The 57,671-nt window shown below is 62.9% G+C and carries 48 protein-coding genes and 1 tRNA gene (1 of these 49 cut by a window edge); 25 read left to right on the top strand and 24 right to left on the bottom strand.

What is annotated here, in order from left to right:
• Positions 1-137: the 5' portion of a type II toxin-antitoxin system Phd/YefM family antitoxin gene (locus AC0L30_RS05945; RefSeq protein ID WP_007602915.1), read on the bottom strand. The gene continues 121 nt to the left of window position 1, outside the view; the window shows 137 of its 258 coding nt (coding positions 1-137); the start codon lies at positions 135-137; the stop codon falls past the left edge of the window.
• Positions 138-505: 368 nt separating this feature from the next.
• Between AC0L30_RS05945 and AC0L30_RS05940 the strand changes: the two genes are divergently transcribed.
• From AC0L30_RS05940 to AC0L30_RS05915, 6 genes are all read left to right on the top strand, one after another.
• The gene (locus tag AC0L30_RS05940; protein ID WP_219683769.1) at positions 506-1,897 is read left to right on the top strand and encodes an MFS transporter; all 1,392 of its coding nucleotides are present in this window, start codon (positions 506-508) and stop codon (positions 1,895-1,897) included.
• Between the two features lie 105 nt (positions 1,898-2,002).
• Complete coding sequence (locus tag AC0L30_RS05935) at positions 2,003-2,851, top strand: 3-oxoadipate:acetyl-CoA acetyltransferase (protein ID WP_007602922.1); 849 nt, start codon at positions 2,003-2,005, stop codon at positions 2,849-2,851.
• Positions 2,852-2,964: 113 nt separating this feature from the next.
• Entirely contained in the window at positions 2,965-4,170 is a 1,206-nt protein-coding gene (locus tag AC0L30_RS05930; RefSeq protein ID WP_473403977.1) for an MFS transporter, read from the top strand.
• 170 nt (positions 4,171-4,340) lie between these two features.
• A complete protein-coding gene (locus AC0L30_RS05925; protein WP_007602924.1) occupies positions 4,341-5,570 on the top strand; it encodes a CaiB/BaiF CoA transferase family protein in 1,230 nt (409 codons plus the stop codon).
• Between the two features lie 191 nt (positions 5,571-5,761).
• A complete protein-coding gene (locus AC0L30_RS05920; protein ID WP_007602925.1) occupies positions 5,762-5,977 on the top strand; it encodes a hypothetical protein in 216 nt (71 codons plus the stop codon).
• 96 nt (positions 5,978-6,073) lie between these two features.
• The gene (locus tag AC0L30_RS05915) at positions 6,074-6,478 is read left to right on the top strand and encodes a RidA family protein (protein ID WP_007602926.1); all 405 of its coding nucleotides are present in this window, start codon (positions 6,074-6,076) and stop codon (positions 6,476-6,478) included.
• Positions 6,479-6,653: 175 nt separating this feature from the next.
• On the opposite strand, the gene AC0L30_RS05910 is transcribed toward AC0L30_RS05915, so the two are convergent.
• Positions 6,654-7,316, bottom strand: coding sequence for a TetR/AcrR family transcriptional regulator (locus tag AC0L30_RS05910; protein WP_007602929.1), 663 nt, complete (start codon positions 7,314-7,316; stop codon positions 6,654-6,656).
• 223 nt (positions 7,317-7,539) lie between these two features.
• Here AC0L30_RS05910 and AC0L30_RS05905 point away from each other — a divergent pair, with 223 nt between their 5' ends.
• The 3 genes from AC0L30_RS05905 (at position 7,540) to AC0L30_RS05895 (ending at position 10,685) form a co-directional block, all read left to right on the top strand.
• Positions 7,540-8,775 (top strand): acyl-CoA dehydrogenase family protein, encoded by a 1,236-nt coding sequence (locus tag AC0L30_RS05905; RefSeq protein ID WP_473403976.1) that lies wholly within the window; start codon positions 7,540-7,542, stop codon positions 8,773-8,775.
• A 132-nt stretch (positions 8,776-8,907) separates the two neighbouring features.
• Positions 8,908-9,966, top strand: coding sequence for a phosphotransferase family protein (locus AC0L30_RS05900; protein WP_007602931.1), 1,059 nt, complete (start codon positions 8,908-8,910; stop codon positions 9,964-9,966).
• Between the two features lie 92 nt (positions 9,967-10,058).
• Positions 10,059-10,685, top strand: a complete 627-nt coding sequence (locus AC0L30_RS05895) for a LysE family translocator (RefSeq protein ID WP_007602932.1) — start codon at positions 10,059-10,061, stop codon at positions 10,683-10,685.
• Between the two features lie 140 nt (positions 10,686-10,825).
• Here AC0L30_RS05895 and argE read toward each other — a convergent pair whose 3' ends face one another.
• Together argE and AC0L30_RS05885 are read right to left on the bottom strand one after the other, a co-directional pair.
• A complete protein-coding gene (argE, locus tag AC0L30_RS05890; RefSeq protein WP_473403975.1) occupies positions 10,826-11,998 on the bottom strand; it encodes an acetylornithine deacetylase in 1,173 nt (390 codons plus the stop codon).
• Between the two features lie 377 nt (positions 11,999-12,375).
• A complete protein-coding gene (locus tag AC0L30_RS05885) occupies positions 12,376-13,161 on the bottom strand; it encodes an SDR family NAD(P)-dependent oxidoreductase (protein ID WP_007602934.1) in 786 nt (261 codons plus the stop codon).
• Between the two features lie 134 nt (positions 13,162-13,295).
• On the opposite strand from AC0L30_RS05885, the gene AC0L30_RS05880 reads away from it, so the two are divergent.
• Positions 13,296-13,994: a histidine phosphatase family protein gene (locus AC0L30_RS05880; protein ID WP_007602935.1), complete on the top strand. Its 699-nt coding sequence runs from the start codon at positions 13,296-13,298 to the stop codon at positions 13,992-13,994.
• 75 nt (positions 13,995-14,069) lie between these two features.
• On the top strand, positions 14,070-14,837 hold the full coding sequence (locus AC0L30_RS05875; RefSeq protein ID WP_007602936.1) for an SDR family NAD(P)-dependent oxidoreductase: 768 nt from the start codon (positions 14,070-14,072) through the stop codon (positions 14,835-14,837).
• A gap of 164 nt (positions 14,838-15,001) precedes the next feature.
• Here AC0L30_RS05875 and AC0L30_RS05870 read toward each other — a convergent pair whose 3' ends face one another.
• Positions 15,002-16,255 carry a serine hydrolase domain-containing protein gene (locus AC0L30_RS05870; protein WP_473403974.1) on the bottom strand — a complete coding sequence of 418 codons (1,254 nt, stop codon included), beginning with the start codon at positions 16,253-16,255 and terminating at the stop codon, positions 15,002-15,004.
• 150 nt (positions 16,256-16,405) lie between these two features.
• Here AC0L30_RS05870 and AC0L30_RS05865 point away from each other — a divergent pair.
• Positions 16,406-16,481, top strand: a tRNA-Trp gene (locus AC0L30_RS05865).
• Positions 16,482-16,554: 73 nt separating this feature from the next.
• On the opposite strand, the gene AC0L30_RS05860 is transcribed toward AC0L30_RS05865, so the two are convergent.
• The 18 genes from AC0L30_RS05860 to AC0L30_RS05775 form a co-directional block, all read right to left on the bottom strand.
• A complete protein-coding gene (locus AC0L30_RS05860) occupies positions 16,555-17,283 on the bottom strand; it encodes a site-specific integrase (protein ID WP_473403973.1) in 729 nt (242 codons plus the stop codon).
• A gap of 1,918 nt (positions 17,284-19,201) precedes the next feature.
• Positions 19,202-20,257, bottom strand: a complete 1,056-nt coding sequence (locus tag AC0L30_RS05855) for an acyltransferase family protein (protein WP_354212979.1) — start codon at positions 20,255-20,257, stop codon at positions 19,202-19,204.
• A 550-nt stretch (positions 20,258-20,807) separates the two neighbouring features.
• The gene (locus tag AC0L30_RS05850; RefSeq protein ID WP_219684105.1) at positions 20,808-21,842 is read right to left on the bottom strand and encodes a Gfo/Idh/MocA family protein; all 1,035 of its coding nucleotides are present in this window, start codon (positions 21,840-21,842) and stop codon (positions 20,808-20,810) included.
• Positions 21,839-23,047, bottom strand: a complete 1,209-nt coding sequence (locus AC0L30_RS05845) for a class I SAM-dependent methyltransferase (RefSeq protein WP_473403972.1) — start codon at positions 23,045-23,047, stop codon at positions 21,839-21,841. The genes AC0L30_RS05850 and AC0L30_RS05845 overlap by 4 nt, the downstream gene beginning before the upstream one ends.
• Positions 23,040-24,257, bottom strand: a complete 1,218-nt coding sequence (locus AC0L30_RS05840) for a class I SAM-dependent methyltransferase (protein WP_473403971.1) — start codon at positions 24,255-24,257, stop codon at positions 23,040-23,042. The genes AC0L30_RS05845 and AC0L30_RS05840 overlap by 8 nt, the downstream gene beginning before the upstream one ends.
• Positions 24,250-24,870 carry a WbuC family cupin fold metalloprotein gene (locus AC0L30_RS05835; protein WP_007602946.1) on the bottom strand — a complete coding sequence of 207 codons (621 nt, stop codon included), beginning with the start codon at positions 24,868-24,870 and terminating at the stop codon, positions 24,250-24,252. Before AC0L30_RS05835 ends, AC0L30_RS05840 begins: the two co-directional genes overlap by 8 nt.
• On the bottom strand, positions 24,848-25,513 hold the full coding sequence (locus tag AC0L30_RS05830; RefSeq protein ID WP_007602947.1) for a class I SAM-dependent methyltransferase: 666 nt from the start codon (positions 25,511-25,513) through the stop codon (positions 24,848-24,850). Before AC0L30_RS05830 ends, AC0L30_RS05835 begins: the two co-directional genes overlap by 23 nt.
• Positions 25,514-25,538: 25 nt before the next feature.
• A complete protein-coding gene (locus tag AC0L30_RS05825; RefSeq protein ID WP_473403970.1) occupies positions 25,539-25,931 on the bottom strand; it encodes an LIC12192 family sporadic carbohydrate cluster protein in 393 nt (130 codons plus the stop codon).
• A complete protein-coding gene (locus AC0L30_RS05820; RefSeq protein ID WP_007602949.1) occupies positions 25,924-26,730 on the bottom strand; it encodes a sporadic carbohydrate cluster 2OG-Fe(II) oxygenase in 807 nt (268 codons plus the stop codon). The genes AC0L30_RS05825 and AC0L30_RS05820 overlap by 8 nt, the downstream gene beginning before the upstream one ends.
• Complete coding sequence (locus tag AC0L30_RS05815) at positions 26,727-27,845, bottom strand: DegT/DnrJ/EryC1/StrS family aminotransferase (RefSeq protein ID WP_473403969.1); 1,119 nt, start codon at positions 27,843-27,845, stop codon at positions 26,727-26,729. The genes AC0L30_RS05820 and AC0L30_RS05815 overlap by 4 nt, the downstream gene beginning before the upstream one ends.
• A complete protein-coding gene (locus AC0L30_RS05810; protein ID WP_473403968.1) occupies positions 27,835-28,941 on the bottom strand; it encodes a DegT/DnrJ/EryC1/StrS family aminotransferase in 1,107 nt (368 codons plus the stop codon). Before AC0L30_RS05810 ends, AC0L30_RS05815 begins: the two co-directional genes overlap by 11 nt.
• An 8-nt stretch (positions 28,942-28,949) precedes the next feature.
• Positions 28,950-29,909, bottom strand: a complete 960-nt coding sequence (locus tag AC0L30_RS05805) for a transketolase family protein (protein ID WP_473403967.1) — start codon at positions 29,907-29,909, stop codon at positions 28,950-28,952.
• Positions 29,910-29,919: 10 nt separating this feature from the next.
• Positions 29,920-30,768 carry a transketolase gene (locus AC0L30_RS05800; protein ID WP_473403966.1) on the bottom strand — a complete coding sequence of 283 codons (849 nt, stop codon included), beginning with the start codon at positions 30,766-30,768 and terminating at the stop codon, positions 29,920-29,922.
• Positions 30,765-31,793, bottom strand: coding sequence for a phosphotransferase (locus tag AC0L30_RS05795; RefSeq protein WP_473403965.1), 1,029 nt, complete (start codon positions 31,791-31,793; stop codon positions 30,765-30,767). The genes AC0L30_RS05800 and AC0L30_RS05795 overlap by 4 nt, the downstream gene beginning before the upstream one ends.
• The gene (locus tag AC0L30_RS05790; RefSeq protein WP_473403964.1) at positions 31,790-32,401 is read right to left on the bottom strand and encodes an HAD family hydrolase; all 612 of its coding nucleotides are present in this window, start codon (positions 32,399-32,401) and stop codon (positions 31,790-31,792) included. Before AC0L30_RS05790 ends, AC0L30_RS05795 begins: the two co-directional genes overlap by 4 nt.
• A 5-nt stretch (positions 32,402-32,406) precedes the next feature.
• Positions 32,407-33,408: an NAD-dependent epimerase/dehydratase family protein gene (locus AC0L30_RS05785; protein ID WP_473403963.1), complete on the bottom strand. Its 1,002-nt coding sequence runs from the start codon at positions 33,406-33,408 to the stop codon at positions 32,407-32,409.
• Positions 33,409-33,435: 27 nt separating this feature from the next.
• Complete coding sequence (locus tag AC0L30_RS05780) at positions 33,436-35,007, bottom strand: PfkB family carbohydrate kinase (protein WP_473403962.1); 1,572 nt, start codon at positions 35,005-35,007, stop codon at positions 33,436-33,438.
• An 83-nt stretch (positions 35,008-35,090) separates the two neighbouring features.
• The gene (locus tag AC0L30_RS05775; RefSeq protein ID WP_473403961.1) at positions 35,091-36,119 is read right to left on the bottom strand and encodes an SDR family oxidoreductase; all 1,029 of its coding nucleotides are present in this window, start codon (positions 36,117-36,119) and stop codon (positions 35,091-35,093) included.
• A 162-nt stretch (positions 36,120-36,281) separates the two neighbouring features.
• Between AC0L30_RS05775 and AC0L30_RS05770 the strand changes: the two genes are divergently transcribed.
• The 13 genes from AC0L30_RS05770 (at position 36,282) to AC0L30_RS05710 (ending at position 56,478) form a co-directional block, all read left to right on the top strand.
• Positions 36,282-36,869 (top strand): SIS domain-containing protein, encoded by a 588-nt coding sequence (locus tag AC0L30_RS05770; RefSeq protein WP_354158606.1) that lies wholly within the window; start codon positions 36,282-36,284, stop codon positions 36,867-36,869.
• Between the two features lie 52 nt (positions 36,870-36,921).
• Entirely contained in the window at positions 36,922-38,214 is a 1,293-nt protein-coding gene (locus AC0L30_RS05765) for a methyltransferase domain-containing protein (protein WP_473403960.1), read from the top strand.
• 377 nt (positions 38,215-38,591) lie between these two features.
• Entirely contained in the window at positions 38,592-38,783 is a 192-nt protein-coding gene (gene secE, locus AC0L30_RS05760) for a preprotein translocase subunit SecE (RefSeq protein ID WP_007602984.1), read from the top strand.
• The gene (gene nusG / locus AC0L30_RS05755) at positions 38,783-39,337 is read left to right on the top strand and encodes a transcription termination/antitermination protein NusG (protein ID WP_007602985.1); all 555 of its coding nucleotides are present in this window, start codon (positions 38,783-38,785) and stop codon (positions 39,335-39,337) included. Before secE ends, nusG begins: the two co-directional genes overlap by 1 nt.
• A 130-nt stretch (positions 39,338-39,467) precedes the next feature.
• A complete protein-coding gene (rplK, locus tag AC0L30_RS05750) occupies positions 39,468-39,896 on the top strand; it encodes a 50S ribosomal protein L11 (protein WP_007602986.1) in 429 nt (142 codons plus the stop codon).
• A 6-nt stretch (positions 39,897-39,902) separates the two neighbouring features.
• Positions 39,903-40,595, top strand: a complete 693-nt coding sequence (gene rplA / locus AC0L30_RS05745) for a 50S ribosomal protein L1 (protein ID WP_007602988.1) — start codon at positions 39,903-39,905, stop codon at positions 40,593-40,595.
• Positions 40,596-40,685: 90 nt separating this feature from the next.
• The gene (locus tag AC0L30_RS05740; RefSeq protein WP_473403959.1) at positions 40,686-41,633 is read left to right on the top strand and encodes a 2-hydroxyacid dehydrogenase; all 948 of its coding nucleotides are present in this window, start codon (positions 40,686-40,688) and stop codon (positions 41,631-41,633) included.
• A gap of 577 nt (positions 41,634-42,210) precedes the next feature.
• Entirely contained in the window at positions 42,211-42,729 is a 519-nt protein-coding gene (gene rplJ / locus AC0L30_RS05735; protein ID WP_027567495.1) for a 50S ribosomal protein L10, read from the top strand.
• A 54-nt stretch (positions 42,730-42,783) separates the two neighbouring features.
• Positions 42,784-43,161, top strand: coding sequence for a 50S ribosomal protein L7/L12 (gene rplL, locus AC0L30_RS05730; protein WP_007602994.1), 378 nt, complete (start codon positions 42,784-42,786; stop codon positions 43,159-43,161).
• 482 nt (positions 43,162-43,643) lie between these two features.
• Positions 43,644-47,759 carry a DNA-directed RNA polymerase subunit beta gene (gene rpoB, locus AC0L30_RS05725; RefSeq protein ID WP_007602996.1) on the top strand — a complete coding sequence of 1,372 codons (4,116 nt, stop codon included), beginning with the start codon at positions 43,644-43,646 and terminating at the stop codon, positions 47,757-47,759.
• Between the two features lie 128 nt (positions 47,760-47,887).
• Positions 47,888-52,084: a DNA-directed RNA polymerase subunit beta' gene (rpoC, locus tag AC0L30_RS05720; protein WP_007602997.1), complete on the top strand. Its 4,197-nt coding sequence runs from the start codon at positions 47,888-47,890 to the stop codon at positions 52,082-52,084.
• Positions 52,085-52,275: 191 nt separating this feature from the next.
• Positions 52,276-54,336, top strand: coding sequence for an FAD-dependent oxidoreductase (locus AC0L30_RS05715; protein ID WP_473403958.1), 2,061 nt, complete (start codon positions 52,276-52,278; stop codon positions 54,334-54,336).
• 132 nt (positions 54,337-54,468) lie between these two features.
• Entirely contained in the window at positions 54,469-56,478 is a 2,010-nt protein-coding gene (locus AC0L30_RS05710) for an ABC transporter ATP-binding protein (protein WP_473403957.1), read from the top strand.
• On the opposite strand, the gene AC0L30_RS05705 is transcribed toward AC0L30_RS05710, so the two are convergent.
• On the bottom strand, positions 56,418-57,644 hold the full coding sequence (locus AC0L30_RS05705) for an FAD-dependent oxidoreductase (RefSeq protein WP_473403956.1): 1,227 nt from the start codon (positions 57,642-57,644) through the stop codon (positions 56,418-56,420). The two genes, AC0L30_RS05710 and AC0L30_RS05705, sit on opposite strands and share 61 nt — an antisense overlap.
• Positions 57,645-57,671: the final 27 nt, after the last annotated feature.

The raw sequence follows: 57,671 nt of genomic DNA, 5'->3' as shown, positions 1-57,671 counted from the left end.
CGGTCCGGCGGAAGCCTGACCGGGACGAGCCGCACCGCGGGATGTCCATGCCGCGTCAGGATCACCTCGTCGCCGGCCTCTGCGCGGCGGACAAGATCGGTCAATTGTCCTTTTGCGTCGGTGACGGAGACCCGCATCTCATTGTCCTTCCTCAAGTTTCATAAAATGGACCATGCAATGGTCCAATGTCAACCGCCTCACCCCGCTGTTCTGCGAAGGGCGCTCCACACCATTCGGAACCGACATTCCTCTATTCTGCGATTTGCAGCTAAGAGGACCTTAGAGGCGTGATCTGCGCCTGGCGCGCAAATAACATCATGTTAGGTTTGTCGCATAACTGGGTAATTGTGTTAGCCCGGCGAAAGCCTATCGTCGCCACCAAGCAGACACCCATCGGCCATGACAAGCGCTCGCGAAACTCCGCAGAGCGGCCGGAGAGTGCTGCCCAATTTTGAGCGAAGCCCGTCAACGGGACGTCAGCAAAACCCAAGGGAGGAATCTTGAGATGACCGCGATCCATCAGATGAGTCAGTCCAGGAAAGCCGCTGCCAGCGGCTGGATCGGGTCGGCTCTCGAATATTATGACTTCTTCATCTACGCGACCGCCGCGTCGCTGATCTTCCCGCAAATCTTCTTCCCGTCGGAGAATCCCACCGTCGCGATCGTTGCGTCGCTGGCGACCTATGGCGTCGGGTACGTGGCTCGGCCGATTGGCGCCTTCGTGCTCGGACATTGGGGCGACACCCATGGCCGCAAGACGGTTCTCATCATCTGCATGTTCCTGATGGGCATCTCGACGATGGCCGTGGGTATCTTGCCGACCTACCAGCAGGTTGGCATCCTGGCGCCAATTCTGCTCGTCATTCTGCGCCTCGTGCAGGGATTTGCCGTTGCCGGCGAAATCTCAGGCGCAAGCTCGATGATCTTGGAGCACGCGCCGTTCGGTCGGCGGGGCTTCTATGCCAGCTTCGCCCTCCAGGGGGTGCAGGCTGGACAGATCCTCGCCGCAGCAATCTTCCTGCCGTTGGCGGCCTATATGCCGACCGAGGCCTTCAACAGCTGGGGCTGGCGGATTCCCTTTCTGCTCAGCTTCTTCGTCATCGTCGCGGGCTACATCATTCGTCGTGAAGTCGACGAGACCCCTGCTTTTGCCCGCGAGGGCGAGCGGGGAGAAGCTCCGCGCGCGCCCATCGTTCAGGCCATCAAGCTGAGCTGGCGCGACATGCTCAGGGTCATCTGCATGGCGCTGATGAACGTCATTCCAGTGGTCGCGACCATCTTCGGTGCGGCCTATGCGGTCCAACCCGCCTACGGCATCGGTTTTGCCAAGGACGTCTATCTGTGGATCCCGGTCCTCGGAAACATGCTGGCCGTGTTCGTCATTCCCTTCGTCGGCAATCTCTCCGACAAGGTCGGCCGCAAGCCTCCGATCATCGTAGGCGCGCTTCTCTCCGGCTTGCTCGCCTTTTGTTATCTCTATGCCATCAGCATCAGGAATGTGCCGCTCGCAATATTGGTGTCGCTGCTGATGTGGGGCGTCGTCTATCAGGGCTACAACGCGATTTTCCCGAGCTTCTACCCGGAGCTGTTTCCGACCCGCACCCGCGTGTCGGCCATGGCGATCTCGCAGAACATCGGCACGACCATCACCGCATTGCTTCCGGCCCTGTTTGCGACCGTCGCGCCTCCCGGCTCGACCAACATTCCGTTGACGGTGGGGGCGATTGCCTTCGCTATCACGATCATCGCCGCGCTGGCGGCCCTGACCGCGCGGGAAACCTATCGGATCAGGATCGACGATCTCGGCAATCCCAATGCGGTTCCGATGCCGCGGGCAGATTATGACCGTCAGCGCGCCGGCGATGCGGTGAGCGGGGCTGCCACGGTTCGGACCTGACGCGTATGATAGAGGCAACTGCCGCCGCGATCGATGATGTTCGCGGCGGCAGGGCCTGCCGATCCGAATTTGTGCGCGTGAGCGCAATCAATATGAGGTTGCAAGATGAACCCTGCTGTCATTGCCGTCGCAATCACCGGCTCCGTTCCGCGCAAGAAGGACAATCCCGCCGTCCCGATCCTGCCGTCCGAGCAGATCGAGTCGACGCACCAGGCGTTCGAAGCCGGTGCCACGCTCGCCCATATCCATGTGCGCAACGATGACGAGACGCCGTCCTCCGATCCCGAGCGTTTCGCCCTGGTGCAGGCGGGGATCAAAAAGCACTGTCCTGGGATGATCGTTCAGTTCTCGACCGGCGGGCGGGGCCGCGATCCCTCGGCGCGCGGATCGTCGCTCTATCTGAAGCCGGACATGGCCTCGCTGTCCACGGGATCGGTGAACTTTCCGACCATCGTCTACGAGAACAGTGCCGCGCTGGTCGAGACTCTCGCCACCGGGATGAAGGCGAATGGCATCCGGCCGGAAATCGAGATCTTCGATTTGTCGCATCTGCATGGCGCCCGCCGCCTGATCGAGGCGGGGTTGATCGATTCCAGTCCGCACGTGCAGTTCGTCATGGGCGTCAAGAACGCCATGCCCGCGGACGAGCATGTGCTCGACATCCTGCTGGGAGAGCTCAGGCGGCTGATCCCGAAGGCGACGTGGACGGCAGCCGGGATCGGACGCCACCAGGCCGAGGTCATGGGCTGGGCGCTCGCGCGGGGCGCCGATGCGGTTCGCACCGGACTCGAGGACAATATCAGGATCGACAAGGCACGCCTTGCGGCCAGCAACGCGGAGCTCGTGGCCATCGCCGGTGAGGCTGTCGCGCGCCACGGCAGGCGCGTGGCGACTGCGGCCGAGGCGCGATCCCTGCTCGGGCTCGCGGGGCAGGGAGCTCCTGCCGCCTCCTGACATGCTCCCGGCCGCCTGCTGCCATTCGTCGGCCGGCGTTTCCGTGCGCTGAGTCTCCGGGTAAGACTGCCGTCACAGGCGTGATCTGCGCCGCCGGGCAGGCGACAATTGGAATGCGGTTTCTGAAATCTGACAGCAGGCTCATCGGGGTCCTGCTGGTGCTCGCGGTCTCCCAGCTTGTCGGGTGGGGGACGATCGGCCTTCCCGCCATTGTCGGACGCGATCTCGCGGCCGATCTCGGCATGAGCCTGCCGGCGGTGTTCGCCGGGACGTCCGTTCTTTATGTGTCGATGGGGCTATGCGCGCCCTGGCTCGCCAAGTCGTTTGCGCGGCACGGCGCACGAAAGGTGATGATCTCAGGTACGGTCCTCACCGTGCCGGGCTTCATCCTGCTGTCCCTCGCGCGCGAGCCGATGCTGTATTTCGCGGCCTGGATCGTCCTTGGCATCGCCGGCAGCGCCACGCTTTCGACCGGTGCCTATATCATGCTGAACGAGGTCGCCGGGCGGCAGGCCAAGAACGCGATCGGCGCGCTCATGCTGGTGACGGGCCTGTCGAGCAGCATCTTCTGGCCGACGACGTCGTTCCTCAGCGGTCTGCTCGGCTGGCGCGGCACGTGCCTCGTCTACGCGGCGATGATGATCGTCATCAACCTTCCGCTCTATGCATTCTTTGCACCGCGCCGGAAAATCGTCGGTGATCGTGGTGGTGAGCCGGTGAAGTCTTCGCCGCCGCCTGCGATTCCCAGGAGCACCTTCAGCCTCGTCGCCGCCGCGATCACACTGAACGCCTTCGTCAATTTCGGCATCGGCGCCATCATGATCGAGTTGCTCCGGGCGGAGGGGCTTCCCCCGGCGCAGGCGCTTGCGTTCGGCTCGATGCTGGGCGTGATCCAGGTCAGCGCCCGCGGGCTCGATTTTCTCGGCGGAGGGCGATGGGATGGAATCACGACCGGGCTCGTTGCCGGTACGGCGCTCCCGGTCGCCATGCTGCTGCTGATGACGAGCGAGGGCGCGACCTGGGCGGTTGCGGCCTTCATCCTGCTCTATGGCGCCGGCAGCGGTGCAATGGCGGTGGCGCGGGCGACGATCCCGCTCGTGTTCTACGATCAGACCGAGTTCGCCAAGGCGATGTCGATGATCGCGCTGCCGCTCAATCTCGCATCCGCGGTTTCGCCGCCGCTCCTTGTCGGCCTGCTCACCCAGTTTGGCAGCCGCGGCGCGCTCGGTCTCACCTTGGTCTGCTCCTGCGCCACGGTGCTGATCCTGGTCCTGCTCGGCCGCCGACGGCCGCAGGTGGCCGCAGCGGCCGTGACCTGAGAATATTCGCGCGGCGGAAATTCACCGGGCGGATGACCTGCGCCGGGCGGGCGGGCGGATGGCCGTATGCCCACAGTGCAGTGCTCGGGCCGCCAAAATGGTGTATCCGCAGGGAGCGCGGCCCGCGATCTCGCGGCCGCGCCAAGATCCAGTTCCCGGAGGAATTCGACATGTCGGCCCTGCCGCTCTCAGGCATCAAGATCCTTGACCTCACCCGCGTGCTTGCCGGGCCCTTGTCGGCCCAGATGCTGGGCGATTTGGGCGCGGAGGTGATCAAGATCGAGCGGCCGGGCACCGGCGACGACGCGCGCGCCTTCGGCCCGCCCTATCTGACCGACCCTGATGGCGGAGCCAACAACAACAACTCGTTTTACCTCTGCGCCAACCGCAACAAGAAGTCGGTCACGGTCAACATCGCCAAGCCCGAGGGGCAGGCGATCATCCGTGAGCTCGCCAAGGACGTCGACGTCTTCATGGAGAACTACAAGGTCGGCGATCTCAAGCGCTACGGCCTCGACTACGAGACCATCAAGGCGATCAATCCCGGCATTATCTATTGCTCGGTGACCGGCTTCGGCCAGACCGGCCCCTATGCGCCGCGCGCCGGCTACGACGCCATCCTGCAGGCGATGGGCGGCCTGATGAGCGTCACCGGCCATATCGACGGCGAGCCCGGCGAGGGCCCGATGAAGGTCGGCCCCTCGATCGTCGACTACATGACCGGCATGAACACCTCGATCGGGATTCTCTCGGCGCTCTATCATCGCGACGCCAATGACGGCGTGGGACAGCATATCGACGTCTGCCTGTTCGACACCGTCATCGCATCGTTGTCGCACTGGCTGCAGATCTACCTCGTCAACGGCAAGACGCCGCCGCGCCGCGGTACCTGGGGCAATGGCGGCATGCCGGCCGGCGTGTTCCGCTGCACCGACGGCGAGCTGATGCTGGTGGTCGGCAATGACGGCCAGTTCCAGCGCACCTGCGCCGTGCTCGGCGAGCCCGAGCTCGCCAACGACAAGCGCTTCCTCAAGAACAACGACCGTGTCGTTCACGGCAAGGAGATCATGGCGATCTTCGCCGGCCTGTTCCTGAAGCAGCCGGTCGCCTACTGGCTGGAGAAGCTGGAGGAGGCCGGCGTGCCCTCGGGCCCGATCAACAATTTCGAGCAGGTGTTTTCGGATCCGCACGTCCAGTCGCGCGGCATGCGGGTGAAGGTCGACCATCCCTTCCAGCCCGATCTCTCGCTGATCCGCAACGCCCTGACGCTCTCGGAAACCCCGATCAAGGATTACCGCGCCCCGCCGCTGCTGGGTGAGCACACCCAGGAGGTGCTCGCCGGCAAGCTCGGCTACGATGCCGGCAAGATCGAGGCACTGAAGCAGCAGGGCATTATCTAGCTTCGGCGAAGCGGCCCTCGCAGTTTGGCCTGATCGCCATTTGGATAAAAAAGTGACGTCAGCATGACGCGCCTGCGGCCTTGTGCGAGCCTTGCGCGCAATCCCCAGATAATCCCGGTCCGTACTCACACAGGCTTCCGCTTGGCGCGCGACTCAGATTCGATCGGTCCACTCAGTCCGGGAGGGAACGCATGTCCTACACGATCGGGTTTCAGGCCAAGAACCAGAAGGCAATTCTGGCGACCGAGGCGGCAACGGCCAACCAAGCCGTCGCGATCGTTGCCGCATTGCGGCAAAGCGCCGACGAAATAAAGTTCATCCGCTCGCCGCAGGAAGGCGACATGGGCATCGAGATGCTGCTGCTGCTCGCCAAGGAAGAGGCCGAGGAGATGCCGCAGCACGCCTAGGCGGCTCGGCGGGCAAACTTCGATCAGAAGCGAAGCATGACGGCTGCATGATGATGTAGCAAGCCGTCATCTCGCTTGCACCGAAGGTGACCGCCCATGAATCTCGAAATTAAACGCGAAGCGCTCCGCGTCGACCCGATCTCGACGTTCCTCGACCGCTGGAAAGCCCCGGTCTCGCCGGTCACGCGCGCCGGCAACATGATCTTCGTCGCCGGCCTGCCGCCATTCGACCCCGAGACGGGCGAGATCGCGGACGTGCCGATCGAGCGGCAGAGCGAACTGATCATGGAGCAGATGAAGCTGTGCCTTCAGACGGCGGGCGCGAGCCTCGACAATGTCATGAAGTGCAACGTCTACTGCACCTCGACCAAACACTTCGCCGCGTTCAACGCCGTCTATGCGCGCTATTTCCCGCGCGATCCGCCGGCGCGGATCTTCGTCTGCACGCCGGAATGGTTCGGCCCCTTCGACGTCGAGATCGACTGCATCGCGATGATGTGACCGCGCTTACTTACCTCGCCCCGCTCGCGGGGAGAGGTCGGATCGCGTCAGCGATCCGGGTGAGGGGGTGCAGGTCCCTCGACGATCTCATGCGCGGAGAGAGGCCCCTCACCCCAACCCTCTCCCCGTAAGAACGGGGCGAGGGAGCGCACCGTTAGTGCGGCAACGAGTTGTGCTAGCGCGCCGCCACCTTTGGCGGCGCCTTCGCCTCTGTCCGTCCCGCCGTCAGCGCCATCGTCGCCACGCTGACCACGCGCGCGACCACGTCCTCGACGTCGTCGAGATCGCATTTGCCTTCCGATAATTTCGTTAGCCGCTCGCCCTCGCGGATGGTGTGGTGCGCCATGGCGAGCGCGAAATTCAGACCCCAGTAGATATCGATGTCGCTGCGGTCGGGCAGGGACCTTCGCATCGCGCCGGCGAACTTGCGCAAATGGTCGATCTCGCGGTTCTTGATGCGGCGGATCGGCGGCACGGATTCGATCGAGGCGCGGATCATGAAGCGCGCCGCGGTCGAGCGCTGGTTCTCGGGGCCAAGGCAGCCGCGCAGCGTCGGGCCGACCAGGGCATGCAGGATCACCTCGATCGGCGCGCGGCCGCCGCCTTGTTCTTCCGCCGCCTTCAATTCGCGCAGGCGCTCGCGGTTGGTGGCGATCGAGCGTGTCACGAACAGCTCCGCGATCAACTCGTCCTTCGAGCCGAAATGATAATTCACCGCCGCGAGGTTGACGTTGGCCTCCGCGACGATGTCGCGCAGCGTCACGTCGCCGAACCCGCGGTCGGCATAGAGCCGTTCGGCGGCGGCGAGGATGGCAGTCCGGGTATGATCGCTGGCCATGGGAGCCCCTCGGGGAGGGAGTTGCAATTCAAACAGTTGTATGAAACTATCGTTTGAAGGCCGGCAAAGTCAATCCGCAATCGGGACTCGTTCGCAAATGCGCGAGTGGGTTCCGGAGCATCCGCAAGCCGCGCATTCGCACTTGCGGGTCGCACAATGCGGGTGGACAGTCCGGCGCAAAACAAGTTCGCCAAATCAAGTTGGCAAAGACGAGGAGCGTCCCATGGATTTCGATCTGTCGCCGAAGCAGAAGGAATGGCTCGACCGCGTGCGGTCTTTTATGACCAAGCACGTGCGCCCGGCGGTGCCGGTCTATGATGAGCAGGATCGCACGGGCGAACGCTGGAAGGTGATCCCGGTTCTCGAGGATCTCAAGAAGAAGGCGAAGGCCGAAGGCCTCTGGAACATGTTCATGCCGCCGAACGAGCATGAGGACGACGAATTCCGCGGCGCGGGACTGACCAATCTTGAATACGCGCTGCTCTCGGAGCAGATGGGCCACATCTCCTGGGCTTCGGAAGTCTTCAACTGTTCCGCGCCCGACACCGGCAACATGGAAGTGTTCATGCGCTACGGCTCCAAGGAGCAGAAGCGCAAATGGCTGCGTCCGCTGATGGACGGCGAAATCCGCTCCGCCTTCCTGATGACGGAGCCGGCCGTGGCCTCGTCTGACGCCACCAACATCGAGACCTGCATCGCGCGCGACGGCGACCACTACGTCATCAACGGCCGCAAATGGTGGTCGTCCGGCGTCGGCGATCCCCGCTGCAAGATCGCGATCCTGATGGGCAAGACCGATTTCAAGGCGGCCAAGCACCAGCAGCAGTCGCAAATTCTGGTTCCGCTCGACACCCCCGGCATCAAGGTCGAGAAGATGCTGCCCGTGTTCGGCTTCGACGACGCGCCGCATGGCCACGCCCAGGTGCTGCTCGAGAACGTGCGGGTGCCGAAGGAGAACATCCTGCTCGGCGAGGGCCGCGGCTTCGAGATCGCACAGGGCCGCCTCGGTCCCGGCCGCATCCATCACTGCATGCGCACCATCGGCAAGGCCGAGGAGGCGCTGGAGAAGATGGTGAAGCGGCTCACCTCGCGCACCGCTTTCGGCAAGCGGATCGTCGAGCATTCGGTGTGGGAGCAGCGCATCGGCGAGGCCCGCACCAATATCGAGATGACGCGGCTGTTGTGCCTCAAGGCCGCCGACATGATGGACAAGGTCGGCAACAAGACCGCGCAGGCCGAGATCGCCATGATCAAGGTCGCAGCCCCCAACATGGCGCTGAAGATCATCGACGAGGCGATCCAGGCCTTTGGCGGTGCAGGCGTCTCGGACGAAGCCGGCCTTGCCAAGGACTACGCCCACATCCGCACGCTCCGTCTCGCCGACGGCCCGGACGAGGTGCACAATCGCGCCATTGCCAGGCTCGAGGTTCGGAAGTATGCAAACTCTTCCAGTCATTAAGCGGGAGAGCATGCTGGCGCTCCCGATTTGAAGAAACGACAGGGCATGATCCGTGATCGGATGACCGCTTGACGCAAGTGCGCTGGGGGTTACCGATTAGGATCATGTCCGGACTGAAGAGGGAGCGTCATCGTGGCTGACGGCGTCAGGAAAGACGAAGAATTCTCGGGTACCAAGCCCGTCGAGGAGCGTCATCGTATCGACGAGATGCGGCTCGAAGCCTGGATGCGCGACAACGTCGAAGGCTATGAGGGACCGCTGGTCGTCCTCCAGTTTAGGGGTGGCCAGTCCAACCCGACCTACCGGCTCGACACGCCGAACCGCTCCTATGTGATGCGCAGAAAACCGTTCGGCAAATTGTTGCCGTCGGCGCATGCGGTCGATCGCGAATATCGGGTGATCGCGGCGCTGGGAAAGCAGGGCTTTCCGGTCGCGAAGGCCTATGCGCTGTGCCAGGACGACAGCATCATCGGTTCGGCCTTCTACATCATGTCGATGGAAGACGGCCGGGTGTTCTGGGATCCGACGCTGCCGAGCCAGACGCCGGAAGATCGTCGAAAAATCTTTGCCAGCAAGATCGAGACGCTGGCCAAGCTCCATATGTTCGATCCCGTCGCAATCGGTCTTGGCGACTTCGGCAAGCCCGGCAATTATTTCGCGCGCCAGATCGATCGCTGGACCAAGCAGTATCGCGCGTCCGAGACCCAGACCATCCCGGAGTTCGAGAAGGTCGCCGAATGGTTGCCGAAGACCGTGCCGGAGCAGGCCCGTGTCTCCATCGTCCACGGCGACTATCGCCTCGACAACATGATTTTCCATGCGACGGAACCGCGCGTGCAGGCCGTGCTCGATTGGGAATTGTCGACCCTCGGCGATCCCATGGCCGACTTCACCTATCTGCTGATGCAGTGGGTCATGCCCGGCCTGGACGGCGCCGACCTCAAGGCGCTCAACATTCCGAGCGTGGATGAGGCCGCGCAGATCTATTGCAACGTCACCAAGATGACGGTGCCTGATCTCAACTGGTATTTTGCTTACAACCTGTTCCGCCTCGCCGGCATCACGCAAGGAATCGCCGGCCGAGTCCGCGACGGCACCGCCGCGAACGCCAAGGCGCTGGAGTCAGCCAAGCGCACCGTGCCGCTGTCGAAGTCGTCATGGGAATACGCGCAGAAGGCGGGCGCAGTTTAAGGAATCCGAAGGGGCGCGGCTGATGGCCGCGCCTTTGCTTGCGTTCCTCTCGTGTCCGGGACACGGGACAGAATGACGAGAGAGCTGCCCGCATGATTGATCACGCCACCCTCATCACCTACATCCTCATCGTCCTCGGCTTCGTCTTCATTCCCGGACCGGCGACACTCCTCACCATGGCGCGTGCCGCGAGCTCGGGCACCAGGGTCGGCATCGCGACGGGCGCGGGAATTGCGGCCGGTGACGTGGTCCACACCACCATGGCAATCGTCGGCCTCTCTGCGATCTTCGCAACGTCAGCGCTCCTGTTCAGCGTCGTCAAATACGCGGGCGCAGGCTTTCTGATCTACCTCGGCATTCGCGCCATGCTCGACAAGACGCCGCTCGAGGTGAATGGCGGCGCGCCCGCGATTAGCGCGGCGCGGGCATTCCGGCAGGCCGTGCTGACCGAGGTGCTCAATCCGAAGACCGCGTTGTTCTTCCTTGCGTTCCTGCCACAGTTCGTTCGTCCCGAACATGGTTCGACGACGCTGCAGCTCGCGCTGCTCGGCGCTGTGTTCGTGTTGCTTGGCCTCGTCAGCACGGTGGTGTTCGCCGTCGGCGCCGGCCGCCTCGGCAATTTGCTACGCCGCCATCCAGCCGTGGTTAAGTGGCAGGGCAAGGTGGTCGGGACCATCTACTGCGCGATTGGCGTGCGGCTGGCGTTGCAGGAGCGATGAGGCGCACCGCTCACGTGGGATACGCGCTGCCCCACATACTCCCGTCATTGCGAGGAGCTCTTGCGACGAAGCAAATCCAGACTGCCCCCGCGGAACCATTCTGGATTGCTTCGCTTCGCTCGCAATGACGAGGAGAAGCTTTACCCCTTCGCGCAATGCGCGATCAGCTTCTCCACAAAGCCTGCGCATTTCTCCAGCTCCGCGATTTCCACGAACTCGTCCGGTGTATGAGCCTGTGCGATCGAACCGGGACCGATCACGACGGACGGGATATCGGCCATGCTGGCGAACAGGCTTGCCTCCGTGCCGAACGCGACCTTGGCGTGGTCGTTGCGCCCCGCAAGGCTCTTGGCCAGCGTGACGATGGTCGCATCGGCCGCCGTGTCGAGCGCGGGGTAGTCGAGGATCTCCTCGAAATCGATGCCGCACTCCGGATTCTGCTTTTTCATCGCCGGCTCTATCTCCGCCTTGGCCCAGGCGACGATCGCATCCGTGACCTCCCGCGACTCGGCGATGCCGATGCCGCGGCATTCAAAATCCACCGTGCAGCTATCCGGCACGATGTTCAGCGCGGCGCCGCCATGGACGATGCTGGTGAGCAGCGTCGAGTGCGGAACGTCGTAGAGGCTGTTCGTTGCTTTCGTGCTTGCGAGTTGCAGCGCGCGGCGGCGGATTTCGACGATCAGCTCGGCCGCATATTCAATCGCATTCACGCCCTCAGGCGCGATCGAGGAGTGGCGGGCGAGGCCCTTGAAGGTCGCGCGCACGCCGTGCTTGCCCTTGTGGCCGATGATGACCTTCATCTCGGTCGGCTCGCCGATGAAGGCGCCGAGCGGTTTGATCCGTTTTTTTGCGACCTCGCGCAGCATCGGCCGCACGCCGACGCAGCCGATCTCCTCGTCATAGGAAATGGCGAGATGAATCGGCGTCGCAAGCTTTGCCTCCAGCATCTCGGGCACCATGGCAAGGCACACCGCGACGAATCCCTTCATGTCGGTGGTGCCGCGGCCATAGAGCCTGCCTTCGCGCTCGACCAGCTTGAACGGATCGTGGCTCCAGTCCTGGCCGATCACGGGCACCACGTCGGTATGGCCCGACAGCACCAGGCCGGGGCGGTCCTCGGGTCCAATGGTGACCCATAGCGAGGCTTTCTGTCCGGTCTCGTCGACGATGCGCTCACCCTTGACGCCATGCGCGGCGAGATAGCTTTCAATATGCGCGATCAGGGGCAGGTTGGAGCGATCGCTGATCGTGTCGAAGCCGACGAGGTCGGCGAGCAGCTTGCGAATACGGTCGGGTCTTGAGCTCGGCATTTTCACGTTCTTGTCAGGGGGATGGAAGCTGAGATGCTTGCACGAACCATACCAACGTCGTGCTCCTGTGAGCAAATCAACATGTCGGTCCCGTAGCCCGGGTGAGCGAAGCGATACCCGGGACAGCTCGTGGTCGGAATCCCGGATGTCGCTTCGCTCATCCGGGCTACGAGACGTTGTATTGCCCGTCGGGCAAAACTCCCTAATTGTCGGTCAACGCTGGGCGGCCGCGGAAAGACTCTGGATTGCTTCGCTGCGCCGCTGCGCTCGCAATGACGGTGCTGAAGCAGTTGCGCGACAAAACTCCTGTCTCGTGCCGCGGACGCTGCGCAACGCCAAGAACGTTGCGGCGCGTCCGCGACGCGAGAGCGCGTGAACTAAACCGGCTTTCCCGTATAGGGCATCGACGCCGTCAGTCCGCCGTCCACCGGGAAGGCCTGGCCATTGACATACGACGCCTCGTCGCTGGCCAGAAACAATCCCATCGCGGCGAGCTCGTGCGGCTGGCCGGGACGCTTGAGCGGATTGAGCTGGCCGATTTTGTCGGCGGTGCCGCGCTCCTTGGCGCGATCGAAGATCGGCTTGGTCATGCCGGTCTCGATCAGTCCGGGGCACACCGCGTTGATGCGCACACCGGTGCCGGTGAGCGAATAGGCGGTGGTCTGCACCAGGGAGATGACGCCGGCCTTGCTCGCGGCATAGGGATGTCCGCTGGCGCCGGCCTTGAGGCCCGCGACGGACGCGGTCAGCACGATCGCGCCGGACTGCTGCTTTACCATATGCGGCATCGCATGCTTCACCGCGAGAAACGGCCCGATCAGATTGATGCGCAAGACCTCCTGCCATTGCTCGACGGTCTGCTCGCCGAGCGGGACGAGTCCGCCGGAGACGCCGGCATTGGCCCAGATCACGTCGAGCCGGCCGTGCGTCTTCACCGCCTTGTCGATCACGGCCATGACGTCCTGTTCGGAACCTGCATCCGCGATCATCGCTTCCGCGACACCGCCGGCCATCTTCACCTCGTCGACGGTCTCCTTCACCGCCTCGGTGCGATCGACCGCGATCAGCTTGGCGCCTTCTCTGGTGAACAGCAGCGCGGCCGCGCGGCCGATGCCGCTGCCGGCACCGGTGATGATGACGGATTTGCCTTGCAGACGGCCCATGCGGTTTCTCCCTTTGGTTCGCACGCGACGCTTGCCGCGCGACGGAATTTCAAACAAGATTTCAAACGGTAAAGTGTCTTGAGACACGTTCGCTACTGACGTACAGCGACATCAAACGGGATGGAAGGGTTTCGATGGCAGGTGCAGACAAGCCCAAAGTGGTGACGACACGCTGGTGGTGGGTCCGTCACGCGCCCGTGCGCAATGACGGCGGCAACATCTACGGTCAGTCTGATCTCGCCTGCGACACCAGCGATACCTACGTCTTCAATGCTGTTGCCAAGGTGCTGCCACGCAAGGCGGTCTGGTATTCGAGCAATCTGATGCGCACGCATCAGACCGCCGAAGCCATCTGGGCGGCCGGCTTCCCGAGGCCTGCGGCGATGACATGGGAAGCGGACCTCGCCGAACAAAATCTCGGGCGATGGCAGGGCATGAATCGCGCCGAGTTCATCGCCAGCCGTCCCGTTGGATCGAGCTGGTTTGCCGACATCAACGAGCCCGCGCCCGGCGGTGAGAGCTTCATGGATCTCTACAACCGGGCCCGCCGCGTCATCGATCGGATCAATCTCGAGGCAGCCGGGCAGGACGTGATCGCCGTCGCACATGGCGGCACCATCAAGGCGGCGTTGGGGCTGGCGCTCGACAATCAGCCCGAGCGGGGACTCGCATTCGATATCGACAATTGCTCGGTGACGCGGCTCGACTATTTCGCAAGCCCTGAACGCAGTGTCTGGCGGCTGCCGATGGTGAACCAGCAGCCGTGGATCGCGGACGACGCGCACGCAGCGATGCATCAACCCGCGGGACCGGAAGTCAAGAAGCTCGCCTGACTGAGCAGTCATTCCGGGTTCGGCTTCGCCGCCCCGGAATGACAATGAACATGAAGATCAATCTGGGAGAGAAACATGACCTTGTTCGACATGAAGGGGAAAGTCGCCGTCATCACCGGCTCGACGCGCGGCATCGGGCTTGCGATCGCCGAGCGTATGGCCGAGCACGGCGCCAAGGTGGTGATCTCCTCGCGCAAGGCCGACGTCTGCGACCAGGTCGCGAAGGGCATCAACGACAAGTTCGGCAAGGGCACGGGAGTGGCGATCGCCGCCAACATCTCGTCGAAGGAAAACCTGCAAAACCTCATCGACGAGAGCAACCGCGCCTTCGGCAAGATCGACGTGCTGGTCTGCAACGCCGCGTCGAACCCGTATTACGGCCCGCTCGCCGGCATCTCCGACGATCAGTTCAGGAAGATTCTGGACAACAACATCGTCGCCAACAACTGGCTGATCTCGATGGTGGTGCCGCAGATGATCGAGCGGAAAGATGGCTCGATCATCATCGTCTCCTCGATCGGCGGCCTGAAAGGCTCGACCATCCTCGGCGCCTACGCGATCTCGAAAGCCGCCGACATGCAGCTCGCGCGCAATTTGGCTTGCGAATACGGCCCGCACAACATCCGCGTGAACTGCATCGCGCCCGGCTTGATCAAGACCGATTTCGCGAAAGCGTTGTGGGACAATCCGGAGAATCTGAAAGCCTCGACCGCGCGTTCGCCGCTGCTGCGCATCGGCATCCCCGACGAGATCGCGGGCGCTGCGGTGTTCCTGGGCTCGAAGGCCGGCGACTTCATGACCGGCCAGACCATGGTGATCGACGGCGGCGCGACGATCAGCTGAGGCCCCAGTAGGTGTCATCGCGCGCGAAGGCGGGCGATCCAGCACTCCGCGGCCTGCGTTGGAGAGCTCGCTCTCACCACATCCGACACGGAGTACCGGATGCCCCGCCTTCGCGGGGCATGACAGAGAGTGTGGAGGTGCGACGCTGCGATCAGGCGAAGCCCTCAATCCACCGCCGCGTACACCAGATACCGCACCAGCGTCCGCGTAAAATCGCGCTGTCCCGGGCCTTGGCTCATGAACACGACGAACAGATCCTCCTTCGGATCGATCCAGAAGAACGTCCCCGCAATTCCGCTCCAGAAAAACTGGCCGACGCTGCCGGGGAAGGGCGCGATGCCGGCTTCGCGGCGCACCGCGAAGCCGAGGCCGAAGCCGTGGCCGGGCGACAGCAGAGTGCCGTTGGTCACGACGTGAGGCCCGAGATGATCGGAGGCCATCAGCTCCAGCGTCTTGCGGCCGATGATCCTGTTGCCGTCGAGCGTGCCACCATTGCGCAGCATCAGCGCGAAACGGGCATAGTCCATGGTGGTGGAGACGAGGCCGCCGCCGCCGGACTCCATGATTGGCTGCTCGAGCATGTTGAACAGCGCGACCTTGTCGCCGGTCCAGGGATCGGCCGCGAACGGCTCGGCGAGCCGGCCGACATTGGCCTCCGCTGTCGCAAAACCGGTCTCGGCCATCTGCAAGGGCGCGAGAATGCGCTCGGAGAGGTAGGTGCCGAGCGACTTGCCGCTGACGATTTCGATGATGCGACCGAGGATGTCGGTGGAGCGGCTGTAGTTGAACTCGTCGCCGGGATGGCAGACCAGCGGGAAGCTCGCCACCAGGGTGGCGTGCTCGGCATTGGTGATCTTGCGGCTGCGCACCCGCGACTCCTGGTAGATCTTGTGCACGGGGCCGTCGCCCTGGTGCTCGTAGGTCAGGCCAGAGGTGTGGCGGAGAAGATCCTGCACCGACATCGGGCGTTTCGGCGGAACCAGTTCCAGCTTGCCGCCGCTGACCATGCCGACCTTTTGATCGGCGAACTCCGGAATGAATTTCGCGACGGGGTCGGCAAGAATCAGGTGGCCGTCCTCGACCAGCGTCATGATGCCGACCGACACGATCGGCTTGGTCATCGAGAATATGCGGAAGATCGAATCATGCGCCATCGGCGCCGAGCCCGTCGGGCTCTGCCGGCCGAGCGCCTCGAACCAGCCGACCTGGCCGTGCCGTGCCACCAGCACGGTGACGCCCGGCACGGTTCCATTGTCGATCTCGCGCTTGAAGGCGTCCGACATGGCCTGGAGGCGGGTGCGCGACAGCCCCAGCGTCTCAGGGCGGGATTCCGGCAGAGGCGGGGTCTTCGGCGAGGTCGAGGGGCGGTGGGCGGCTGTCGGGGACGCTTGGGCGGTCGCAAAGGCTTGGGCAGTCATGGGCACTCCCAGTTACTTATTATTGTTCGGAGCGGACTGTGGCCCAGAAGGCGCGGCACAAACAAGCGAGGCCAGCGCGCTTCACCCTTGCAATCCGGCCGCCCCCTGTGCTTCAAAGCGGCCTGATCCGGGCGGCAACGCAGGGTCCGTAGGAGTGTAGCTCAATTGGTAGAGCACCGGTCTCCAAAACCGGGGGTCGCAGGTTCGAGCCCTGCCACTCCTGCCAGATATTTCAATGGCTTAAGCGGTTGTTTGCCTCGAACAGACGCTGAACTGGACCCAAGCTGGACCCAAGCGGCTTAGGACCCAAGAATTCCGGCAGAGATGGCGTTGATGACTGTCGCGACCGAGGTGTCGGCCGTCTGCTTGCGCTTGCGCTTCGCATAGTTCCTGAGGAGGACCGCCGGCTCGTCGCCGATGCGCTCGGCCACGGTGTGCACCGGCATGCCCTTGTCCAGGAGCAGGGTAGCGTGTGTGCCGCGCAGGTGGTGAAACTCGAACCCGACGAAGCCGAGCGCGTCTGCACCGCGGCGAAACGACTTCGAGAACGCACTTGGATCCCGTGGCTTGGCGAAGTCGAAGCTCTCGCCGGGGCCCGGCGCACCCGGGAAGATCAGAGCGTCATCCGGCAGCCGGACGAGGCTCAGGTCGACGACGGCGCCGTCAGGGATGCCCGCCAACACGCGCTGGTGCTTCTCCCGCTCCGCCGTAAGCAGCGCGGCCGTTCCATCGTCCAGGGGGATCGTGCGCTTGCCCCGCCATGTCTTGGGCACCTTATACCGAACCCCGAACTTCTTGGTCACCTCCAGCGCACGCTCGACCCTGAGCGTCTTCGCCTGGGCGTCAAAGTCCGTCCAACGAAAGGCGAGCAATTCGTTGCGCCGGACACCCGTAGAGGCGTCGACCGCGATCGGGACATACATCGTCGCCGACGGCTTGAAGCCGCTCACCAGCGATTTGAGGATCTCCTCCAGACCGTTCGCTTGTCGCTTCGTGAGATTGCGAAGTACGGAAAGCGGGGGGCACAATGAAGCGCCGGCGCAGGATCCACCGAAAGCGAGACCGGCAGCGGCTGATGACGCACCGTCGGCGGTTGAAGCGGTAACCTGACGTCAATGGGTACCGCTTTACGATGTACCATCGCGGATTGGTGACGAGTACCGCGGTACGCATGGGCATTGAGAACCCGTCGGCTACCGGAGCCGGCGGGTTTTTCTGTTCGGAATGAGTTAGCGCCGCACTCACTTGCTACCTGTGCCGGGGCAACGCCCTTGTCTCTCGTTGGAGGCGGCCGGTTCGTTCGGATGCCTACAGGAAAGACTCGCCGATCCATTTGCTCTGGAATACGTTGCTCGAGCTACGCGCATTTCGCGTGGCGAATTTTGAACAACGTATATTGGGAGCAGCAAATGTCGATTATGAGAGCTTTTGCCCTGTTCGTAATTCTTGCATTCGGAGGCGCCGTGATCGCCGCCGGGTTCATGACATCGCCGGCATCGGCTAACAAAATGGATGGTAAGCCTGGGGGCTATGGCTCTCGTACCACAGCGAATTATGGTACCCCGAAGAGCGGCACAGCGAAACCGCCAACCGCGACGAAGAAGCCTCCGCAGTAAGCCGTACGGCCCGCCGGTTCGCTGGCGGGCCTCTCTCCCAGGGCGAACTAGTGCTATAATGTGAGGATCGATTCTTCGGCAATCGGTTGGATGAGTCAATGCGCATCCATGTCCTTATGTGGGCAGGTTCGTTGACCCTCTGCGGTCTCCTCATCTCAGCTTGCGCGCATTCAACTGATTCCAACTCGCCGTCAGCTATTCGCGCTGGGGCACCATGGGCGCGAGACCTCAACGAGCCGCCGCCAAGTAGAGAACCCGCTGGTGCGGCAATGCCGCAGATAAAGGCCGATCTAGATGCTGCGCGTGTGAAAGCTTCTCGCTAGCTAAAATGCCAGCGTAAGTGGCCGGCCGGTTCACCTGGCGGCCCCGCTGTTCTCCGGGCGAGAACAGATCGTGATAATAATAAACCTTCGTTTGTTCCCACCGCGTGTATTTATAAGCGGAACACCCAGAAGCCGCCTCAGTTGGCGGCATGGTCAGATCAACGCCAATTTGCGTCAATCGACTGGCTGGTCGAGCGGATATTTCCTGGCCAAGCGATCAAGAGGCTTGTGTGCCTCAGTATCAGTGAGCTCGCGGACTGCGAGGGCTCGATCCTCTGATCGTTTGCGGTAAATTTCGCTGTGGTCTCGCCAGATCTCAGCAGTCGGACCGCGCAAACCGCGAAGCCACACTTAAGTAAGCCATCGTTCAACTCGACTTCAGCTAAACAGGAACGTCCCTACTTGCCGGCCTAGCGCTATTCGTTGCGCTCTATCTTCCTGGGTAGTGCAATTTAAACTCGCCCAAGTTCGCGCTCGAATACTGCTGTTGCTCGCAGTTTTCCAGAATGACGGACAATCGCAAGTCCTTGTAACCCTCATCGAAGAACACGGAATACGTTGGGCGTGGCTTGTCGGGCAACGGGTTCGCCTCTCGCAGGCAGACAAAGTAATCTCCTGGCCCGTGGTCAGCCTTCCGTAGGGCTGAGACCTCAAGCGGCATAGCTAGCTTTGCTGCTTTGGCGGCAATCTGAACGCCCTTTTCTATCGTTTCTTGGTTGGGTGCTTGCACCGGCTGTAACTCTGGCACGGGCCCCGACGTATCGGCCCAAATTGAAGAGCAGGCAGTCAGGAGCAAGCATAACAAAGGGCTGTAACGCATTAACAATCGAACCCGCGGTGGAAGTTGTCGCAAGATATAGGATCAGTCACCGAGCACGGCTAGTCACATGCGGACTACCAAATTGCCGATCCGTTTGACCTAGTAAAGCGCGAGCTACTTCGTGCTGGGTGTGGGAAAGCGCGGTCGGGTCCACGATTAAATCAAGAAGAAGGAAAGATGCGTCGCGCTAATCTTTGACGTGTTTTAGATCGGGCACCATGCTCGGCGATGCGGGCCATAAACTGCCTTGCCAAGACAATGGACGGATCCGCTTTCGCACTCGAAGCATAGGCTGCTCGATCAATAGCGCCGAAAGTGTACCCATCAGGAGCGTGACCATGAAAGCGAAAAGGCCCTTGCTCCAGAAGCTTAAAGGCAGGTCTGACGTTAGGTGTTGTATTGGAAGAGCATAGAGATAGACGCCATACGAGATATCGAGCTTGGGCGCAGTCCACCGGGGCAGCGGGATAGTGTTTAGTACGACACAGACCGGTGCGATCGCCACGAGTGCAAAGGTTTCTTTATGGCCACACCACAGGAGCAACACCGCGATCGACGTAAAGCAGGCAACTGCAATCGTCTTCGTTAGGCAACGTTCTAACAGAGCAACGCCGACCCCACCGGCGAAAAGAATTGCGCATGTCAGGCCCCGCTCGCCGAGCCAGATCGGCAATAGCTCGCTCCAAATGCCGGAGATTGCAAAGCCGCCAAGAACAACAAAAACGGCGCCTCCAATGGCGCGGGCATCGAACCGGCAAACTAATGCAACGATGGCCAAACAGACATAGAGCTTTGCCTCCTGGGGAAGCGTCCAGAGCGGTGTTAGCACCTCAGTTGTGCCTAGGCTCGACTCGAAAACTCCCGGAAGCTTGTAATCCAACCCGAAGAAGAGAATCGAGTCCCGCCATAAGAACGAAAATGGCGTGTTTCGACCATTGAATCCCAAACCTGGCGGAGCAAAGTAATCGCTTAACGGGAGGGTTGTGACGACAGCACCCATCAGGACGCACAAAGAGACGCAAACGATCAGAGCAGGAAAAATTCGAAACGCGCGACTGATGAGGAATTGCGCCGACGAACGCGATCGGACCACGCTTAGAGAATTCAAATAACCGCTAATCGCAAAGAAGGCGAAGACTGCAAATCCACCCAGCGAGCCAACCCACGGCACGGCGGGCTCAGGGAACCCTGTAATTTGATACTGGTGCGACCAAAACACAAGGGAAGCGGCGACGAGCCGCATCAGATCGAAATTCCCGGCCCGCGGATTCATTGCCGCAACTTATTCGAACGAAAAAAGCAGCGCAATGTACTGCATTGGCCGACACTGTCTGTGTGGCCCGGGCCATGGGCGGACTCCTAGACTTGACGGCGACCACCCGTGGGATCCTGAGCCGCCGCATGGGGCGAGATCAGCGCATCATCGACAAGCTACGGGCATTCGAGCGGCTTTGCATTGAGCTGGCGGCCGACGCGACCATGCCGGAGGAGCCGGCAGGCTCGAGATGGCAGCGAACTATCGCGCCGAGGCTGGCCGCTGCTGGACCCAATCCCGGACCCCAAAGGCGAAAGTACAGGACAGAACTGAACGGATAGGGTGGATCAGGGGGCGAGGAGAGCCGCTTGATTTCATTACGCAAACGAATTTGGCGGCACCGGATGATACGATGCCGCCCGTACTCCAAAACCGGGGGTCGCAGGTTCGAGCCCTGCCACTCCTGCCAGCGAAATCAAACGCTTAGCTAGGATGTGGCGATCAGCGATCGGCTGGATATTGCTAGATGGCGTGAGCCCTAGGCGATGACCTGCCGTTTCCAGATCGCCTCCGCAAGGGCGATATCGGCCACAGACTCTGCGCCGGAAGCCAGCGGCGTCCTCCGTTCCACGATATCGGCGACGAATGCATCGGCTTGACGCCGAAACGCCCAGCTCGTGTCGCGCCGCAATTGCGTGCGTTGTCCTTGCTGATCGAGGATGACCTCCGCCTCCTGCTCGGCAAAAGGCGGGGGCAATTCGATGGTCAGCGCGCCCCGCTCGAACGCGATGCTCAGCCCCTCGCGCCAGACGCCTTCGGATCCGTTCGCGAGTTGCAGCGCGCAGGCGACGCCGTCGAAGTCGAGCGTCACGGTCGCCGCGCCCGAGCTCTCGATGGTGCTTTCCGCGACTGTCGGTGACGATCCGAGCATGTAACGCGCGAGGTTGATGATATGGCTGAACACATTCAAAAAATTGTCGTAGCCGGGTAGCATCACGCCCGGCATCCAGTCTGGGCCGTCCTGCCAGAGCTCGAGCCCGTCCGGCCGCACTTCGCCGGTCATGACGAAATTGTCCTGCGACCGGCCAGTGCTGCCGCCGAAGCACCAGCCTCGCGCGCCGACAATGCGTCCAAGCGACTGATCCGTTCGCAGGCGCGCCAACTCGGCCAGCGCGCGCGCCACGCCGGCGTCGTGACGCTTCATGTAGCCGATGCTGTAGACGAGGTTGTGCCGCCGCGCCGCCTCGGCCAGCGCAACGGCCTGAGCCGCGGTGTAGGCCATCGGCTTTTCCGACAGCACATGGCGGCCGCTGTTCAACGCATCCAGCACGATCGGGCCGGTGGCGCGACGCTTCGTAACGACGACGACGGCCGACACCTCGCTATCCGCCAGCAATTCCCGGTGCGTGCCGTAGACCCGCGCGATGTCGAATTTCTGCGCCGCTGCGGCGGCGAGATCAGGCCGGAGATCCGCGATCGCGACAACGCGGCAGGCGGGGTTCGCGGCGAAATTGGCGAGGTGGCACATCTGGCCGACCATGCCCGTTCCGATGATGCCAATGCCCGGCCTCACCTAGGACCCTCGAAGCGTTTCCGGAGAACGAGGAAATGCGCCGGCTGTCCCCAGGTGTTGATGAACGCCCGGTCTGACTGGGTGAGGGCGGTGACTGTGGACGCATCCCGTCGCCCGATCGCGTCAAAGATGCGATGGAAGCTGTCGAGGGTCGCGATGATGGCGTCGATGTCGGACGCATCGTCGGCAAGAATGTCCGTCGCCGGTATCGTCTCGCGCAGTGACGCGAGGTTCGCGATCACACGGGGCAGGCTGGCGCCGAAGGGATCGTCGATCATCGCATCGACATCGAGAACCAGTGTCTCGATCGAAGCCGAGATCGCCTCGACCGCTTCGGTCTTGCCGGCCAGATAGAGCTTCCGTCCGCCGAGAAAGCTCAGACGGCTGCGACCGAGGTAACGCGTCGCGCGGCGCAGCTTCTCGTCGTCGGAGAGGACCTTCTTGTGCCAGTAGACGTCCAGGCTGTCGCGATAGACGGGCCACCCCGAACAGATATCGAACCCCTGCTCGTGCGCCGCCGTGCACAAGGCCCCCGCGTCGAGGAAGTAGCGGTGCCGGACGAAAGGGTTCTCGAGCACGTCCATCAGCCAGGATTCGAAGCTGCGCGTGTGCGGAATGCTGTTCCATTTCGCGTCGAACAGCAGCTTCGCCGTCTCGAGCCCGGGACGGCCCGTCAGTGCCTTGCCGGCCGCATGAATCGCCTTGAGCGCGAGCTCGAAGAAGCCGCCGTAGCGCTCGTAGTAGGAAACGACGGCGTAACCGTCCGGATTGAGCAGCCGGTGAAAGATGCCGAGCCAATTTTCAGTCGGCTGCACCGTGTAGATGAATCCTTCGGCATCGATAATGTCGAAACGACGATCGCTACGAAATCCTTCGACGTCGAACGACACGAGTTCGCGGAGACGTTGGGCTTGGCTGAAATGCGCGAAGTAAGCCTGGATTTTTGCGTGCGCATGCCGGTTCGGCTCGGCGAGCGTCATGTTCGCGCCCCAGCTCGCAAACACGAGCGCGTTCTCGCCGGAATCAGGGCCGAATTCGAGCATGTCGGCGTCGCGGAACAACCGCGGCGGCAGCACCAGCTTGTCCGAAAACAACTCGCGCCGCAGGCCGGCATAGGCTTCGAGTTCGGCGGCGGATTTGAAATTCCCGAACGTCGGTAGGACGTCCTGACGTTCGTAATAGTTGAAGAGCTTGTCCTCAGCCATGCCGCGACCCTGCGGCCGCCTCGAGACGATCGAGCTCGCTCCAGATGTCGGAGGGCGCGAAGATCGAAACGATGTGGAGCGGACGCTTCACGTTTTCACGCAGCCGGCTGCCGACCTTGTCTTCGTTCTCCTGGTTCACGGCCAGAAGACAGACGAGCGGCTCCGACTTGCCGGCGAGGTCCTCCGGCGGGCGGATCGGAATGCCGGTGCCGGGCAGGAACAAGCCCTGGCGCTCCTTCTGGTCGTCGACCGAGAGGTCGACAAGATCCGCAAATTCATGGGCATTGGTGAAGGTGCAGGCGCGGCAGCCGGCGCCGTAGATGGCAATCTCGGCGCCGTCGGCGCGGGCCTTGGCGAGGATCGGGCGAAGACGCGCGCCGTACTCCCTGGCGCGCCGACCGAATTTCTCGCCGACGCCGGCCGGCGCGGCCGGCGTCGTCACGTCGCGCGTCGCGCGTCGCGCTGCAATCGCGAGGCTGCCGCCGCTGAAATTGTACTTCTTCACCGACACCGCCTCGAAGCCGTGGCGCGCCAGCAGCGACAGCAGCGTCGGCTCGGTGAAATAGCTGACGTGCTCCTCCCACAGGACGGAGAGGTCGCCCGCCGTCGAGCCGGGCGCGAAATCAGGCACATCGATGAACAGCAGCCCGTCGTCGCGTAGCGCGATTTTCACGCAGTCGAAAAAGTTCTCGAAATCGACGATGTGCTCCAGCACCTGGCGCGACACGACGAGGTCGAACTTGCCGGCCTCGGCAACCGCGTCGTGAGACAGCGCCGGGCTGATCATGTCGGCATAGACCTTGACGCCACGCTCGCGGGCGATCTTGCCGGACACCGGGTTGGGCTCGACGCCCACCAAAACCTTCGCGCCGCGTTCGCGAAGCCTGTCCATGAACAGGCCGTCGTTGCATCCGATCTCGAACACGGATTGGTGGCTCGAGAATTTGGCGATGGTGTCGAGTTCGTCGACCTGGTGCGGCTCCGGCTTCCAGCTGCTGAAATTGTAGTTGAACTGCCGATACAGAATGTCGGGATCGATCGGCTTCACGATCTGGGGCAGGCCGCACTCGCCGCAGGCGAACACCTCGAACGGATATCGTTCGTCCTGTTCGTCGCGGCTGTGCCGAAGCCGATGCGCAATCGGCATCTGTCCGAGGTCGATGACCGGGCGCAAATTGGTCGAATGGCAGAGGCGGCAATGATTAGTCATCGGTAGCAACCTCTGCTGGAATGGCTCGTGAAGTATGGCGATGGGCCAGATGCTTCGCGGCGAGCGCACCGGTCCTAGTGACATAGTCCTGCACTTCCGCGGCATCGCCGCCATCCGGAGCCCAGTCGGGAAACGCCGTGCGGGAGGGATCGAACGGACCGGCGGTGGTTTCGTGAAACACCAGCCACTCCGAGGTGATCAGGATCGAGTGAAGCACCTGCTCGGGCATCCGGTAGTAGCAGAGCGCGCCCCGACCGTACGGCGCCATCTCTAGCACGTCGCGAATGTGGCCGTCGTCCTCGAAGATCACGACCTGCGCGGTACCCTCGATCAAATGAAACGACTCAGGTTTGCCAAAATGCTTGTGAGGCCGCACATAGGCCTCGCGATGATGCACGATCAGCATCTCGTGCAGGCCGGACGAGGGATCGGGATGCATGCACAGCCGGCTGCGCAGACGCGGATTGCCTGCGGCGATGCGCTTCAGTTCCGCGATCGTGGCGTCGTCCGCCGTGACGATGGCGTCGTCCGAATAATACACTTCAAGATTTTGCGCTCGCAGCGAGGCCGGCCGGCGCAGGCCCGTTGCTTCATTCGAAGAAGATGAACCCATGGTCGCCCCGGTAGCCGCATTTGTCGTAGATCCAGGCCCAGGTTTTCGGACCATGGAAACTCAGGCAGGTGAGCTGCCAGTAGAGCAGGTTCGCCTTCTCGCGCTCGTCGCGGAACGATTCCACCATCAGATATTTCGAGGTGCCGCGTCCAACGCGCTCGATCTCCGACACGGCGCGGAAGACGTCCTCGAGCGGAAGATTGTGGAGCACGCCGAGCGACACCACGAGATCGAAGCTGTGGTCGGGGTAGGGGAGCTCGACGGCGCTGCCGACCTTCAATTGCGGTCGCACCTCTTCCTTGGCATTGGCGATGCCATAGTCGGAGATGTCGATGCCGGCGATGGTGAGGCCAGGGACGAGTTGGGTGAATTCGTAGAGCAAATAGCCCTTGCCGCAGCCGACATCGAGCACGCTCATCCCGGGCTTGATGCCGTAGCGGTCGATCAGGGTCTGGGCGAGCGGCCGCCACCGTCCGTCGTAGCTATAACCGCCATAGCCATAGCGGCGGTCGCCGTCCCAGTAGTCGCGTCCCCATTGCCGCGCGACAGTGGCAGATTCCGCCTTGTCGTGCTCGACGACCCGCTGAACGTAGTGCCGCTTGGTCGATGCGTGCATTGGCTGGAGCAGGTTGATCTCGGTCATTGTTTTCAACCGGTCCGCGGCATCGTCACAGGATGGTCGCGAATTTGTTGACGAGCAGGATGTCCTCGACGGCCTGAATGTTGTCGTGCGAGGACAGCGTGATCTCCTCGACGGCCGCGTGCAGGTCGCAGCCCTCGCTCAGCACGCGGTCATAGATCTCCCGCCGCCTTGCCTCGTCGGGCGGCAGCATGAAGATGCTGTAGAGAATCAAGCCGCGCAATCGAGGCAACTCGTCCAGGATGTCCTCGAGCACCATGTAGCTGCCGGGCATAGTGTGCTCGGCGGCGCTGAGCAGATAATGCAGGTTCTTCCGCCGCGCGTAGTCGCGGATCACGATGTTCTGGACGTGCTGCGGGGTGCGGCTGCCGTTCAGCGGCCGGGCGCCGATATAGCCGCGATGGCCGGCTCGCTCAGCCATGGAAGCCTCCCGGGAGCTTGTATTGCATGCCGACGCGGGTCGCCGGACGTAGCAGGATCGGTTCGAAGAATTCGCCGAATCGCTTGTCCGCATAGGGCGACATGATGCTCTTGAAGCGGCAGTTCATGCTCCAACGCGAGCCGGCTTCCTCGTTGACGCGATTGCCGTGCATCAGGGTCTGGTTGAACAGCATCACGTGACCGTAGGGAATCTCGATGAAGGTCGCGTGCGGCTTGATGGTCTGGTAGAGTTCCTCGGCGCTGCGCAGGCTGGCCATCCGGTCCTGCATGTCGCCGTTCAGGGATGGCGGCAGCAGATACATCGATTTGGTGCGGTGGACGTCGACCAGCGGTACCCACACCACGACCTCGAACGGCGAGTCGCCCGACCAGACGTCGGAATGGGTGGCGAGGAGCGACGAATCGTCTCCGGGCAGCTGGATGCTGAGATTGACGCGGCGCTGCATGCAGAGTTCGTTGCCGACGATGGTCTCGATCGTCGAGCGCGCCAGACGGAAATAGGTCGGCCGGAACCAGGGTTCTGCATTGAGGCCGTTGAAGACGTGCAGCCGCAGGCCGTTGAGATCATCGACGCTCACCCGCGTGTGGATGGTGTCGAGCATCGCGTAGGGGTCGTTGCCGTGTGGCAGCTTCAAAAAGTCCGCCGCGAGCTCGGCGGCGCGCCGCTGGATCCGGTCGAGCCCGGCGCGATCGTCGGCCGGCGTGGTGACGAAGCCGTCATCGATGAAACGTTGCGCCAATGCCTGCTCATCGGCCTCGAGGAAAGCCGTGTCCGTCATGCAAAGTACTCCCGGGCGGTCGCGCAAATATAGCTGATGTCCGAGGTCGAGAGGAACTGGTTGATGGGGAGCGTGAGGATCTGATCTGCCTGCCGCTCGGTCGCCGGGAACGCGCCGCGACCGTGGCCAAGATGCGCAGCCGCCTCCTGGAGGTGGATCGGTACCGGATAGTGGATCGCGGTCTCGATACCTTTGTCGGCAAGATATTTTTGGAAGCTATCGCGACGGTCCGTCTGCACGACGAAGGTGTGGAAGGTGTTGAACTCGATGTTGCGACAAACCGGGATGAACAGGGGAAGGCCGGCGAGCTCGGCGCGGTATTGCGCGGCGTTGCGACGCCGGCGTTCGATGACAGAGGGCAGGTGACGCAAGCGAATCCGGAGCACCTCGGCCTGGACCGTGTCGAGGCGTGACACGATGCCCCATTCCTGGACGTCACTGCGATTGATCAGGCCATGATTGCGCAGGCGGCGAATTCTCGCGGCAAGCTCGGCGTCGGCGGTGACGACGAAGCCGGCGTCGCCCGCGGCATTGAGGTTCTTCAGCGGGTGGGCGGAGAAGCAGCCGAACGTTCCGATGGTCCCGCTCATCCGCCCGTCATAGGTCGAGCCGACGGCCTGCGCGCTGTCCTCGATCACGGCGAGAGCGTGCTTGGCCGCGATCGCCATCAGCGGGTTCATGTCCGCCATGCGTCCGGTCAGGTGCACCGGCATGATCGCTTTGGTGCGCGAGGTGACGGCGGCCTCAACTGCGGCGGGATCGATATTCTGGTCCGGCAGCACATCCGCAAACACGGGCTTGGCGCCGACGGCAATGATGGCCGCGGTCGATGCCACGAACGAATTGGGTGGGGTAATCACCTCGTCCCCGGGACCAATGTTGAGCGCCCTCAAGGACAGGATCAGCGCATCGGTGCCGGAATTCAGCGTCACCACATGCGGCGAGCCGACATAAGTGGTGAGCTCCTCTTCGAACTTGGCAATGGCCGCGCCGCCGATGAAATCGCCGCGCCGGAATACGCCCTCGACTGCCTGCATGATCTCAACGCGCTCTTCCTCGAATTGGGCGGGAAGATTGACGTAACCGATGCGCCGGCGGCCGGTGTCAGCGTCCATGGCAGAACGCCCGAACGATCTCGATGACGCGGTCCTGCTGCGCCCGTGTCAGATGCTGGTCGACGGGGAAGCTGATGACTTCCCGGGCATGGCGGTCGGTGACCGGGAAGGTGCCTGGCGCGTAGCCGAGGTGTTTGAGGCCTTCCTGCTGATACAGCGGGATGGGATAGTGGATCTTCGCTTCGATGCCGTTGTCCAGGCAGTGTTTGTAGAGCTCGTCGCGGCGCTCGGCGAACACCATGTAGAGATGGTAGACGTGCTTCACGTTAGGCCGGCGCGGCGGAATGCGCAGGCCGGGCAGGCACGCGAGGCCTGCATCGTAATAGGCCGCGTTCTCGATTCGACGGCGCGTGATCTCGCTGGTCTGGCCGATCAGCCAGTTGCCGACGACCGCCTGGAGGGAATCGAGCCGCGAATTGCAGCCGAGAATCGCGATTTCGTCGCGATTCTTCATGCCGTGGTTGCGGATCAGGCGAAGCCGCTCGTTCATCCCGTCGTCGTTGGTGACGACGACGCCGGCATCGCCCCAGACGTTGAGGTTCTTCAGCGGATGCAGGGAGAAGCCGGCCGCGATACCGTGGGTGCCGGACCGCTTTCCCGCGAATTCCGACAGGATGCCCTGGCAGGAATCCTCGACCACGGGGATGTTGTGACGCTGGGCGATCGCCATCAGCCTGCCCATGTCGGTGACCTCGCCGGTCAATTGAACCGGCATGATCGCCTTGGTTTTCTCCGTGATCGCGGCTTCGACGTAGTCGACGTTCATGCAGAAGGAGTCTTCGCAGTCGGCCAGCACCGGGGTCGCGCCGGTCTCGGCGATGGCGCCGACGGTGGCGATGAAGGTGTTGGCGGCCGTGATGACCTCGTCCCCATGGCCGATGCCGAGCGCCTTGAGCGGCAGCTTGAGCGCATCGGTGCCCGATCCGACGCCGATGGCGTGACGCACGCCGATCAGCTCGGCAAAGCGCCGTTCGAATTCCGCGACCGGCTTGCCCAGAGTGAAGTCACCCGTCGCCACCAGTCGGCCGATCTCGGCCAGGATCGGTGCTGGATCGGAGAATTGCTCGAGCAGATAGGAATATCGAACGTCGTGCATGGGACCCGTCAGGTGGAATGAAGTTGCGGAGAGGAGGTGTATGAGGCGGGAAGCGCGCGCGCGATCGAGGTCGCAATGGCGTCGGCGGAAAGTCCGTGCTTCTTCAGCAGCGAGTCCTGCGATCCGTAATTGTGCATGAACCGGTCCGGCAACGACAACCGCAGCATCGCGGGCAGGCCAGAGCCGAGCTTGTCGATCAGCGTCTCCGCGACCGCGCTGCCCAGGCCGCCCGAGGGCACGTGCTCCTCCAGCGTCGCCACTAGCCTGATACCCCGGATCGCTTGCAGCAGCGCCTTGGTGTCGAGCGGCTTGACCGTGTGCATGTGCAGGATGCCGGCGCGAATGCCTTGCGCGGCCAGCAGGTCGGCCGCAGCGAGTGCCCGCTGGAGCATGATGCCTGTCGTGATCATGACGACGTCGCCTGGCGGCCGCATCAGGATGGCCTTACCGATCTCGAAGCCGTGCTCGGCCTTTGAGACTACGGCGTCGCCACCTTTGCCGAGCCGGATGTAGATCGGCCCGGTCCAGTCGAGCGTTTGCCCCAACAGCCGCGCCGCTTCGTCGGCGTCGCACGGGCAGACCACCGTCATGTTCGGCAGCGCCCGCATGATGGCGATATCCTCGATCGCCTGGTGGGTGGGGCCGAGCGGGGCGTAGACGAGCCCGCCGCCATTGGCGATCAACCGCACCGGCAGATTGTGCAGGCACAGATCGACCGCGACCTGCTCGTAGCAGCGGCGGGTCAGAAACGTGGCGATGGTGTTGACGTAGGGCACGAAGCCTTCCATCGCGAGACCGGCCGACATGCCGATGATGTGCGCTTCCGAAATGCCTTCGATCAGGTGGCGCTTGGGAAACTCCTTGCTCATCGCGCGCAAGGTACCTGCGCCGGGATCGGAGCCGATGTAGAGCACACGCTCGTCGCGCGCGGCGAGCTTGTGGACCATGTTCATCGCGGTGTTGCGCATGAGAAGCCGATCAAAAATCCCCGACGGCGACGCGGATGGCGTCGAGCTCGCTGTCGGTGAGCTTGTTCTTGTGATGCCAATCCGCGTTGGATTCCGCGGCCGGCAGACCCTTGCCCTTGACGGTATGGCAGATGATCGCTGTGGGTTTTCCCGGAACGGCCGGGACCTGCTTCAGGACAGTGCGCAGGGCGCCGACGTCGTGGCCGTTGAGCTCCTGCACGGCAAAGCCGAAGCTGCGCCATTTGTCCGCGAGCGGCTCCAGCGGCAGGACGTAATCGGTGGGCCCGTAGCTCTGCAGCTTGTTGTAGTCGATCAGCGCGACAAGATTGTCGAGCCCGTGCTTGGCCGCGCCCATGGCAGCTTCCCACACCGATCCCTCGTTGATCTCGCCGTCGCCGAGAAGGACGAAGGTACGGTAGGTCCGCTCGCGCATGCGCGCGGCGAGCGCCAGGCCGACACCGATCGACAGTCCGTGTCCGAGCGCGCCGGTCGAGGCCTCGACCCCCGGCACCATTCCGTATTCGGGATGTCCGCCCAAAATGCTGTCGGGGCCGCAGAAACCGTCCAGCTCCGACAGCGGAAAGAATCCGCGATCGGCCAAGAGCGCATAGAGTGCCAGACACCCGTGTCCCTTGCTGAGGATCGCGCGGTCGCGGGTCGGATCGCGCGGATTGCTCGGATCGATCCGCAGCACGTCGTCGTAGAGCACGCGGACCATCTCGATCAGCGACAATGCCGGACCGACATGTCCGCGTCCCGCAGAGCGGACAGAACCGAGCACCAGGCGGCGCAGATAGAGGCTGCGCTCATCCAGCGTGCAGGCGAGGGCGGCTTCAGCGTGGGGTGAGGTCCGGGTCACTTCGGTAAATCGGTTGGGCGAATCGTCTGGTGAAGTCGGCGGGCTTTGTCGAGCTGACCGGCGAGGCGGATCCTAACATCGCCACCTTGCGCAGGCATTGCGCGCCGGGAGCGGCTGTCCGGCAAATACGCGTTCAGGACAATCAGGCACCAGATTCCCTTGAACACAGGATATAGTACGTCAAGGCGGATCGCAAACGCGTCATCGCTCGCCTCGAAGGCGCGCGACAGCCGTTCGATCAAGCGATTCGCGCTCGCTTCCGGCAGGTCGCTGCCGGGGTGAATGGCGGTGTCGGACACGAGCTTGACCGGATCGTCCCAGCCAAAATATTCGAGGTCGATGAATCGCAAGCGCCCGTCTTCGGCGCGCAGCGCGTTGTGCAGTCCGAAGTCGGACGGACTCAGCGCGCGATGGGTGGGCGCAAGGTCCACCGAGGGATCCCGGCCCAGTTCCGCGTAGCGCCGGCGGAGCTGCCGAATCGCGACGGCAGTGCTGGGAACCAGGCTGCCTTCGATAAACGTGCGCAGGTCCGGATGATCATCCAATGCCCGCCTCAATGCGTCCAGGCGCTGCTCGTACTGGGCGATGGCCGCTTCTGGCGAAAAGATGCTGGCTGAGGCGTTGCGCAAATGCTGCGCGCCTTCGGCGTCGCGCAGCTTCTGCAGCCCGATGAGGAAATCGGCGAGTTGATCGGCATCGTCGCGCTGGGGGCGCAGCACCGCAGGTTCGCCGTCGAACCATTGGTACAGCGCGCAGAACGCATCCGCGTCCTTCGCGACCGGCCGTGGTGTTGACGTGATGCCGTGGCGCGCCAGGAACGAGAGTGCATCATACTCCTGTCCCAGGCGATCGCGTCCGTCGGACCGATAATGCTTGAGGGCGAGGGGCGGTCCCTCCGCCATCTCCAGCCGAAAAACCCTGTTGTTGCCGCCGGACCGTGCCGGCTGGGCGTCTGCGACACGCGCACCGGCCAGGCGGCTGCCGATTGCCATCGCATCCGGCGCGGTGATGTCGGTCTCGCTCATGCTGCAAACACCTCGCGGCGGATATCGGCCCATGTCGCGATCGGCTTGCAGTGTTCGGGGTGAGGAGGCTCCGACCGCGTGAACAGGATCGATCGCGTGGTTTTCGGAAAATGCGGTTGCTCGAAGACGTCGACCAGATCGTCGATGAAGACGTCCAGCTTCAGGCTCGCGAGCCTCTCGACCTTGGCGGCCAGTGTGTGCTCGAAATAGACGTCGTCGACGGCCAGCGCCGCATCCGAAGCGTCGATCAGGCCGGCTCCCCGCAGCCAGCCGCGCGCCGCGTCGCGCAGGTCGGTGCGGTCGGGGTCCTGATGACCGAATCGGGTCTTGTGGCTGACGATGCAGACCTTCGAGCCGGCCCGCTTGCACGCCACCAGGAATTCCCGCACGCCCGGATAGATTTCGGCGCCGCCAATTCCCTTGCCGTAGACGAAGCCTTGCAGTCCTTGCCAGGCGAGCTCGCCGCCCGCGCTGGACCGGAGATGATCCCGTAGGTCGGTCTTCAGCCCCTCCCACCCTTCCGGCACCAGCCCACGCTGAAGTGCGACGGCGGCAAAGACCTTGTCGTAGCAGATGATCGTGTTGTCGAAATCGATGCCGATCCGCACGCCGCTCACTTCAGGCTGATGTTCTGCATCATCTTGATGTTGAAGTACCGGGGGTCGTTAAGCGAGTTCGGCAGGTGGCCGGCCTTGAAAGCGTCAACGAGGCCGGACACGGCCTGCTCGATCGTATGGGACGGCGCAAAGCCGAGCTCGCGCCGGATCTTCTCCGAAGAGACGTGGTAGGAGCGGAGATCGTCGGTCGGCTCGACGACGACATCGACATTGCTGCCGACCACCGACTTGACGATGTCGGCGATCTTCATCAGCGAGTGGTTCTCGTAGCCGATATTGTAGGTCTTGCCGTCGATCTTTGCGTCATCCAGCTGGAGCAGGAACAGATAGGCGGCTGACATGTCCTGGATGTGCAAATTGGGCCGGCGCTGCGTTCCGCCGAACACGCGGATGCGGCCGGTGTTAACCGCGAGATTAGTCAGGATGTTGACGACGACGTCGAGCCGCTGTCGCGGTGCGTAGCCGCAGACGGTGGCGGGGCGAACCGTGCAGGCGACGAACCCGGACGCGGCCTCGTCGGCTAGGTCGGTCTCGCACATCGCCTTGAACTTCGAGTAGTCCGTGAGCGGCTCGCAGGACAGGTCCTCGGTCACCTCGGTTTCGTCCTTGATTCCGTAGACGCTGGACGAGGAGGCATAGATGAAGCGCTTGATGCCAGCCTTCTTTGCGGCGCGCACCATCGGCCGGAAGCAGTCGTAGTTGATGGACTTGCCGAGCCCCGGGTCCAGCTCGAACGACGGGTCGTTGGAGATGCAGGCGAGGTGGATTACGGCGTTGTTGCCGCGCAGGGCCTCGTTGATCGCGGCTTCGTCACGGATGTCACCCTTGATCAGGCGCAAATTGGGATTGTCGCGGACGGCATCGAACACGTCCTCGCCATACATGAACAGGTCGAGCACGGTGACCTTGTGGCCCGCAGCGAGCAACTGGGGAACCAGCACGCTACCGACATAGCCGGCACCACCGGTGACCATCACATTCCATTTTCGACCAATCACTGTCGTTCTCCAGTATCTGCCGTCGCGCTACTTCAACAGCGCGGTGACGAACTTGACCAGCGGCACCTTTTCGACCGAGCTGCGGTGGCCGACGATCCCGACCTTGATCGCGCCGGCTGCGTTCCCGATGAAGGCGACGTCCTCGATATTGCCGCCGGCGGCAACCAGCGGCGCGGTGATCGTTAGGAAGGCGTCGCCCGCGCCGACGGTATCGACGACGGTCTTGGTGAAGGCGGGGACGCGCGTGACGCCGGTTTTCGACGAGAAGGGGTAGCAGCCGAAGGAGCCGTGCGTGATGATCATGTTGTCGCAGTCGATCTTGCCGTGCAAGCTGGCCTCGATCACGGACGCGATGTCGCTGAACTTGTCGCTTGCAGCCAGACGCGCCTCCGGCGCGTCGATGCAGATGTAGTCGGCCCGCGGATACCTCGTGATCAGGTTGTAGCCGTGATTGCCGCTGTTGCTCTGGGCATTGACCGCCAGGAATCTGGAGTTGGCGATCAGGGTGTCGATCGTGCTCGACGCGATCATGCCGTGACCGAAATCGGTGGCGATCACCACGTCCGCGCCACGGACGCGCTCCGTCGTGATACGGTCGATCTCCTTCCGATCGGCCTCGTCGAGCGGCGTGTCGTCCATGGTGTAGACTTCGAAGAGCTTGTGCAGATATCCGAGCTCGACGTACCGCGATTTGCGGGTCGTCGGACGGCCCTGAAGGCGGATCGGCGTCAACGTGACGTTCGGGCGGACATGCGCCCGAATGAATTCCTCAGGGTAGTCGTTGCCACCAAGCGTCGTGACGACCTCCACCGACTTGCAGAAGCTCGCGACATGGTTCGCCGCGGCAATGACACCGCCCGCAAATTGCTCGCCGCTCTTGAACAGCGTGGCGACGATGTTTTCCTTCGAGGCCTTTCCGAGCGCCGTGACGTACTGGTATTCGTCGATGATGGTGTCGCCGACCAGCACGACGTGCATGTCCTGCACCTTGTCGATCAGCTTCAGCAGGCGATCGGCGCCGCCACCTTCACGGACTTTTTGCAGGTAGTCGCGGAGGGGAGGATCGTAGATGTCGAAATACCGGTTCACCAGCGACGAGGAGCTGAATGTCACGTCGCGCGTGAACACGATGCGCCCGCCGTGACGCTCGACGGCGTCGCGCTCGGTCCGGATCTTGCCGGTTACGTCGTCTTCGGGGTTTTCATAGTCGGACCCCTTCACATAGATGTCCGGCCGCACCGTATCCAGGATCGGCTCGGCGCTGGAAGTGTGATTGATGCCGACCCAATCGACGGTCGCGAGCGAGGCCAGCATCTCGGCCCGCATGTTTTCGGGGAAGATCGGCCGACCGGGTCCCTTGTTGACGTAACGGTCGGCGGTGATCGTGACCATGACGACGTCGCCGTCGTTGCGCGCCGCCTGGATGTGTCTGATATGGCCGAGATGCACGAGGTCGAAGACGCCATGGCAGAGTGCAACCTTCCGGCCCCGCGCTTGCGCGGAGCGCGCGATCTCGCCCAGTTCCTCGATTGTCTTGATCTTTTCGTGCTCCGCCAGTTGGTCGTTCAACGCGGGATTGTCGGTCGGAATATAGCCCATGTGAATTACCTAAAGCGCCGGCCGGCCTCAGCCGGGCGGCCCGGAATTGATCGATTCGCGGCAACGATACCCGGCGAACCTGTTCACTGGCTTGCCTTCTGCGGCGCGCCGGATGGCGCGTCGTTGTTGTCTGCGAGATATTTGAACCAGTCCTTCGTGGCGTCCGCGATCTTGTCCACTGTCCACAGGGGAGCGTCCTTGTACTGATCCATCGAATTCAGCATCGTCGCGACCCCGTCCTCAAATCTTACCTTCGGCGTCCATTTCAGGATCCGCTTGATCTTGGTGATGTCGGCATAGGTGCAATCGGGCTCGCCGGGACGCTTGGGAATGTGGACCTTGTCGCCGCCGAGAAGCTCAACCAGCCGGTTGACACTGTAGGTGTTGTCGGAGCCGACGTTGAAAATCTCGTTCGAGACCTCGGAGCGCGCGGCGGTCACGAAAGCATCGGCGACATCGCTGACGAAGGTGAAGTCGCGGGTCTGTTCGCCGTCGCCGACCACCGTGAAGGGCTTGCCGGCGAGCTTCTGCGCCATGAACACGCCGAACACGGCGCCGTAGGTGCCCGTGGTGCGATGGCGCAGCCCGTACACGTTGAACAGGCGCAGCGCGACCGCGGGCAGCTTGTAGACCTGGCACCAGTGCATGACGCACTGCTCGCCGAGATTCTTGGTGAGGGCATAAGGATACATCGGTCGGATCTCAGCGCTCTCCGGCGTCGGATAGACATCGGGAATTCCGTAGCAGGAGGACGACGCAGCATAAACGAAGCGGCTGACGCCGGCCTGCCGTGCAGCCTCGAGAACGTTGACCGTGCCGTCGACATTGGCGCGGTGATACGGGATCGGGGACTCGATCGAGGGGACGATGTCGGCCAGCGCGGCGAGATGAAACACCCAGTCGATGCCGTCGAAATGCGGCTTGATCGATTCGAGTTCGGTGACGTCGGCCCGCACGATCTTCAGTCGACCAGAATCGACACGCGAGGCCAGATTTTCGGGGCGTCCGATCACGAAATTGTCGAGCGCGACGACCTCATGGTCGTCGTCGAGGAGGCGGTCGACAAGGTGACTGCCGATGAAGCCCGCGCCACCGGTAACGATGCATTTCATAGGAACATCCGTGATGCGAATGCCCAGCGAAACAGGCCCGCCAATGTTGAGTGAAGGTGGAAACCGAATCGGCTGTTGGTCGACTTCGATGGTAATATAGCTTTGCAATCGCTGGTGATAGCCGGTATCAGGGGCGCCATGTTGCCGTCGAGCTGCCAACCCATGCCTGTGGAGCCCATCAATCCCGATCACAAGGCCTTCCTCGACGATTATGTGGGGCGCCTCCATCGCGCGACGGCGGTTGACGACGGGGTTTTCGCCAGGATTTCCGCCACCCGCACGGCTTGGTTGCGCGCGCGCGAGCAGGGCGGCCGAGTCATCTTCATCGGCAATGGAGGCTCGGCCGGCATCGCCTCCCATCTCGCGATCGATCTGGCGAAGAACGCATCGGTGCCCGCACTCTGCTTCAGCGATGCCAGCATGATGTCGTGTCTTGCCAATGATTACGGTTTCGAGGACTGGCTTGCGCATGCTGTGCGGCTGAGCGCCCGCGCCGGCGATTGCCTCGTCGCGATCAGCTCGTCGGGACGCTCGAAGAATATTCTCAATGCGGTCGCGCAGGCGCGGGCGATGAAGCTCGATGTGATCACGCTGTCGGGCATGAACGCCGAGAATCCGCTGCGCAATCTCGGCGACGTCAATTATTACGTCGACAGCCGCAGCTACAACATCGTCGAGACCACGCATCAGTTCTGGATGATGGCCGCGATCGACCTCATCATCGGTGGCGCGGAATATCCGGCGTCCTGAGGCGGTGCCGTCGATCTGATCACCACGGGGTGAGATTGCCTCACCCGCTCGCATGTCTCCGTTTTACGGTCCTACGATGAAAAACCTGTTTTACGTGCGCCATACCTGCCGCCTCTGTCATTCGGACAAGCAAGAGCTTGTCGTCCCGATGGCGGGCATGCCCATCGGCACCCCGAACTTCCAGGTGCCGGATGCAAGCGCCGACGATTTTGTCTTTCGCGCCGCGGTGCCGATGGCGCTGCACCTGTGCGCAGACTGCGGCCACCTGCAGATTCTCCACGTCGGCAATCCGGAGATCCAGTACCGCAACTACGTCTATACCACCTCGCTCTCGCTTGGCCTGCGGGAGCACTTCGCAGGCTATGCCAACGACGTCGTCAGCCGGTTCGCCGTCGCGCCGGGCTCGCTGGTCGTCGAGCTCGGCAGCAACGACGGATCGCTGCTCGGTTTCTTCAGGGAGCGCGGCATGCGGGTGCTGGGTGTCGATCCCGCCGTCGACATCGCGCGGCGTGCGACGGAAGCAGGAATCGAGACCATCGGCGATTTCTTCACCGATGCCATCGGTCGCCGCATCCTGCAAAGCCACGGCGCGGCCAGCGTCGTGATCGCCAACAACATGATCGCAAATGTCGACAATCTCGACCCGCTGGTGATCGGGGTTCGCGACGTGCTTGCGCCGGACGGGCTGTTCGTTTTCGAAACGCAGTATGGCCTCGACGTCACCGAGAAGAACCTTCTCGACACCGTCTATCACGAGCATCTGTCGTATTTTAACATCAAGCCGCTGACGCGCTTCTTCGCGCGGCTTGGCATGGAATTGATCGACGTCCAGCACATCGAGACCAAGGGCGGCTCGATCCGGGTGACGGTGCAGCGTGCCGGCGGCGCGAAGAAGCCGTCCGCTGAGGTCGCGCGCTTCATCGCCGAGGAAGATCGGCTCGGCGTCGACCAGCCGGGCTACTATGTGCCCTACGCGAAGAGGATCGCCGCCATCCGCGACGAGTTGGTCGCGATGGCCGATGCCGCCCATGCGCGCGGCCAACTCGTGGCCGGCTACGGCGTCTCGGTCGGGACCACGACGCTGCTGCCGCAGTTCGGCCTGGAGAACAAGATCGACTTCCTGGTGGACGACGATCCCAAGAAGGGGAACGTGATGGCCGGTCCGGGATACGATATCCCGATCCTGCCGCCCGCCGCCCTTTACGAGCGCAAGCCGGCGTTCGTCGTCGTCTTCGCCTGGCGCTATGTGGATCCGATCCGGGCCAAGCATGCCGGCTATTTCGCCGAGGGCGGAAAGTTCGTTGTGCCGTTGCCGGGCATTTCGACGATCGACCGGGCCGACTGACCTTGAGAGTCGTCAAAAGGGACGGCAGGTGAGGGGGCCCGGTGGTCTCGTCCTGCCAGGAACCGGCTGCGCCCCTTGGGACGGCGGATTGCAGGCGGCAGATAAGCCCTTGATCGGCCTGATCTCTGGTCGGTCGCCTGTGGAGGTCGTTTTGCTCGCGCCAGCCCTCCCTGTCTTGACCTTTGGCCCTATCCGCAGTAGATACCGCGCACTCGCAGCCGGCCCGTTAGACGCGGATCTCCGGCGCGGCTTTGAAATCCCCGAACAATCGAGCCCGGATTCCGGCTCATCCTTCGAGACAGAGGGCTGGGCCAACGGCGGCTGTTCGGATCCCTGAAATTCATTCGCGTCTGTCGACGGACGTTGGACATCAAACGATGGCAGTCAGCCCGTTCAAGTTCTTGCAGGAAGTGCGCTCGGAGACCGCCAAGGTCACCTGGCCGACCCGCCGCGAGACCACGATCACCACCATCATGGTGTTCGTGATGGTCGCCGTGGCCTCGATCTTCTTCTTCGCCGCCGACCAGATCATCCGCGTCCTCATCACCTTCCTTCTGGGCATTCACTGATGGCAACAGCAACGGCTCAATTGTCTGACAAGCGCTGGTACATCGTCCACGCCTATTCGAACTTCGAGAAGAAGGTCGCCGAATCGATCCGCGAGCAGGCCAAGCAGCGCGGGCTCGAGGAGCTGTTCGAGCTGGTGCTGGTCCCGACCGAGAAGGTCACGGAAGTGCGCCGCGGCCGCAAGATCGATGCCGAGCGCAAGTTTTTCCCGGGCTACGTGCTGGTGAAGATGAAGCTGACCGATGAGGCGTTCCATCTGATCAAGAACACGCCGAAGGTGACCGGCTTCCTCGGCGCGGAAAACAAGCCGATGCCGATCTCGGAAGCCGAGGCCATGCGCATTCTGCACCAGGTGCAGGAGGGCGTGGAGCGGCCGAAGGCGTCGGTGTCGTTCGAGATCGGCGAGAACGTGCGCGTGGCCGACGGCCCGTTTGCCTCGTTCTCGGGTGTGGTCGAGGAAATCGACGAGGCGCGCTCGCGCGTGAAGGTCGCGGTGTCGATCTTCGGCCGGGCCACGCCGGTCGAACTGGAATTCGGTCAGGTCGAGAAGGTCTGATCGGGTAGGCGTGAGGCTTCGGTCTCGCGCAACAAGAGGCCGTGGGAGGGAGAGGGCGGTTGCCAGCCGCATCCGACCCAGACCACGAACCTGAAACCGCCGGCCGAGGCCGGCCCAACAGGAGTGATACATGGCAAAGAAAGTGACCGGATACCTGAAGCTTCAGGTCCCGGCCGGTGCGGCGAATCCTTCGCCCCCGATCGGTCCCGCGCTCGGTCAGCGCGGTCTCAACATCATGGAGTTCTGCAAGGCGTTCAACGCCCAGACCCAGAAGGAAGAGAAGAATACCCCCATTCCCGTCGTGATCACGATCTACGCCGATCGTTCGTTCACGTTCGAGATGAAGACGCCGCCGATGTCCTTCTTCCTGAAGCAGGCTGCCAAGATCCAGTCCGGCTCCAAGGCGCCGGGCCGTGACAAGGCGGGTGCGGTGACCAAAGCGCAGGTGCGCGAAATCGCCGAGAAGAAGATGAAGGATCTCAATTGCGACTCGATCGAGTCGGCCATGAAGATGGTCGAGGGCTCTGCCCGTTCGATGGGTCTGGAAGTGGCGGGGTAAGGGCTCATGGCAATCGGAAAGCGTTTGAACAAAGCCCGCGAAGGTATTGATCGCGAAAAGCTTTACCCGCTCGCGGACGCCATCAAGATGGTCAAGGAACGCGCGAAAGCGAAGTTCGACGAGACCATCGAGGTCGCGATCAATCTCGGCGTCGATCCGCGTCACGCCGACCAGATGGTCCGCGGTGTCGTGACCCTGCCGAACGGCACCGGCCGTACGCTCCGCGTCGGCGTGTTCGCCCGCGGCGCCAAGGCCGACGAAGCCAAGGCTGCGGGTGCCGATGTCGTCGGCGCCGAGGACCTGGTCGAGAAGGTGCAGAACGGTACGATCGATTTCGACCGCTGTATCGCAACCCCCGACATGATGCCGCTGGTTGGCCGTCTCGGTAAGGTGCTCGGCCCGCGCGGCCTGATGCCGAATCCGAAGATCGGCACCGTGACCATGGACGTCACCGGCGCCGTGAAGGGCGCCAAGGGCGGCTCGGTCGAGTTCCGCGTGGAAAAGGCCGGCATCCTGCAGGCTGGCGTCGGCAAGGCCTCGTTCACCGAGGAAAAACTGGTCGAGAACATCAAGGCTCTCGCTGACGCTGTCTCCAAGGCCAAGCCGGCCGGTTCCAAGGGTACCTACATCCAGCGCGTTGCGGTGTCCTCGTCGATGGGCCCCGGCGTGAAGGTCGAGCCGGGCACCATTCTCGGCTAAGATTTGGAAACGACATGAGGCGAGGGGCGGAATTGGGCAACCGATTCCGCCCCTCGTCGTTTGTGACGGCGTTCACCGGAAACAAGAACAATGACTGACAAGGTCCTGATCTACTCGCGCTTTCCCAAGACGATGATGGCGCGCTTCGCCGAGCGGTTCGAGCTGCTCGACACCGGCGGCAAGCCGGCGCGGGAGATGTTTTCGGCCGATGAGCTCGGCGGCATCCGCGCGGTGCTCACCGCCGGCGGCACGCCGCTGGGCGCGGAGGCGATGGACCTGTTTCCGAAGCTCGGCGCCATCGTCTGCTACGGCACTGGCTATGACGGTGTTGACCTGAAGGCCGCTGCTGCCCGCAACGTCGCGGTCGGACATAGCCCGGGTGCCAATGCGGCCTCGGTCGCCGACATCGCGATGACCCTGATGCTCGCGACGACGCGGCGAATCCTGGTTGCCGACCAGTACGTCCGCAGCGGCAATTGGGCGGCGTCAAAGCCCTCGCCGATGATGCGCCCGCAGGCCGGGATGCCGGGCCGCCGCATCGGCGTCTACGGCATGGGCGAGATCGGCCGCAAGATCGCAGCGCGCTGCGCATCCTTCGAGAGCGAAATCGGCTATTTCAGCCGCAGCAAATACGAGCTGCCCTATCAATATTTCCCGACGCTAGAGGCGCTGGCCGACTGGTGCAGCGTGCTGATGATTGCGGTCCGGGCAGGAGCCGAGACCCAGCATGCCGTCAGCGCCGACATCCTCAAGCGACTCGGGGCGGACGGCTATGTCGTCAACATCTCCCGCGGCTCGGTGATCGACGAGAAAGCCCTGGTGGTGGCGCTCACCGAGAGGACGATCGCCGGCGCGGGTCTCGACGTGTACGACAAGGAACCGCACGCCCCGGACGCGCTGACGGCGCTGCCCAACGTCGTGTTCGCCCCCCATATCGGCGGCCACACCCTGGAATCGCACGTCGCCATGCAGAACTGCGTGCTGGCGAACCTGTCCGCGTTTTTCGAGGGCAAGCCACTGCCTTACGGGGTCAAATGAGCCTGAATCGGCCCTTGTCGGCCCGGGTCAAGCGCCTGCGGCAACGGATTGGAACTGGTGTGAATTTTGCTCTTGGCAAGCAGGCCCCGAGCGGTTAAAGAACCGCTTCCGGACGTGCCGGCCTCGGCTGGCGCGTTCGTGCACGCATTCCGAAAACAAGCGATGGAGATCATTCCTTTTCAGGGCGTCCGCGAGGATTTGCCGGAAAAGGAGGGAAACCCGTCGGGTGTGGGATGCGGGCAGAGGTCGGGCGGTTCGCCGGCTGACCTTGTCCTGTCCAAGACTGCAGGCGCCCGCGGGGAATTTCGATTTCTCAACGGCTTAATCGCATGGCCTGCATAGACGGGTGAAGACCGGATTTCACGTCGTGGCCACCTTAGGGTCGGTTGCGGAATGGGTTTGGTTCGGACCTCGACACGCCGTGGGCTCCAGCGAGCTCCCGGAGGGCAGGCTTTGAATTGTCGTCTTGCCCGGCGTGTCCGATGGGTTTGGCCCTGAGGTTCAGGTTTGGGCGGGACGATGGGTGCAACCCGGCGGTCCCGCTTTCGCGATGACCGCCAACCGGAAAGAGCTTGCTGTGGAACGAGCGGCAAAAAAGGAAGCGGTCGAACAGCTCAATGGGGTCTTCAAGACCACGAGCGTCGCGGTCGTTGCCCAATATTCCGGCCTGACCGTTGCCCAGATGCAGAAGCTGCGCTCGCAGATGAAGCAGGCTGGCGCCTCGGTGAAGGTCTCGAAGAACCGTCTCGCCAAAATTGCTCTTGAAGGCACTGACGTCGTTGCCATCGGCCCCATGCTGAAGGGACCGACCGTGATCGCCACCTCGGACGATCCGGTAGCGGCGCCAAAGGTCGCCGTCGAATTCGCCAAGGCGAACGAAAAGTTCGTCATCATTGGCGGTTCGATGGGAACGACCGTCCTGAATGTCGACGGCGTGAAGGCTCTTGCCTCGCTGCCGTCGCTTGACGAACTGCGCGCCAAGATCGTCGGCCTGCTTGTGGCCCCGGCGACCAAGATCGCTCAGCTCGCCAACGCGCCCGCGGGCAAGCTCGCGCGCGTCATCCAGGCTTATGCCTCAAAGGGCGAAGCGGCCTGACGCCCTTCGCAAAACTCAAACCCGAACCAGACTTACATTCAAGGAAACTGAACAATGGCTGACCTGCAGAAGATCGTTGACGACCTCTCGAGCCTCACCGTGCTCGAAGCTGCCGAACTCGCGAAGCTCCTCGAAGAGAAGTGGGGCGTTTCGGCTGCCGCGGCTGTCGCCGTGGCTGGCCCAGCTGGTGGTGGCGCCGCCGCCGCTCCGGCCGAAGAGAAGACCGAGTTCACGGTCGTTCTTGCCGCCGCCGGCGACAAGAAGATCGAGGTCATCAAGGAAGTCCGCGCCATCACCGGCCTGGGCCTGAAGGAAGCAAAGGACCTCGTCGAGGGCGCGCCGAAGCCTGTCAAGGAAGGCGTGAACAAGGACGAAGCCGAGAAGCTCAAGGCCCAGCTCGAGAAGGCTGGCGCGAAGGTCGAGCTCAAGTAAGCAGCGCTTACTGGCACGAGATCCCGGTCAGCATCATCGCAACCGGGATCTCGGTCCACTCCCTGAAAGGGTGGGCCAGATGCAAAAGGCGTGCGACGGAACGACCGGACGCAGGCCGAACACGAAAAAGTGTGGGGATTTGAGGGTTTGTCCCTCGAATCTGCACTAATGTCGCCCCATATCGGGTCGGCAGCACGAAAGCGCGGTGGGCAGGGATGCCGCATTCCCTGTAAGCCGTTGGGAGAGCAAGCTATTTCGGGCTTTTGCAGTCCGTGAAGAGGTTGGTTGTGACGGGCGGGCGCGCTCCTGCGCCCCGCGCGTCGTTTTGCGTTTTGAAGGTCTGAAGAACAGATTCAGGACATTCCTGCCTGAAACTGAGTCTCCGGCCCCGAAGACGGGTTCGAAAAATTCAACCCGGGGAGCGGCGGTCGCCGCGTTCCGGAGGGCGCGCCCAAATCGGGCGACGAAAATGAGAGGCCACGATGGCGCAGCAGACATTCACCGGTCGCAAACGCGTTCGCAAGTTCTTCGGACACATCAAGGAAGTGGCCGAGATGCCGAACCTCATCGAGGTTCAGAAGGCGTCCTATGACCAGTTCCTGATGGTCGACGAGCCCCAGGGCGGGCGGTCGGACGAGGGCTTGCAGGCGGTGTTCCGCTCGGTGTTCCCGATCTCCGACTTCTCGGGCACCTCGATGCTGGAATTCGTCCGCTACGAGTTCGAGCCGCCGAAATACGACGTCGACGAGTGCCGCCAGCGCGGCATGACCTTCGCGGCCCCCCTCAAGGTGACGCTGCGCCTCATCGTGTTCGATATCGACGAGGAAACCGGCGCGAAGTCGGTCAAGGACATCAAGGAGCAGGACGTCTATATGGGCGATATCCCGCTCATGACGATGAACGGCACCTTCATCGTCAACGGCACCGAGCGCGTCATCGTCTCGCAGATGCACCGTTCGCCGGGCGTGTTCTTCGATCACGACAAGGGCAAGACCCATTCGTCGGGCAAGCTGCTGTTCGCCGCCCGCGTGATCCCGTATCGCGGCTCCTGGCTCGACATCGAGTTCGACGCCAAGGACATCGTCTATGCGCGTATCGACCGTCGCCGCAAGCTTCCGGTGACGTCGCTGATGTTCGCGCTCGGTCTCGACGGCGAGGCGATCCTCAGCACCTTCTACAAGAAGATCCAGTACAAGCGGATCAAGGAAGGCTGGCGCGTTCCGTTCGACGCCAATCGTTTCCGCGGCTACTCGACCATCAACGACCTGATCGACGCCGATACCGGCAAGGTTGTGCTCGAAGCCGGCAAGAAGCTCACCGTGCGCGGTGCGCGTCAGATGCAGGAGAAGGGCCTGAAGGCGCTGCGTCTGTCGGATGCGGAGCTCGTCGGCAACTACATCGCCGAGGACCTCGTCAATCCCAAGACCGGCGAGATCCACGCGGAAGCCGGTGAAGAGATCACCGACAAGTCGATGAAGGCTCTCAACGAGCAGGGCTACAAGGAGCTGCCGCTGCTCGACATCGACCATGTCAATGTCGGCGCCTACATCCGCAACACGCTCTCGGCCGACAAGAACATGACGCGTGAGGACGCGCTGTTCGACATCTACCGCGTGATGCGTCCGGGCGAGCCGCCGACGCTGGATTCGGCGCAGGCGATGTTCCAGTCGCTGTTCTTCGACGCCGAGCGCTACGACCTCTCGGCGGTCGGCCGCGTCAAGATGAACATGCGCCTCGACCTCGATGCGCCCGACACCCAGCGCACGCTGCGCAAGGAAGACATCCTCTCCGTCATCAAGACGCTGGTGGATTTGCGCGACGGCAAGGGCGAGATCGACGACATCGACCATCTCGGCAACCGCCGCGTGCGTTCGGTCGGCGAGCTCATGGAGAACCAGTACCGCATCGGCTTGCTCCGCATGGAGCGCGCGATCAAGGAGCGCATGTCTTCGGTCGACATCGACACGGTCATGCCGCAGGACCTGATCAACGCCAAGCCGGCGGCCGCCGCCGTGCGCGAGTTCTTCGGCTCCTCGCAGCTCTCGCAGTTCATGGACCAGACCAACCCGCTGTCGGAGATCACCCACAAGCGCCGCCTGTCGGCACTTGGACCGGGCGGTCTGACCCGCGAGCGCGCCGGCTTCGAGGTGCGCGACGTGCATCCGACGCATTACGGCCGCATCTGCCCGATCGAGACGCCGGAAGGCCCGAACATCGGCCTGATCAACTCGCTCGCGACCTTCGCGCGCGTGAACAAGTACGGCTTCGTCGAGACGCCTTACCGCAAGGTCAAGGACGGCCGCGTCACCGACGAGGTCGTGTACCTCTCGGCGATGGAAGAGGGCCGCTACACGGTCGCGCAGGCCAACGTGCCGCTCGACCCGAAGGGCCGCTTCACCGAAGATCTCGTGGTCTGCCGTCACGCCGGCGAAGTCTTGCCGGTGACCCCGGACAAGGTCGACTACATGGACGTGTCGCCGAAGCAGCTCGTTTCGGTCGCGGCCGCGCTGATCCCGTTCCTCGAGAACGACGACGCCAACCGCGCGCTGATGGGCTCGAACATGCAGCGCCAGGCGGTGCCGCTGGTTCGCGCCGAAGCGCCGTTCGTCGGCACCGGCATGGAAGGCGTGGTTGCGCGTGACTCGGGTGCTGCGATCGCGGCGCGCCGTTCGGGCGTGATCGACCAGATCGACGCAACCCGCGTCGTGATCCGCGCCACCGAAGATCTCGATCCGACCAAGTCGGGCGTCGATATCTACCGGCTGATGAAGTACCAGCGCTCCAACCAGTCGACCTGCATCAACCAGCGTCCGCTGGTGAAGGTCGGCGACATCGTCAAGAAGGGCGACATCATCGCCGACGGTCCGTCGACCGATCTCGGCGAGCTCGCGCTCGGCCGGAACGTGCTCGTCGCGTTCATGCCGTGGAACGGCTACAACTTCGAGGACTCGATCCTGCTCTCCGAGCGGATCGTGAAGGAAGACGTGTTTACCTCAATTCATATCGAAGAATTCGAGGTGATGGCCCGCGACACCAAGCTCGGACCCGAGGAAATCACCCGCGACATTCCGAACGTCTCGGAAGAAGCGCTGAAGAACCTCGACGAAGCCGGCATCGTGTACATCGGCGCGGAAGTGCGCGCCGGCGACATCCTGGTCGGCAAGATCACGCCGAAGGGCGAAAGCCCGATGACGCCGGAGGAAAAGCTCCTGCGCGCCATCTTCGGCGAAAAGGCTTCCGACGTCCGCGACACCTCGCTGCGCGTTCCTCCGGGCGTGCAGGGCACCATCGTCGAAGTGCGCGTGTTCAACCGGCACGGCGTCGACAAGGACGAGCGTGCGCTGGCGATCGAGCGGGAAGAGATCGAGCGTCTGGCCAAGGACCGCGACGACGAGCAGGCGATCCTGGACCGCAACGTCTACAACCGCCTTGCTGAGCTGCTCGAAGGACGGCAGGGCATCGCCGGTCCGAAGGGCTTCAAGAAGGACACCAAGATCACCCGTGCGGTGCTCGAGGAGTACCCGAAGTCGCAGTGGTGGCTGTTCGCTTCGCCGAACGACAAGCTGATGGCCGAGATCGAGGCCATGCGGAAGCAGTACGACGAGTCGAAGAAGGGGCTTGAACAGCGCTTCCTCGACAAGGTCGAAAAGCTTCAGCGCGGTGACGAATTGCCGCCCGGTGTGATGAAGATGGTCAAGGTCTTCGTCGCGGTGAAGCGCAAGATCCAGCCCGGCGACAAGATGGCCGGCCGCCACGGCAACAAGGGCGTGGTGTCGAAGATCGTGCCGATCGAGGACATGCCGTTCCTCGAAGACGGTACGCATGCCGACATCGTGCTCAATCCGCTCGGCGTGCCCTCGCGCATGAACGTCGGACAGATCCTCGAGACCCATCTCGGCTGGGCATGTGCCGGCCTCGGCAAGCGTATCGGCCAGACGGTCGATGCCTATTTGTCGAAGCAGGACATCAGGCCGCTGAAGGAAACCTTGAAGAAGGTCTACGGCGAGGACGAGACGATCAAGTCGCTCAACGACAACGAGTTGATCGAGCTCGGCCACAATCTGAGCCGCGGCGTTCCGATCGCGACGCCGGTGTTCGACGGCGCCAAGGAAGCCGACATCGAGGAGATGCTGAAGCTTGCCGGTCTCGACGCTTCGGGCCAGTCGACCGTCTATGACGGCCGCACCGGCGATGCCTTCGACCGCAAGGTGACGGTGGGCTACATCTACATGCTCAAGCTGCACCATCTCGTCGACGACAAGATCCACGCGCGTTCGATCGGTCCGTACTCGCTCGTTACCCAGCAGCCGCTGGGCGGCAAGGCGCAGTTCGGCGGCCAGCGCTTCGGCGAAATGGAAGTGTGGGCGCTCGAGGCTTACGGCGCGGCGTACACGCTCCAGGAGATGCTGACCGTGAAGTCGGACGACGTCGCCGGCCGTACCAAGGTGTACGAGGCGATCGTGCGTGGCGACGACACCTTCGAGGCCGGTATTCCGGAATCGTTCAACGTGCTGGTCAAGGAAATGCGCTCGCTCGGCCTCAACGTCGACCTGCACAATTCCAAGGTCGGACCGGGGACGGCGGAAGCGGCCGAGTAAGACGACCCTCATGCCCGGCCTGAACGGCCGGGCATCGGTGCCCAGTCCTGGAGTCGCGAGGGCAGGGCGCCCCGCATAGTGATTTTCGAATTTGCTGCCGGAGGCGACCGGCACGCGAGGAGAAGACGATGAACCAAGAAATTATGAATCTCTTTAATCCGACGACGCCGGCTCAGGTCTTCGACCAGATCCGGATCTCGATCGCGAGCCCCGAGAAGATTCTGTCCTGGTCGTACGGCGAGATCAAGAAGCCGGAAACCATCAACTACCGTACCTTCAAGCCCGAGCGCGATGGCCTGTTCTGCGCCCGCATCTTTGGGCCCATCAAGGACTACGAGTGCTTGTGCGGCAAGTACAAGCGCATGAAGTACAAGGGCATCATCTGCGAGAAGTGCTCGGTCGAGGTCACGCTGTCGCGCGTCCGGCGCGAGCGCATGGGCCATATCGAGCTCGCAGCCCCCGTCGCCCACATCTGGTTCCTGAAGTCGCTGCCCTCGCGCATCGGCCTCCTGCTCGACATGACGTTGAAGGATCTCGAGCGGATCCTCTATTTCGAATATTACGTGGTGCTCGAGCCGGGCCTCACCGCGCTGAAGGACCGTCAGCTCTTGTCCGAAGACGAGTATCTGAAGGCGCAGGACGAATACGGCCAGGATTCCTTCACCGCCATGATCGGCGCGGAAGCGATCCGCGAGCTGCTCAAGGGCATGGATCTCGAGAAGCTCGAGCTGACCTTGCGCGCAGAGATGCAGGAGACCGACTCCGACATCAAGCACAAGAAGCTCGCCAAGCGCCTGAAGATCGTGGAAGCGTTCCGCCACTCCGGCAACAAGCCGGAATGGATGATCATGACCGTGGTCCCGGTGATTCCGCCGGACCTGCGTCCGCTGGTGCCGCTGGATGGCGGCCGCTTCGCGACCTCGGACCTCAACGACCTGTACCGCCGCGTCATCAACCGCAACAACCGCTTGAAGCGGCTGATGGAGCTGCGCGCGCCGGACATCATCATCCGCAACGAGAAGCGCATGCTTCAGGAGGCCGTCGACGCGCTGTTCGACAACGGCCGCCGCGGCCGCGTCATCACCGGCGCCAACAAGCGTCCGCTGAAGTCGCTCGCCGACATGCTCAAGGGCAAGCAGGGCCGGTTCCGTCAGAACCTGCTCGGCAAGCGCGTCGACTATTCGGGCCGTTCGGTGATCGTGGTCGGTCCCGAGCTGCGCCTGCATCAGTGCGGCCTGCCGAAGAAGATGGCGCTCGAGCTGTTCAAGCCGTTCATCTACTCGCGGCTTGACGCCAAGGGCCTGTCCACCACCGTGAAGCAGGCCAAGAAGCTGGTCGAGAAGGAGCGGCCCGAGGTCTGGGACATCCTGGACGAGGTCATCCGCGAGCATCCCGTGCTGCTCAACCGCGCACCGACGCTGCATCGCCTCGGCATCCAGGCGTTCGAGCCCGTGCTGATCGAGGGCAAGGCGATCCAGCTCCACCCGCTGGTCTGCGCCGCGTTCAACGCCGACTTCGACGGCGACCAGATGGCCGTGCACGTCCCGCTGTCGCTCGAAGCGCAGCTGGAAGCGCGCGTCCTGATGATGTCGACCAACAACATCCTGCATCCGGCGAACGGCCAGCCGATCATCGTGCCGTCGCAGGACATCGTGCTCGGTCTCTACTACGTCTCCATCATGCGCGAAGGCCTGCCCGGCGAGGGCAAGATCTTCGGCGAGATGGCGGAGCTCGAGCACGCGCTGCACGCGAAGGTCATCCACCTCCACACCAAGATCAAGTACCGGTGGGAAGGCATCGACGAGACCGGCAAGATCTCCAAGCGCTGGATCGAGACCACCGCTGGCCGCGTCATGCTGGGCAATTTGCTGCCGAAGAACCCGCGCGTTCCGTACGAGATCATCAACAAGCTGATGACCAAGCGCGAGATCTCCGGCGTCATCGACCAGGTCTACCGCCACTGCGGTCAGAAGGAGACGGTGATCTTCTGCGACCGCATCATGGCGCTCGGCTTCTACAACGCGTTCAAGGCCGGCATCTCGTTCGGCAAGGACGACATGGTCGTGCCGCACTCCAAGTGGAAGATCGTCGACACCACACGTACGCTGGCGAAGGATTTCGAGCAGCAGTACAACGACGGTCTGATCACCCATGGCGAGAAGTACAACAAGGTCGTCGACGCCTGGTCGAAGGCCACGGAAGAAATCGCCAAGGCGATGATGAAGGAGATTTCCTCGACCAAGAAGACGGCGAGCGGGGCGGATGCCGACATCAACTCGATCTACATGATGGCTCACTCCGGTGCCCGCGGTTCGCCGGCCCAGATGCGCCAGCTCGCCGGCATGCGCGGCCTGATGGCCAAGCCGTCTGGCGAGATCATCGAGACGCCGATCATCTCGAACTTCAAGGAAGGCCTCTCGGTGCTCGAGTACTTCAACTCGACCCACGGCGCCCGCAAGGGCCTCGCGGACACCGCGTTGAAGACTGCGAACTCCGGCTACCTGACCCGTCGTCTCGTCGACGTCGCGCAGGATTGCATCATCACGCAGGACGATTGCGGCACCAAGCTCGGCATCAAGATGCGCGCCATCGTCGATGCCGGCACCGTGGTCGCTTCGCTCGGCTCGCGCATCCTCGGACGCACGGCCTGCGAAGACGTGCGTGACAGCACGGGCAAGGTGATCTTCAAGCGCGGTACGCTGATGGAAGAGAGCCATCTGGATGCCATTCATCAGGGCGGCGTCCAGGAGGTGAAGATCCGCTCGGCGCTGACCTGCGAGCTCGTCAACGGCATCTGCGGCAAGTGCTACGGCCGCGATCTCGCTCGCGGCACGCCGGTCAACCACGGCGAAGCGGTCGGGGTCATCGCGGCCCAGTCGATCGGCGAGCCGGGCACCCAGCTCACCATGCGTACCTTCCACATCGGCGGTGCGGCGCAGCTGAACGAGCAATCTTTCGTCGAATCCAACTTCGACGGCAAGATCGTGATCAGGAATAAGGCCATCGCCCGCAACAGCGACGGCCACCTGGTTGCGATGGTTCGCAACATGGTGATCGCGATCGTCGATGCCGACGGCACCGAGCGTGCGACGCACCGTATTCAGTACGGTTCGCGCCTGCACGTCGACGAGGGCGACATGGTCAAGCGCGGCCAGCGTATCGTCGAATGGGATCCCTACACCCGTCCGCTCCTCACCGAGGTCGAAGGCACCATCGGCTTCGAGGATCTGGTCGAGGGACAGTCGATCTCGGAAACGCTCGACGAGGCCACCGGTATTGCCAAGCGCGTGGTCATCGACTGGCGCTCGATGCGCGGCGGCGGGGACCTGCGTCCCGCCATCGTGATCAAGGGCAAGGACGGCAAGGTGCTCAAGCTCGCCCGTGGCGGCGATGCTCGCTACATGCTGTCGGTCGACGGCATTCTGTCGGTCGATGTCGGAGCCAAGGTCCAGGCGGGCGACATTCTCGCCCGTGTCTCGACCGAAAGCGCCAAGACGCGCGACATCACCGGCGGTCTGCCGCGGGTGGCGGAACTGTTCGAGGCTCGGCGTCCGAAGGATGCGGCGATCATCGCCGAAATCGCGGGCACCATCCGGTTTGGGCGCGACTACAAGAACAAGCGTCGCATCTCGATCGAGCCGATGGACAAGACCGACGAGGCGCGCGAGTACCTGATCCCGAAGGGCAAGCACATCCACCTTCAGGACGGCGACGTCGTCGAAAAGGGCGACTTCATCGTGGAAGGCAACCCGGCGCCGCACGACATTCTGGCGGTCAAGGGCATCGAGGAACTCGCGGCCTATCTGGTCAACGAGATCCAGGAGGTCTACCGGCTCCAGGGCGTGCTCATCAACGACAAGCACATCGAGGTGATCGTCCGGCAGATGCTCCAGAAGGTGGAAGTCACCGACCAGGGCGACACGGACATGATCTCGGGTGAGCAGATCGACAAGATCGAGTTCGACCAGATCAACGCGAAGGCCAAGGAAGAGGGCAAGAAGATCGCCACGGGGACGCCGGTTCTGCTCGGCATCACCAAGGCCAGCCTTCAGACCCGCTCCTTCTTCTCGGCGGCCTCGTTCCAGGAGACCACCCGCGTCCTCACGGAAGCGGCGGTCAACGGCAAGGTCGATCCGCTCGAAGGCCTCAAGGAGAACGTCATCGTCGGTCGGCTGATTCCGGCAGGCACCGGCGCCTCCATGGCGAAGATCCGCGAAGTCGCGGTGAAGCGCGACAAGATGATCCTCGACGAGCGCGAGAAGCAGGCGGCCGTCGTGCCGCCGGCGCCGGAAGTGGAGCCGATGGCGCTGCCACCTGCGGAATGATCATTCATCCGTAGGAATACCGAGGACACTGAAAAGGCCGGCGCAAGCCGGCCTTTTTGCTGCTTTGTTTCCCTTTTGCGGTGCAGGATCAACCTTTGTTCATCTTTCCTTCAGGCGCAAAAGCGCTTCTGCTAGGAGAGCTTAGACCGGTGGTCCCGTGAAAGGGGCGGGCCGGAGACCACGGAATTCTCATGCTTGATCTCGCAATCGTAGGCGGCGGCCCCGGTGGGCTGATGAGCGCTTGGTATTTGAAGCGCAAGCTCGGCGACCTCTGCCGCGTCACCATCTACGAGGCATCCGACCGGCTCGGCGGCAAGATCGTCACGCGCAAATTCGATTCCGCGCCCGCGATGTACGAGGCCGGCGTTGCCGAGATCTACGACTACTCGATGACCGGGCCGGATCCGTTGCGCGAGTTGATCCAGCATTTCGGCTTGCAGACCATTCCGATGGATGCCGAGCAGGTGCAGTTCGGCGGCGAGCTCCTCAACGACGTCGCGGGCATGCGTCGCAAATATGGTGCCAAGACCGCGGCTGCGATTGAGGCGTTCCGTAAGCGCTGCGCCGAGGCGATGACGCCGATCGAGTATTACGAGGGCGTCGGCGCGCACGACAACGAGAATCCCTGGGCCTACAAGACCGCCGAACAGGTGCTCGACGAGGAGGTCGAGGACGAGACCGCAAAACGATTCTTCAAGGTGATGGCGCGTTCGGACCTCGCGACCGAGAGCCACAACACCAACGGTCTCAACGCGCTCAAGAACTACCTGATGGATGTCGACGGCTATATCGGCCTCTATTCCATCCAGAACGGTAACGAGCAGCTCATCGAGTGCCTCCAGTCGGAGGTCAATGCCGACATCCAGCTCAATCACCGAATCCTCACGGTCGGCAAGGCGCCGACCGGTCGCTATCAACTCAAGATGATGAACGGCAAGGGGCCAGAGACGCGCGACTTCGACCTTGTGCTGGTCTGTCTGCCGCATTCCTGGCTCGGAACCGTCGGCTGGGAGGGCGAACAGCTCCGCAAGTCGATGGTCAAGCACGTCTCGTACTTCGACCGTCCTGCGCACTATTTGCGGGTCTCGATTCTGTTCGGCACGCCGTTCTGGGGCGACAAGATCGCCGGCGCCTGGTTCATGTCGGAGGCCTTTGGCGGTTGCTGCGTCTATAACGAGGGCGCGCGCCATGATGTGGGCAAGCACGGCGTGCTGAACTGGCTGATTCCGGGCTCCGACGCGCTGGCGTTCGCGAATCTCTCCGACCAGGAGCTGATCGATGCCGCGCTGAAATCGCTGCCGGCATCGCTCGGCGATGCACGCGCGCATTTCATGGAAGGCAAGATCCACCGCTGGTTGTCGTCAGTGAACGCGATTCCGGGCGGCTTGCCCGTGCGCGACGTCATGACCAATCACCGCCCCGAGCCGAAGGAACATCCCGGAATCGTGGTGGTCGGCGACTATCTGTTCGACTCGACGCTGAACGGCCTGCTCGATTCCTCGGACGCGGCGACTGACATCATCTTGACCGAGATGATGCGCCTGCGCCGCGAGCGTTCGCAGGACGACAAGCCGCTCTCGGACAAGATCGATCGCGATTATTTTGACAATTATCGCGGCCAGGGTCCTTACAGCGAAGTGTGGCAACACTTCACCGATCCCGACTATCTCACAAAACTGATCGGCATCGTCTGGGGCAAAACCAAAGGCACGAAGCTCTTGATCGCGGGCTCGGCCAGCGGCGAGCTTGTCGGCGCGCTGCGTGACCGCGGTATCGATGCCTTCGGCATCGAGAACAACCGCACCATTCACGCCAGAACGCCGAAGGCGCTGAAGAAGTACAACAAGCTCGGTTCGATCACCGCCATGCCGTTCAAAGACGGTGCGTTCGACTTCGTGTTCGAGACCAGCCTCTGCCATGTTTCCCCGAAGCAGGTGGTCCGTGCGATCAGGGAGCTGAACCGTGTGGTCAAGACCGGGCTCGTGTTCGGCTCGATCACCTCGGACATGGCGCCGGCACTGATCGACCGCTACGACCTTCTGCGCGGCGTCAAGAAGCTCGGCACCTGGTGGGAATGGTCCGAACTGTTCTTCGGCAACGGCTTCGAGCTGTCGATGCACCGCAAGGACTGCACCGACGCGCTCTGGGAGACGACGCTCGCCGCCAACAAGGGCCCGGGCCAGTGGTACGCCGACGCCGATTCGTTGCGCTATTCCTTTTTCGACAAGGTCGAGGACGAGGAAGACGACTAGCCGCCTGAAGCGGACGCCTTCGCCAATTGTTTTGCCGAATTCATCCTGATCGCATAGAATCGATGCAATAGCGGTTTCCGCTATTTCCTTCTTTCTCTGCGGTCATGCCGGCCGTCAGCATCGGTTGGTTTCATGGCGTCCAAGCCCCTCCCGCCCGACAAACAGAAGCTCGCCGCGGAAGAGGCGGCCGAGCTCGACGATAAGCTCGTCCCTATCGCCAAGCCGGACCTCGAAGACGACGAGGACGATGAAGACGAGGAGGATGGCGGGCTGGAGCTCGATGACGACGATGAGGACGAGGATCTCGTCGTCTTTACCGCGCGCGAGGCCGCCGGCGCGCTCGCGACTATCCTGGGCTTCGTCAAACCCTTCCTGGTCAATTACAAGCAGATGCTGTCCTTCGTGGCGTTTGGCGTCTTCGTCGAGACGCTATTCAACGTCATCATGCCGCTCAGCCTGAAGTACCTGATCGACGACGCGCTCGGCGAGGAGGATTTCCAGGCGCTGTACAAGATCCTCGGCGTGCTCGCGGTCGCGGGCATCTTCACCTCGATCGTCGCGGTCTGGTACGAGCGCTGGGATGCGCGGCTCGCGGCGTGCATCATCTCCGACGTCCGCAAACGGCTGTTCGAGCACGTCCAGGACCTGCCGGCGGCCTATTTCGGCCGCACCAAGCGCGGCGAGATCCTGTCGCGCTTCTCCGTTGACCTCGCGGCCTTCGAGGGCTCGGTCAAGACCTTCGCCAACAGCGCGGCATTGCCGTTCCTGGAGTTGATCGCGGGAATCATCCTCATGGTGTTCCTGAACTGGCAGCTCGCGGCGGTTGCGCTGCTGGTGTTCCCGATCACGCTGATCGGTCCCCGTATGCTCACGCCAAAGGCTGTTCAGGCGAATTACGAGCAGAAGCTCAATGAGTCCGCGCTGCTCGGGATGGTGCAGGAGAACGTGGCGGCGCAGGCCGTGATCAAGGCGTTCAGCCTGCAACGCCGGATGTTCGGCTTCTTCAAATTTCGCAACGACGAGACGCGAAACAGGATGGCCTCGGCGGCGTTCCTGTCGACCATGGTAGAGCGGACGGTCACCATCTCGGTGCTGCTCTTGCATCTCGTCGTGCTCGCGATCGGCGCATATCTGGCGACAAAGGGTCAGATCACCATCGGCACCTTCGTCACCTTCGAGAGCGCGTTCTGGGAGGTGTCCTACAACATCGCCCATGTGATGCACTTCATCCCCGTGTCGATCTCCTCGGCAGCCGCGATTCGTCACATGCAGGAGCTGCTCGACGAGCCCACGCGCAGCGCCGATCGTGCCGGCGCGCCCGATCTGCCCCGCATCACCAACGACATCACCTTCGACCACGTGACGTTCCAGTACGAAGGCAGCCAGACGCCGGTGCTGGACAATCTCAGCCTCAAGCTCAATGTCGGCAAGCGCATTGCCGTCGTCGGTCCCTCGGGCTCCGGCAAAAGCACGCTGCTGAATCTGATCCTGCGGCTCTATGTGCCGGACGAGGGGCGGGTCACCATCGACGGCGTCGACGTCCGCAAGGTGACGCTGGATTCGCTGCGCCGGAGCATGGCGGTGGTGTTCCAGGAGAACATGCTGTTCAACATGTCGATCCGGGAGAACATACGGCTCGGCAAGGAGGGCGCGACCGACGAGGAGGTGGAGGAGGCGGCCAAGAAGGCCGAGATCCACCGCTACATCATGAGCCTGCCGCAGCGATATGACACGCCGGTGGGCGAGCGCGGCGATACCTTGTCGGGCGGCCAGCGCCAGCGCATTGCGATCGCGCGGGCGGTCATCCGTAATCCTTCCGTGCTGCTGCTGGACGAAGCCACTTCGGCGCTCGACCAGACTACGGAAGCCGCAATCAACCGCACGCTGCTGAAGGTTGCCAAGGGCCGCACCATGATCTGGTCGACCCACCGCCTGACCTCGGTGGTCGAGATGGACGAGATCATCGTGATTTCAGGGGGCAGGGCGATCGAGCGCGGCTCGCATGCCGAGCTGCTCGCCAAGAACGGCACCTATCGCAAGCTGTGGAACGACCAGATCCATCAACCGCATGGCGCGCCGGCTCACGTCGACGAGGACAGCGAGGATGAAGACGACCTCGACGAGGACGATGAGGAGGAGTGACCGAGGAAGTTCGGCTCCAGATCGAAGGCTCCTCCAAGCGGCCGCAATAGCCCCTGAACCGACCAGGCAATGAAGCGTGCCCAGCGCTGCGCCGTCCAATAGGGGCTCGTCGCAATCGAGACCGAGCGGAAGTCGAACGCCTTCGCCGCCGACCAATCGTCGCACGCCCGCTTGACCGGATCTGCGTAGAAGGTGGCGATCTTGCTTGTGTCCATGCCGTCGGAGGCCAGCCACTGCGGGATGTAGAGGTTGCAGAGCCGCTCGACGTCGGTGAAGACCTTGTCGCAGCCGGTGCCGGCGGCAGGGCAGGAGGTCGAGAAGGCATCGCCCACCAGCACGAGGCCGGGTTGGCCGCTGGCATCGTTCACATAGAGATCGACCGGGCGGATTTTCAGCTCACCGGGAATGTCGAATCGTCCGGTGATGCGCTTGAGCCGTGGCAGCGCGGCGTTCAACGTCTCGGCGGGCGCGCGGCGCAGCTCAACCAGCCAGGGATCGTCGAAGCTGCGGTAGACGAACAGATTGGCGCGCATCCGCGTCCCGATCGGAAAAAGCGTGAGATAGGGGATGCGGTCGCTCGGCCGTTCCGAGAAATAGGTCAGCGCCGGGAAGTCGAACGAGTCCCGTCCCGCGGGCACCACGTCGAACCCGATCGAAATCGAATGGCAGGCACTGACGACTTTTCGGGCGATTCCCAGCTGGTGGCGCAGGCCGACATTGAGTCCGTTGGCGAGCACGACCAGTCGGGCGGAGACCATCTCGTCGTTGGACAGAGTGACCTTCTGCCGCTCCGTACTTGTCTCGACCGAGACGGCCTTGGCGCAGACGCGCTCGACACCGGCAGGAATTTCGTCGCGGACAGCGTTGACGAGGGAATCGTAGAGGATGTTGAACTGCCGGCTTGGCGCCTTGTCGAGAAGGCGGCCAAAGCGCGCGATCCAGTTCTCACCCACAAAGGTCGCGCGGCGCAGCACCGATTCGGCGATTCCCGTCTGCAAGAATCGCCCGACCTGCACGTGGCCGCTGAGTTTTTCGACTCGAAAGTCCGCAGAATAGCTCTCATGCGGATCGATCAGGATGGTCGAAATGCCGCTACGGCCGAGCATCGCGGCGGCGGTCGAGCCGGACAATCCCCCGCCGATAATGGCAATGTCGGTGTACCGCATGGTGCCAATCCCTGCCCAAGGCGGTAC

This window comes from Bradyrhizobium sp. MI1.11 (assembly GCF_055811255.1).
Note: the sequence above shows the minus strand (reverse complement) of the source record. Positions and strands in the feature narration are given on the sequence as shown.

Excerpts from the sequence above, each read along its gene's own strand:
- AC0L30_RS05940 (WP_219683769.1), top strand. The coding sequence starts at position 506 with ATGACCGCGATCCATCAGATGAGTCAGTCCAGGAAAGCCGCTGCCAGC.
- AC0L30_RS05935 (WP_007602922.1), top strand. The coding sequence starts at position 2,003 with ATGAACCCTGCTGTCATTGCCGTCGCAATCACCGGCTCCGTTCCGCGC.
- AC0L30_RS05930 (WP_473403977.1), top strand. The coding sequence starts at position 2,965 with ATGCGGTTTCTGAAATCTGACAGCAGGCTCATCGGGGTCCTGCTGGTG.
- AC0L30_RS05925 (WP_007602924.1), top strand. The coding sequence starts at position 4,341 with ATGTCGGCCCTGCCGCTCTCAGGCATCAAGATCCTTGACCTCACCCGC.
- AC0L30_RS05920 (WP_007602925.1), top strand. The coding sequence starts at position 5,762 with ATGTCCTACACGATCGGGTTTCAGGCCAAGAACCAGAAGGCAATTCTG.
- AC0L30_RS05915 (WP_007602926.1), top strand. The coding sequence starts at position 6,074 with ATGAATCTCGAAATTAAACGCGAAGCGCTCCGCGTCGACCCGATCTCG.
- AC0L30_RS05910 (WP_007602929.1), bottom strand. The coding sequence starts at position 7,316 with ATGGCCAGCGATCATACCCGGACTGCCATCCTCGCCGCCGCCGAACGG.
- AC0L30_RS05905 (WP_473403976.1), top strand. The coding sequence starts at position 7,540 with ATGGATTTCGATCTGTCGCCGAAGCAGAAGGAATGGCTCGACCGCGTG.
- AC0L30_RS05895 (WP_007602932.1), top strand. The coding sequence starts at position 10,059 with ATGATTGATCACGCCACCCTCATCACCTACATCCTCATCGTCCTCGGC.
- argE (WP_473403975.1), bottom strand. The coding sequence starts at position 11,998 with ATGCCGAGCTCAAGACCCGACCGTATTCGCAAGCTGCTCGCCGACCTC.
- AC0L30_RS05885 (WP_007602934.1), bottom strand. The coding sequence starts at position 13,161 with ATGGGCCGTCTGCAAGGCAAATCCGTCATCATCACCGGTGCCGGCAGC.
- AC0L30_RS05880 (WP_007602935.1), top strand. The coding sequence starts at position 13,296 with ATGGCAGGTGCAGACAAGCCCAAAGTGGTGACGACACGCTGGTGGTGG.
- AC0L30_RS05875 (WP_007602936.1), top strand. The coding sequence starts at position 14,070 with ATGACCTTGTTCGACATGAAGGGGAAAGTCGCCGTCATCACCGGCTCG.
- AC0L30_RS05870 (WP_473403974.1), bottom strand. The coding sequence starts at position 16,255 with ATGACTGCCCAAGCCTTTGCGACCGCCCAAGCGTCCCCGACAGCCGCC.
- AC0L30_RS05855 (WP_354212979.1), bottom strand. The coding sequence starts at position 20,257 with ATGCGGCTCGTCGCCGCTTCCCTTGTGTTTTGGTCGCACCAGTATCAA.
- AC0L30_RS05845 (WP_473403972.1), bottom strand. The coding sequence starts at position 23,047 with ATGGCTGAGGACAAGCTCTTCAACTATTACGAACGTCAGGACGTCCTA.
- AC0L30_RS05840 (WP_473403971.1), bottom strand. The coding sequence starts at position 24,257 with ATGACTAATCATTGCCGCCTCTGCCATTCGACCAATTTGCGCCCGGTC.
- AC0L30_RS05835 (WP_007602946.1), bottom strand. The coding sequence starts at position 24,870 with ATGGGTTCATCTTCTTCGAATGAAGCAACGGGCCTGCGCCGGCCGGCC.
- AC0L30_RS05830 (WP_007602947.1), bottom strand. The coding sequence starts at position 25,513 with ATGACCGAGATCAACCTGCTCCAGCCAATGCACGCATCGACCAAGCGG.
- AC0L30_RS05825 (WP_473403970.1), bottom strand. The coding sequence starts at position 25,931 with ATGGCTGAGCGAGCCGGCCATCGCGGCTATATCGGCGCCCGGCCGCTG.
- AC0L30_RS05820 (WP_007602949.1), bottom strand. The coding sequence starts at position 26,730 with ATGACGGACACGGCTTTCCTCGAGGCCGATGAGCAGGCATTGGCGCAA.
- AC0L30_RS05815 (WP_473403969.1), bottom strand. The coding sequence starts at position 27,845 with ATGGACGCTGACACCGGCCGCCGGCGCATCGGTTACGTCAATCTTCCC.
- AC0L30_RS05810 (WP_473403968.1), bottom strand. The coding sequence starts at position 28,941 with ATGCACGACGTTCGATATTCCTATCTGCTCGAGCAATTCTCCGATCCA.
- AC0L30_RS05805 (WP_473403967.1), bottom strand. The coding sequence starts at position 29,909 with ATGCGCAACACCGCGATGAACATGGTCCACAAGCTCGCCGCGCGCGAC.
- AC0L30_RS05795 (WP_473403965.1), bottom strand. The coding sequence starts at position 31,793 with ATGAGCGAGACCGACATCACCGCGCCGGATGCGATGGCAATCGGCAGC.
- AC0L30_RS05780 (WP_473403962.1), bottom strand. The coding sequence starts at position 35,007 with ATGGGCTATATTCCGACCGACAATCCCGCGTTGAACGACCAACTGGCG.
- AC0L30_RS05775 (WP_473403961.1), bottom strand. The coding sequence starts at position 36,119 with ATGAAATGCATCGTTACCGGTGGCGCGGGCTTCATCGGCAGTCACCTT.
- AC0L30_RS05770 (WP_354158606.1), top strand. The coding sequence starts at position 36,282 with ATGCCTGTGGAGCCCATCAATCCCGATCACAAGGCCTTCCTCGACGAT.
- AC0L30_RS05765 (WP_473403960.1), top strand. The coding sequence starts at position 36,922 with ATGTCTCCGTTTTACGGTCCTACGATGAAAAACCTGTTTTACGTGCGC.
- secE (WP_007602984.1), top strand. The coding sequence starts at position 38,592 with ATGGCAGTCAGCCCGTTCAAGTTCTTGCAGGAAGTGCGCTCGGAGACC.
- nusG (WP_007602985.1), top strand. The coding sequence starts at position 38,783 with ATGGCAACAGCAACGGCTCAATTGTCTGACAAGCGCTGGTACATCGTC.
- rplK (WP_007602986.1), top strand. The coding sequence starts at position 39,468 with ATGGCAAAGAAAGTGACCGGATACCTGAAGCTTCAGGTCCCGGCCGGT.
- rplA (WP_007602988.1), top strand. The coding sequence starts at position 39,903 with ATGGCAATCGGAAAGCGTTTGAACAAAGCCCGCGAAGGTATTGATCGC.
- AC0L30_RS05740 (WP_473403959.1), top strand. The coding sequence starts at position 40,686 with ATGACTGACAAGGTCCTGATCTACTCGCGCTTTCCCAAGACGATGATG.
- rplL (WP_007602994.1), top strand. The coding sequence starts at position 42,784 with ATGGCTGACCTGCAGAAGATCGTTGACGACCTCTCGAGCCTCACCGTG.
- rpoB (WP_007602996.1), top strand. The coding sequence starts at position 43,644 with ATGGCGCAGCAGACATTCACCGGTCGCAAACGCGTTCGCAAGTTCTTC.
- rpoC (WP_007602997.1), top strand. The coding sequence starts at position 47,888 with ATGAACCAAGAAATTATGAATCTCTTTAATCCGACGACGCCGGCTCAG.
- AC0L30_RS05715 (WP_473403958.1), top strand. The coding sequence starts at position 52,276 with ATGCTTGATCTCGCAATCGTAGGCGGCGGCCCCGGTGGGCTGATGAGC.
- AC0L30_RS05710 (WP_473403957.1), top strand. The coding sequence starts at position 54,469 with ATGGCGTCCAAGCCCCTCCCGCCCGACAAACAGAAGCTCGCCGCGGAA.
- AC0L30_RS05705 (WP_473403956.1), bottom strand. The coding sequence starts at position 57,644 with ATGCGGTACACCGACATTGCCATTATCGGCGGGGGATTGTCCGGCTCG.